This window comes from Acinetobacter sp. UBA6571 (genome assembly GCF_002434085.1).
GTDB classification, from domain to species: domain Bacteria; phylum Pseudomonadota; class Gammaproteobacteria; order Pseudomonadales; family Moraxellaceae; genus Acinetobacter; species Acinetobacter radioresistens.
In genome coordinates this window covers 115,344-173,014 of sequence record NZ_DJJJ01000035.1, presented here as the reverse complement: position 1 = coordinate 173,014, position 57,671 = coordinate 115,344, and the positions used below count along the sequence as shown (strand labels likewise).

Sequence of the window (57,671 nt, the reverse complement as noted above, 5' to 3'; positions counted from 1 at the left end):
CATATACCCGGCTGCATTATTCTGAAGTCGGGTATATGTTGCCTGGATTAAACTTCCTTTATTTAATTTCGTAATAACTTTAAATTTAACTTCTGACTTTCTCGATCCATTGAATCGAGTTTACCCGAAATAATTCACAAGCCCCTTCTCCCAAATCAGTTGGAGTAAGTGATGAGGTCCAGACCAAATCTTTATCCTTCACTTCAACCAACTCGCCATGTAAACGGACCAGATCACCCCGTTTCACTTTCTTAATTTCCTGGGCAATTTTAGGATTGGCTGGAATAATATGCATATTTGATACCATTTGCATGGCCTGTTTCGGTGGTACTGGAAGCTTGTCTATTTTCCAGTTCAGGAAACGGTCATACTGATTCACACTGATACGCCGGGCAATTTCCGGCTCGGCAAACATTCCCCAACTGACTGCATAATCAATTGGGGAAAATTTGGCTTGTTCATCATGAGTATAAATTTTTGAACCTAATATACGGAAATCACCAGCGAAAGGTTTAAGTACTGCAATAGACTGATCTTTTACAGCAGGTGCCAATCCTTTAGCAATATTATATTCAGCAGAGGTCGATGCACTGGCCTGTCCTACCCATAAGCCCAGTAATACACTACATATTAAGCGTTTTGACATCAATTTCCCCCTGTAATCAGCGTGTTTCTTAACTCTATATTAGAAGAAGAAAATATGAAAAGAGTATCAAATTTTAGTAACAATCAGCATGGTTTAGGTTTGATTTTGTCTTGACTCTATTTATTTAAACGCGGGTCTAAGCGCTATACCTCATCAAAATCAATACGCACGGTCTCAAAACGTACCCGCCCGTCACGGATTGCCTGAGCAATTGCCTGCTGGCCTTTGGTTAAGCGTGCATTTCCACTTTTAATATCAATCAGCACTACTTGAATTTCATCTGCTCGGCCTTCGCCATCACGAAAGTCGGTATAGCCATCAAATACCACATAATCCACCGGGTCCCCTAAAAATTTGGCATCGCTCGGCAAATACTGGAACTCAGGCAGGATTGGAGCCAGCTGTTCGGCCATTTTGCCCTTAAGGACTGCACGGCTAGTGTTTACACTGCGCTTTTGTGCATGAGTCAGTGCCTTCTGGTGTTCACGTTCTAGCTCGGCAATATACTGTTCATATTCTGCCTTGATCCGTCCATTACGTGTATTTGACAAAATGAAAGTGGCAAGTACCACACCGATGCAGGCACCAATCAGCATGGCCATCCAGATTGACATATATATTCCTCATATTTCATGTGCATAGTAATGTATAGAGTCCTACAACTTTTGTCATGTGTCACATTTCTCACATAAAAAGCTGCTAAGCTAGGGTAGAGATAGATCATTGTACTAAAGTGAATGAAAACAATATTGATTGCTAACCAGAAAGGGGGCTGTGGAAAAACCATTGCAGCAATCACTTTAGCCACGGCACTCTCCCAAAAAGGTTATCGGGTCGGGCTGGCAGATGCAGATCACCAGAAGTCAGCCTTACAATGGTTAAAGCTACGACCTGAAACAGCCACGCCAATTATTGCTCTAGACTGGCGAAAAGAAAAACAGATCGGTGAAGCTCCCGCAGACCTGGACTATTTAATTATTGATGCACCCGGCGCATTACGTGGAGAACATGCTGAACAGCTGATCCGTGAAAGCCAGCATATTATTGTTCCGCTTCAACCTTCTTTTTTTGATATTGACAGTACCCGGCGTTTTTTAAAACATCTCCAAGAGATCAGGCGGATACAAAAAGGCAAGGTAAAAATTCTATTGCTGGCAAACCGGATCAAGTCACCAAAAAGTAATCAGCAGGATATGCAGAGCTTTTTTCAAAAAGTTGGACAGGAACCCGTAGCCTGGATTGTAGAACGTTCAGCTTATGCCCAACAGGCCATGCAGGGGTTGGCTATATTTGATAAATATCAGAAAAATCTGCTGGTTTTACAAGCTCAGTGGCAACCGGTTCTGGATAGTATTATTGAAGATCCAACCGAGTGGTTCTGATTTTTGAGCTGCTATCCGCTCTTTTTATATCGTGTAATTTATTCACGGACCTAAACCCGGCATTCATTTCCCCGGTGAGTATTTTCGGTTAATATGATTAATCGGCTATCAAAGATCAGAGAAATCAGTGCAACAATATGCTCCAACCCTACAGCGGGTTTTGTTATTTGGACTGTTTTTTATATTGGTATTTTTGGGCTTCCATGTGCTCAAATACTTTATTGTACCGGTCCTTTGGGCAGCAATTATCGCCTATATGACCTGGCCACTTTATCTGTCTATCCAGCGGATGTGCGGGCAGCGTTCAAGTATCAGTGCGTCTGTCATGATTGTTCTGATTATTCTGGTCATTGGTATTCCCCTGACCTTTGCTATTTTCATTTTGCAGCATGAAGGCCGTAACCTGTATTACGAGCTGCAACGCCAGATTTTTTCCGGACATGTTTCTGTACCTGATTTTATCCGCGAGTTACCTATCATTGGTAAAGAAGTTACCCGGACCTTAAAAGAGCTAAATACTGATCCGCAGTCCATTACCCAGAATGTAGCTGCCTGGATCCAAGGTCATTTAGGTTATGGCCGTTTCGTCCTGAATGAAATTAGCAAAAATATTATTAAACTCTGTTTTGCGATCATGTCTTTATTCTTTTTTTACCGTGACGGACAGACTATTCTAAGACAGGTCAGTACAGCCATGGAAAAAGTGATTGGGCCACGTATCCATCATTATATGGACACTATTTCAGAAACTACCCGTGCCGTAGTTTATGGTGTAGGTCTAACTGCAATTGCTCAGGCAATCTTGGCTGGCTTAAGTTATGTAGTGGCCGGGGTGCCTAATCCAATGGTCCTGACTATTGCAACTTTCTTGCTGGCATTAATTCCATTTGGTACACCGGTCGCCTATGGCTCGGTTGCTCTCTGGCTATTTTCACAGGGGCAGACGGTAGAAGCCATTGGTGTATTTGCATGGGGTGTCTGTATTGTCAGTACATCAGATAATGTTATTCGGCCACTGGTAATCTCTGGTGCGACTCAAATCCCTTTCCTGCTTATCATGTTTGGGGTTCTAGGTGGAGTCGCCAGTTTTGGCTTGGTTGGTCTATTCATTGGTCCGGTAATCTTAGCCGTAATACTGGCAATCTGGCGTGAATGGCTGCATGAAACCACTGAACCCGAACCTGTGCCGGATGCTTCTTTGGCCTATGAAATTTTAAATGATGAAGAGCCGCGGAAATCACCGTAAATGATTAAAGTTAATAAACTTATACAAGACCATACTTAATGCTGATTGTGTATTGAACAGTGCTTTGCTTGAATTGGACTGCACAATAATCACAATCAGGATGCACTGTATGTTTTCCTCCCTATTTAAAGTTAGCGCGCTTTGTGCACTGACTGCGGCGGTATCGGTAGGTTGTACTACCATGGATCATCACAATTCAGCCAAACAGCAGACCGTTACTGTGCATGCTGTTTCACCTGAAGGTGTGGGTAGTAAAATCGGTACAGTTACCTTCCATGACAGTCCTCAGGGGCTTATAGTCATGACCAACCTGTCTAGTCTGCCTTCAGGTCAGCATGGCTTCCATATCCATGAACGTGGCTCATGCGAACCAGCAATGAAAGACGGAAAAATGACTGCCGCCCAAGCTGCTGGCGGACATTTTAACCCCACAGGTACAGGTCATGGTACTCCAACCACTGGTCATCTGGGGGACCTGCCCGCTCTTACGGTAGATTCCAACGGGAAAGCTAACCAGACCTTGCTAGCACCGCGTCTGACCCTGAGCCAGATCCAGGGACTTTCGGTGATGGTACATGCAGGTGGTGATAACTATTCAGATCATCCTAAACCGCTTGGTGGTGGTGGTGAGCGTATTGCCTGTGGTGTAATTAAATAGAATATAGCTCCTATAAAAAATATGGACATCTCAACAGATGTCCATATTTTTTATTGCCTACTTAATGGGTATTTAATTCAGATCCTGCTGCTGACGCTGCTGCATTACTTTATTTAAAAGCATCCGTGGAAATGTAAACCAGAGCGCAATCAGTACAAGACATGCCAGACTGTATCCCAATAAATGAAACTGCTCGTAAAGCATACGAACCAGCTCAATAATAATGAAAAAACTGAACATCAATAGCATTGATACTGCGGCTGCAACTGTTCCCTTAGAAACCTGCGATGACATCAGGGCAAACCGGTAAAGGACAGAAAAGCTGAGTCCCTCTCCAAAGCTGATCAAGGTCATTCCAATGATCAGACTCCACAAAAAATATGCTGGCCAGATCACGCCCAGAAGCAGGATAAAAGTACCGAATAGCATAATAGGCAGGCCTATAATTACTGTTTTTCCTAATGCCAGCTTGTCGATCACTTTAATCAGTACAATATTGCCCAGGATCAGACCGCCAAGTACCGGAAACTGTGCCATGCCATATTGCAGACTGCTGAGTCCAAGTTCTTCGACCAGCATGACTGGAGAGAGTGCAATCCATAACATCAGCGGCATGCTGACCATCGGTAAAGCGAGTGTTAAGCCTAAAAAATGCTTATCCTGATAAACCTTTTTGAAATCATAAAGAATATAGCTGATCGGCTGTTTAGGAATACTCTGCTTATACTCCGGCATTTTAGCTTTCAGACCAAACCAGCTTAAAAATGCCAGCAGGGCAATACCGATAAAACCCCAGTGCCAAGAAACATGGTCAATTAAAAAAGCACCTAAAATAGGGCCAAGCAAAGGTGCCAGCAAGGAGATATTGGCCATGAGTGCCATGACCTTAATCGCGTCACGCTCTTCAAAAGTTTCCTGAATAGCAGCATAGCCTACTGCGGTAATTACCGTCAGGCCAATGCCCTGTAAAAAACGCAGGGCCAGGAAAGTTTCAATACGTTGCGTCAATAAAATCAGCAGGCAGCACACTACAAAGAATAATACTCCAGAGAGTAGAACTTTTTTGCGGCCAAGACGGTCTGAAAGTGGCCCTAAAAGCCATGCAACACAGGCGCCACCCAATAGATAAAATGACATTGAAGAAGGTGCCCAGCTACTGCTGACTCCGAAGTCTCTAGTAATAGCAAGCATTGCCGGCTGGACCAGATCATTGCCGATATAAACTGAAAATTCGAACAGGACCAAAGCCAATGGGAACATGAGCGTAGCGCGGCTCAATGTGGTGGTTTGAATATTTTGCATTGTTATCTACATATCTTTATCGGCTTGTAAGGCTGAGTATCATTTTTAGGGAGATAAACGTCAGCCCAATGACAAGCACTGAGTATTTAAAAATTAAGTTTTAGAAAATGCGCTTGAGAGCAGCGACTTAGAACACTGTATTCACAAAGTGTCTAGCAAGATAAAAATAATGATGTGAGATTTTATGACTTCACCAAGTACACCCACTTGGTCAAGTCAGTATAGTCTAACAGAGAATAATCTTAAATACTGTGAATTTTACAGTCGTAGAATTTATGTGTAGCAGTCTTCTTTTAAGAAAAAGAAATAATTATATTTTTTACAGTGATCCACCCATTACAGAAAATAAGGCTATATTGAGCAGATCCACTTTTAGCCGAATTATCCCTATACATCAGTTATATATTTTCAGGGACACTGAGCAGCCTGAAAAGACTTGGTATTTTTACCACGCATGCACTGGTATGAGCGTTGGGTATTTACCAGTTTCCAGTTATTTTCAATATGTTTGAAACTATAAATAGTGCGAACTGAACGGACCGAATCATCTTTTAAGCCGGTTTCAGTAACCTTTACCTGAGCTGCTGTCGGACGCTCAATATTATTAAAAAACTGGCGTATTTCTACTGTAGCAAGATCTTTGAGCAGCTCGGGACGCTCCTGTAAAACTTGCTGTATAGGTGTATCAGACTTAAAGTTCATGAGCTTGCTGGTTGTAGCGCAGCCACTCATCACGCCCAGTAACAGCGAAGATAAAATAAAAACTCTTAACATTGCATGTTCCCCTTCAGCAAAAAAAGCGTAGCCATTGTGCTACGCTTTTTTTGTTTACACTATTAAAGCTATGTAGTCTTAAAGATCAAACAGTTTGCCCGGATTCATAATACCATTCGGATCAAATACTTTTTTAAGGGCCTTCATATATTCAATCTCTTCAGCAGAACGGCTATAGTCGAGATAAGGCTTTTTGGTCATTCCAACCCCATGCTCGGCAGAAATTGAACCATCATATTTTTTTACGGTCTCAAATACATACTTGTTAACGACTTGGCATTTAGCAAAGAACTCGTCTTTACTCAGATTTTCAGGTTTTAAAATATTCAGGTGCAGATTGCCATCGCCAATATGCCCAAACCAGCAGATTTCAAAATCTGGATAATTGGCCTGAACAATTGCATCAATTTCCTTAATAAACGCCGGTACATGCGTGATCAATACTGAAATATCATTTTTATAGGGAGTAAATGGGGCAATTGACTCGGAAATATCTTCACGCAGACGCCATAGATTTTGTGCCTGGTCCAGAGTCTGACTCATCACACCATCAAGTACCCAGCCGTGCTCCATGCAATGTTCAAAGATTTCCATTGCCTTATCCATGATTGGCTCATAAGGTGCTTCAAACTCAAGCAGAACATAAAATGGGCACTGGCTTTCAAATGGACGCTGTACACGACCATGGGCTAGCACTTTCTGCATTGCCAGTTCACCAAAGAACTCAAATGCTGTCAGATCGATCTTGCTCTGGAACGCATGCAGAATAGGCATGATCGCATCAAAATCTGGCACACCCAGTACCATGACCTGTAAGTCTTGTGGCTGACGTTCCAGCTTGATTTCAGCTTCAGTTACCAGCCCCAGTGTACCTTCTCCACCAATAAACAGATGTTGCAAGGCATACCCGGTTGCATTTTTAATCATACCTTTGTTCAGGCGTAAAATATCACCTTTACCAGTTACTACAGTCAGGCCCAACACCCAGTTACGAGTCATGCCATATTTAATAACCTTAATACCGCCTGCATTGGTACCGATATTGCCGCCAATTTGAGATGAACCTGAAGAAGCAAAATCAACCGGATAGTACATCCCCTGTTCTTCTGCATAAGACTGCAACTGCTCGGTTACAATACCCGCCTGTACCCGTACCATCCGGTCTGCCGGAAAAAATTCCAGTACCTGGTTCATTTTATCCAAGCTCACCACGATTTCACCATTGGCTGCTACTGCTCCAGCAGAGAGCCCGGTACGCCCCCCTGAAGGGGTAATCGCAATATTAAACTGATTGGCCAGCTTGACGACTTGCTGAACCTGCTCTGTACTGGATGGAAAAACGATGACTGACGGGTTAGGTTCAAAATGCTTGGTATAGTCCCTGCCCCAGGCATCCAGACTGGCAGCATCGGTTTTAATACGGTTTTCCCCAACAATTGCAGAAAGTTGGGTCAATAATTCAGGTGCTAAAGTAACTGGAGCATTCATCGTTTTGCGGACCTAGCAAGAAATAGATTAGAAGTGCGGCACTATAGAAGCTTCATTTTCAATAAAATTTAAAGAACAACAATCTGATCATGAAATAGAAGCACTGCTTTGGACAAGATGAAAAAACCGTGAAATTTTTTCATTCCGGTATTAAAAGCGCTTACATTTTACCCCTAAGTCAGGCCGGGATAAAGCATGCTAAAAATATACTGTCACAACACCATTTATATAAGTACAGCAGGTTTTCAGGTTATGTTTGGCATGCTGGCGTTTTATAAAACCAGCCTAGCGACCATAAAGCAGGAAAATATCCACTGAGGCAGTCATAAAGCAAATGTCTATAGGGCGACCAATATGTTATCATACTGCCACTAAATTTGGCCTTTGTAGCGGAGCGGTAATGAGCCAACACCTTTCACTTCCTAAAGATAAAATTCGTTTCTTGTTGCTAGAAGGCGTTCACCAAAACGCGATCGACACTTTAAATGCTGCAGGTTATACCAACATTGACTATCGCAAGACTGCGCTTGAAGGCGAAGCGCTCAAGGAAGCGATCAGAGATGCCCACTTCATCGGTATACGTTCTCGCACGCAGTTGACCGAAGAGATTTTCCAAGCAGCCAACAAGCTTATCGCGGTTGGCTGTTTTTGTATCGGTACCAACCAGGTTGACCTAAAAGCAGCAATGGAACGTGGTATTCCGGTATTTAATGCACCTTATTCAAATACCCGTTCTGTAGCAGAGCTGGTACTGGCAGAAACCATTCTGCTGCTTCGTGGTGTGCCTGAGAAATCTGCTTCCTGTCATCGTGGTGGCTGGAATAAATCTGCCAACGGTTCATTTGAAACACGTGGCAAAACTTTAGGTATTGTGGGTTACGGCTCAATTGGTTCACAGCTGTCTGTCTTGGCTGAAAGCCTGGGCATGCAAGTTATTTATTATGATGTAGTAACTAAACTGCCTATGGGTAATGCCCGTCAGATAGGCTCTTTAGATGAGTTGCTTGCAACTGCTGATGTAGTGTCTCTACATGTGCCAGACGTTCCATCTACCCGTAATTTCTTTACAAAAGAACAGTTTGCAAAAATGAAGCCGGGTTCAATCTTCTTAAATGCAGCACGCGGTACCTGTGTAGTGATTGAAGATCTGGCCGATGCTATTAAATCTGGCCATATTGCTGGCGCTGCTGTGGATGTATTCCCGAAAGAGCCAAAAGCAAATGGGGAAGAGTTCGTCTCTCCACTGCGTGGTCTTGATAATGTAATCCTAACACCACATGTTGGTGGCTCTACCATGGAAGCACAAGCAAATATCGGTTTGGAAGTAGCTGAAAAATTTGTGGCCTATTCTGATAAAGGTATGACACTTTCTGCAGTTAATTTCCCAGAAATTGCCTTACCGCTGACCGAAGGCAAACACCGTCTGCTACACATTCACAAAAACGTGCCTGGTGTACTGTCAAAAATCAATACTTTGTTTGCCGAGCATAATATTAATATCTCAGGCCAGTCATTAATGACTAAAGGTGACGTAGGTTATCTGGTGATGGATGTAGATGCTTCTGCATCTCAAGAAGCACTCGATACTCTGCATCAAGTAGAAGGCACAATCCGCGTTCGTGTACTGTTCTGATCCGTACAAATACTGACAAAGCCACAACCGTGAGGTTGTGGCTTTTTCTTTGTGCCACTCCTATAGTGAACTTAGTATTATCCTTTTGATTATTCCAGTCTTTTCTTCATGCTTAATATAAAACAAGCACCGCATTTACAAGCTCTGTTGATTCTTATACTGGCGATGCTTTCAGTACAGGGTAGCGGATCATTTGCCAAAGTACTGATCAGTGAGTTTCCGGTCATTACTGTGGCAGCACTGCGTTTAATGTTTAGTGCACTCATTCTCGCTGCAGTGTTTCAAATCTGGAAAATTAATCTCAGGAATATCCGCTGGAAAGCCATCTTGAGTTATGGACTGGCACTAGCTGGCATGAACTTGCTGTTTTATTTATCTATAGCCCGGTTACCATTAGGAATTGCAGTCGCTTTTGAGTTTATTGGCCCTTTGAGTGTAGCTCTGTTTTTTGCCCGTCAGCGCTATGATTTTATCTGGATCGGCCTTGCGGTATTAGGCCTTTTGTTACTTCTACCCTTAGATGAAACGCAGCAGTCACTTGATCTGTTAGGTGTAGCTTATGCATTAGGAGCCGGCGCCTGTTGGGCTGTCTATATTATTGCAGGGCAAAAACCTTCGGGTATTTCAGGGAATCATACGGTCTGCCTAGGCATGATGGTCGGTACATGCTGTTTGCTTCCAGCCGCTTTATTGTTTACACCCGCCACTCTTAGCGCATTTGAATTACCTCATATAGGTTCTTTTATTGTCCTTGCCATACTGGCCAGTGCCTTGCCTTTTTCTCTAGAAATGATTGCACTACGTAATCTGACTGCACTTAGCTTTGGTACTTTAATGAGTCTGGAACCTGCGATTGCTGCATTTTCAGGTTTTTTATTTCTGGATGAACAGCTGCTCTGGAGCCAGTGGCTCGCATTAGCAACTATTATTGCTGCTTCAATTGGCTGTACAGTAACAACTCAACGCGCGCGCCTGCGCGCCCAAGCTAAAGATTCCTCGGCCTCTTCAAACTAGGTATTTTTTCCCAGCTCTATTTATCCGGGCTTTGGTTATAATAGACGCTATCTCTTTCTTTACGATCTGGGTAAATGCTCTGATCACGCGCGCCTATGTCAAACTCATCTTTGCTTGCTGTGCTATTCATGGTTTTATCCATGATTTCCTATCAGATCAGTGCATCCTTTGCCAAACAGCTTTTTTCAGTTCTGGATCCGCTGACTGTAACTATTTTAAGGCTGTGTTTTGCCGCTGTACTCGTAACTCTCATGTTTCGTTCCTGGCGTATCATTTCAAGATTGCCTTATTTACGGTGGCGTGATCTGCTCTGCTATAGCGCATCACTTGGCCTGATGAATATTCTGTTTTATCTGTCACTAGATAAACTTCCTCAAGGTATTGCAGTTGGGCTGGAGTTTGCAGGCCCGCTAGGCTTGGCTTTATTGTCGGTCAAATACCGTAGCGACTACATCTGGGTATTACTGGCTATTATTGGAATTGTACTGATGGTGCCTTGGGGCAGTGCCAATACCGAGAATTTTTCAGTATTTGGAGCTGCCTGTGCACTGGGGGCCGGCTTCTGCTGGGCAATTTATATTTATTTTGGTCAAAAAGTAGTACAGCAAAATATTGGAATGCATGCATTGACGATTGCCATTATTATCTCAGCACTGGCACTCTTGCCTATCGGATTATATCAGGATGCTCCTGCACTAGTGCAAACCCAGCATTGGGGTAAAGTACTTATGGTTGCCTTATTGGCTACCGCTATACCTTATGCACTGGATCTGCTGGCACTGAAAAGCCTGAGTAAACTTAGCTATGGTACCCTCTCCAGTCTCTCGCCTGCACTGGCTGCGCTGGCTGGCATGGTCCTGTTAAAAGAACAGATTAATACCTGGCAGTGGGTCGCGCTTGGCTGCATTATGCTTGCCTCAGTTGGTGTAACGGTAGGAACCAGCAAACGCTCACGCCAACCGGTCACCGATTTCTAAAAGCCCAATAAACCAAAAAAGATGGCTCTTGCCATCTTTTTCTGATACTACAGCATGGTTTTACTGATTTCCTTATAGTGTTCATATTCGTTCAGATATTGTTTGGCCAATACAGTTTTTTGCTGCTCATCCAGAATTTTGCCAGCCTGCTGAAAAAAACGGTGTTCTTCTTCAGTCAGATGGTGATGAACCGTCTCAGTCAGTTTTTTTGCCAGTGCCAGCCAGCCTGTATTACTCATATCCAGCTCGGTGAGCTCTTCAACCATTTCATCCATTTCATGATGTTCAGCCAAAGCATGGCGAGTAATACCCAGACCGGAATCAGTCATCATTAAGGGAATATAAAAAAAGCGGTCTTCAGCCACTTCATGAGCGAACAGCTCGTTTTTAAGTGCTTGAAATACACTACGGCGCTCTGGAGAGTCTCCATGGGTTTTTAAAAGCTGGTCAGCAAGATCGCGCTGGCGTTCATGACTCTCGCGCAATGCTTCAAATATATTCATACTGCTCCCCTTTCTCTAAAATATTCATTGGCTAAGGTGATGATGCAACCCGTACAAAATATTTCCAGTTGGATATAATTTTATTAAAGTCTTATCTTTAATGTTTGTTTATATTAGCTTTTTTGCAGGCTTCACTTTGTCTTTAAAAAACCGTGTTTTTGTATCAGCTTGTATTCGCTGTGCTTTTTTATTTTACATGAAGCCTGCTGTTACCATCTGATAGGTCAGGCGTATAATCAGGATACTCACCAGAATTAAAAATAAAATCCGGATAAGGCCACTTCCATACTTTAAAGCCAGCCGGACCCCCATTAAAGACCCGAAAATATTGGCCAGTGCCATACCTAAACCAATACCAAACAGAACATGACCGGTTGGAATAAAAAAACTTAAAGCTGCCAGATTGGTCATTAAATTACCAATTTTAGACAGTGCAGAAGCATGTAAAAAATCAACGCTTAAAAACCGGATGAAGAAGAAGATAAAGAAGCTACCCGTACCAGGGCCAAAAATACCATCATAGAATCCGATTAAAATACTGCCGAGTGCCGCCATTAACAAGAAACTGGAGTTAACCGAACGTTCAGTATGCACCTGGCCGAACTGCTTTTTCATGAAAGTATATACCGCCATGATGATCAGCATAAGTAGTACCAGTGGACGTAATACAGAAACCGGAATCATCGATACACAGGCGGCCCCGATAAAACTGCTGACAAATGCACAGCTGGCAATGACCACCAGTAACTTCCAGACAAAACGCACCCGTCTGGCGTAGGAAAATGCAGCTGAAGCAGTACCTGCGATTGACGCCAGCTTGTTAGTCCCGAAAATTGTTGCTGGGGGCAAATGCGGGAAAGTTCCCATCAGTGCTGGAATCTGGATCAGGCCACCGCCTCCAACAGCAGCATCAATCAGGCCAGCACAAAAGGCAAAAAAAACCAGACTGATAATAATTTCGATATCCATATCCAGATCTATCCTTAATGTTTAATATTGCAGTAAATCAGAGATTCAGCACCCTTTTTGGTACCAGCCGTTTCTTATCAGTAATTTCTGCCAGACCCAGACATTTTTCACCGTCAAATACCAGCACTTGGGTCTCTGCTATATGCTCGATATTACTTTCCATACCCCGGCTAAAGTATCCGCTTCGTCCTTCTGGTACCTGTATTTTAGGAAAATGGTCAACCGGTGCATAAACTGGTAATAATAGTGCCTCACGTTCAGCTTCATTCAGACTTTCCAAGTATTCGATGGTATAGCTGGGAATCAGGTCGAAAGGCCCTGTTTTTATACGGTGCAGATAAGTCAGATGGCCATAACTCCCGAGCGCCTGAGCAATATCTTCCCCCAGGACACGAATATAAGTTCCTTTAGAGCAGGTTATATCCAGCGTAATACTCTGCGCCGTAAATAACAGTAATTCAATCGCATAAATACTCACTGGCCGTGCTTCACGTTCAATTTCAATACCTTTACGTGCCAGCTCATATAAGGGACGACCCTCTTTTTTTAAAGCCGAATACATCGGCGGCACCTGTTCGATATTACCCTTAAACTGGGCCAGTACCTGCCGGATTCTCTCTTCGTCCAGTTCGGGTATCTCGGCCTGTAAAAGTATTTCACCTTCGACATCACCAGTAGTCGTACTGTGCCCAAGCTGTATAGTGGTCTGATAACGTTTGGTTGAATCAAGCAGGTAATGCGAAAATTTGGTGGCTTCACCCAGACAAATAGGTAACAGGCCTGAAGCCAAAGGGTCGAGTGCCCCAGTGTGCCCGGCTTTTTCAGCACAATACAGCCAACGTACCTTTTGCAATGCTGCATTTGAACTGATCCCCAGCGGTTTATTCAATAAAAAAACCCCGTTAACCGGGCGGCGCTGAATCTTGGATGAGGATCGTTTCATGAGAAAAATCAGATTAGAGTAAGTGCCGTCATGTTATCAATCTGTTCCCACCTTTTACAACTTTTCTATAGGTTCCAGAAAATTTTATGGCATATTGAACCCGATTCTAAAAATTAAAATAAATAGAACGGCATTACAGGTGCATAGGAATGCAGAAATATAAAATATGGATGGTTTTATCTATTGTTATCATTTGTGTAGCAGGCCTGATTTTCTGGCTTATGCCTCAGGATAAAACTATAAAACAGCCGGTTGGACCAGCAGCGGCTTCCGGGCTGTTACCCCAACAAACCGTACTAACTCAGGCGCAGGTTAAAGCAGGTATTCCCTACCTGAGTCCAAGCCAGAAGGATACTGAAATAAACTGCCAGCTCCGGCTAGATTCTTCTAATCGCCTCATCATTAATGAACAGACCCGTAACTGTTTTGAATATTTTATTACACAATATGGTGAGAAAAATATTGAGCAGATCAAGCACGATTTTAAGTCCTATATTCAGACAGTTCATAAAGAGCCCGCACAATCACAGATTCTGGACCTGTGGAACCGTTATATTGACTACCGTATTGCTCTAGGTGACTTGCAGGCTTCAAGTACCGACAGAGACAGCACACAATACTATCGCGCTATTTTTAACAAGATGAAAAATCTGCGTCAGCAGTTTTTCTCGGCTTATGAAATAGAAGGTCTGTTTGGGACCGAAAATATTTATCATCAATATACACTGGACCGCATGGACATTCTGGATGATAAAAATCTGTCTGAAAGTGAGAAAGCACAGAAACTTAAAGAACTGTTCAAACAGCTTCCACAAGACTGGCAGGATAATCTTGAGCAGCTTAATAAACTCGAAGATTTAAGAAAACTTACCGCAGACATTCAGGCACGCGGTGGTTCAAGTGATGAGATACGCCAGATGCGGTTAAATCTGGTGGGACCAGAGGCAACTCAGCGTCTGGAAAGACTGGACACTGAACGTGACGACTGGAAAAGCCGGGTGAACCAGTATCTGAGCGCACGCGATCATATTAAGACAGGCGGGATGGGCGAGGCAGCGAAAGACCAGGCAATACAGCAGCTGCGCCAGCAATATTTTAATAATGCACAAGAGCAGTTACGGGTTGAAACCTTTGAAACTGTACATGACCAAGGTGGCAAGCTGCCTTTTGCTAACTAAACTAATCTAATGTATGGATTACTCATCTATCAGTATAGCTCAACAACAGTTCTGCTTGATGAACAAGGTAAACAGTGAGTTGAGCAATTTAGTCCAGCATTTTATAAACAGGAAAATTTTTATACGCAACAGGCCAAATACAATGTTCAGGCATAAATATCAGAGTACAAAAATTAACCAAAACCTTTATCCTAAAATTCCAAAAAATGTATATTAATTCAACAGCCATTTAAAGAAGATCAGTAATTACTCGGCACTTTAAATAGTCTGCTTAGTCGCATGAGATAACTGAAAAATAAAAAAACCAGTTCATCAGGGAGGTATATAGCTATATCTAAATTGGACTTTATTATTACATCACATCAGGGAGGAAAAACTAAAACAGGTGTTGTTAAGTCATAAATAAAAAAAGAAACAAAATTAAGGATAGATTATGGATTATATGAGTAAAAAAATAAAAATACTCAGTGCTGCTACGCTATTAGCCAGCATCACGTCCCTGGCCACAATAGCGCATACCAAACCTGCGGTATTACAGGTTCAGGAAAAAGCATTATCAGATTATGCCAAGACCAGATATCCAATTGTGATGACTCATGGCTGGTTAGGCTGGTCTAGAATTGGCAACTCAAGCTTTAATATTGATTACTGGTATCAGATTCTGCCAGATATGGCGCGTAATGGCTCAACTGTATTTGCCGCTCAACTCTCGCCGGCCAACACTACTGAAATACGTGGCGAACAGCTGCTGAGTCAGGTCGAAGATGTATTGGCCATTACTGGCCAGCATAAAGTCAATCTGATTGGTCACTCGCATGGCGGACCTGCGGCACGTTATGTAGCCGCCATCAAACCACAATATGTTGCCTCGGTTACTGGCGTAGGTGGAACATTTCGTGGTTCAAAGGTAGCAGATGATATCCAGAATAATACAGCAACCCGGACCGTATTTAATATTGTCGGTGACTATCTAATCGCGCCTCTGATTTCATTGGCACAGTTGCAGTCTGACTTGCCTATTGATTTTGATGGCTCAATGAAATCCCTTACTGAAACAGGATCGGCCGATTTCAACCGGCGCTTCCCAACCTCTGCCTTGGCCTCTGACTGTAACCGGCAAGGTACTAAAGTAGATCGAGGAATTCATTACTATTCCTGGACCGGTACAGCACAAACAACTAATTTACTGGATATTGACAGCATCCTGATGCAATTAGGACCACTGTCCTATGGCAACAAAGACAATGACGGAATGGTTGCACGCTGTAGCACCCATATTGGCCTTGTGGTTCGGGATAACTACAACCTGAATCATACAGACCTTGCCAATATGATGTTTGGCTTAACAGGCCGCTTTGCTCCTGACCCGGTAGCGCTGTTTCGTCAACATGCCAATCGCTTAAAACTTGAGGGCTTATAAAAGCTGACTGAACAGCACTTTCTCTCTGGTCAGTTACATCATCAGATGGATGACCTATTAAGAATCAAATCAGTATCAAAATAAAAAAATTGAGGATTATTATGAAATACGGACAATTCATTCTTGCTATATTTTTTGCCTCAGTAGCTTTAATAGCAAAAGCGGCAACCAGCGCTGAACAGGCTACGACCAGACTGATCGTTTCAAATTATGCTAAAACTAAATATCCAATCGTATTCAATCATGGTATGGCAGGTTTTATCAGTATTGGTACAGACCAGTTCGGTCTCGACTATTTTTATCAGATTTTGCCAGATCTGGCACGTAATGGAGCAAATACATGGGCAACCCGAGTATCACCTTTAAACTCTACTGAAGTACGGGGAGAGCAGCTTGCGCAGCAGGTCGAAGAAATTCTGGCTCTGACAGGCGCACAAAAGGTGAATTTGGTCGGACACTCTCATGGTGGTCCTACCATCCGTTATGTTGCCGGAGTATTACCTGAACGTGTGGCTTCATTGACAGCAGTCGGGGCACCTAATAAAGGTTCACCGGTAGCTGACCTGATTTTAAAGGCTGAAGGTACAGTCGTAGAGGCACCCCTAGTGGGCGTAGTCAATCTGGTTTCAAAAATGATTACCTGGGCTCAAGGACTTGATCCAAATAGTTATCCACATGATGCCTTGGCAGGTGGCAACAGCTTAAGCCTGACAGGCTCAGCCCAATTTAACAGCAAATTTCCACTTGGTATGCCTACCACGAGCTGTGGTGAAGGTCCGTATCAGCAACAAGGAATCTATTTTTATTCATTTACCGGCGTAGGAGCTATTACCAATGCCCTTGATCCAGACTCGGCATTAAAGGCCACCAGTCTACTGATTGACCAGGGTAAAGATAATGATGGGCTGGTTTCACGCTGTAGCGCCCGTTTTGGTAAAACAATCCGTGATAACTATCACTGGAATCATTTAGATGAAGTGAATCAGGTTTTAGGTTTAAGAGATGTATTTGCACCTGACCCGGTAGATGTTTACCGGCAGCATGCCAATCGCCTAAAACTTCAGGGATTATAATATATTATTAATTATAAAAAATGCGCCAGAAGGCGCATTTTTTAGCTATATAAAACTGATTAAGCTTCAGTTTTACGAGCTGGAAGTTTTTCACGGATACGTGCAGCTTTACCAGACAGATCGCGCAGGTAGTAAAGTTTAGCACGACGTACAGCACCGCGACGTTTCACATCAATACGAGCAACGATTGGAGAGTGAGTTTGGAATACACGCTCAACACCAACACCGCTAGAAATTTTACGTACTGTGAACGCAGAGTTCAGACCACGGTTTTTCTTAGCAATTACTACGCCTTCGAATGCCTGTAGACGTTCACGGTCGCCCTCTTTTACTTTTACCTGGACAACTACTGTGTCACCTGGTGCAAAAGCCGGGATGTCTTGTTTAAGCTGAGCATTTTCTACAGCTTGTACTAAAGGATGCTTACCGCTCATGGGGTATCTCCAATATGCGCGAGTCAGAAGAGGTCTGATCATCGCTGGGTATAGAGGCTAAAACGCATAAACCCGATTGACTTTCCCTTTATGCTTGACCGCTTCAATGCATAAAGAGCCTATTGAAATACTTCAGGCAAACTGCCTGTAGTATATATGCTTGGACAATACCTGTTATTTGGCCTGTCTTTGCGAATCTTGTAGCCATTTCTTTTGCTGCTTGGTCAATTCAACTTTTTCTACCAGCTCGGGCCGGCGTTCTAAAGTACGTTGATAGCGCTGCAAAAACCGCCATTTTTCAATATTGGCATGATGTCCCGATTTTAAAATCTTTGGAACATCCATTCCCTCAAAATGGTCTGGCTTGGTATATTGCGGGCAGTCTAACAGACCATCCACAAAAGAGTCTTGCACATGAGATTGCTCATCAGACATCGCACCCGGAAGCCTCCGGATAATACTGTCTAATAAAACCATCGCCGGCAGTTCACCACCCGATAACACGTAATCACCAATTGACCATTCCTGATCAACATATTTCTGGATCAGACGTTCATCAACCCCTTCATAACGGCCACACAGTACAATCAGTCCGTCATATTGAACGAAGTCCTGTACCGCAGTCTCATTTAGGGTTTTTCCCTGTGGCGACATATATACCACAGGAACATGAACTGCACCTGACTGCACAGCAAGCTCTTTGGCATGATGAATTGCTTTTGCCAGAGGCTCAGCCATCATCACCATACCGGGACCTCCACCAAATGGACGTTCATCCACCCGTTTGTAATTCCCTTCAGCAAATTCGCGTGGATTAATACAATGAATTTGCATTAAATCACGTTTTGCTGCACGCCCGCTAATCCCAAAACTTGTAATCGCTTCAAATATTTCAGGAAAAAGCGTAATGACTGCAAAAAACATCACAGACTCCTCTATTTTCCTGCTGCGTTAATCCTAAACAGAATTAAAAATCTACGCCCCAATTCACGTAAATACGACCAGTTTCGAGATCAACCCGCTGTACCACATCTTTATGCCATGGAATCATTCGCTCTTCGCCGTCAACACTGTCAGTGGTCGCGCGTACCACCATCACGTCATTGGCACCTGTTTCAAACAGCTCATGAATTTGTCCGAGATTAACTTCCTGCTCTTCTTCATTCAGACCCAGCACAGTGAGTCCTTTTAAATCTGACCAGTAATACTCATCCACACCTGGTTGTGGCAGTTGCGATTTTGAAATCCAGATATTTGCGCCAACCAGATTGTCTGCTGCAGTACGATCACTCACACCTTTTAAGCTTACAACCAGGCCTTTACCATGTGGTTTCCAACGTTTTACATCAACTATTTGCCAACCTGCTTTGGTTTCAATGTACCAAGGCAGATAGTCAAATATATTACTCATGGGTTCTGTATTGGAATAGACCCAGAGCCACCCATTTAATCCATATGCTGAACGTAACTGTCCAATCTGAATACGATCTTCGGGAACATTCTGTGTTGGTGTCATGGGCTAACTACTACCTGAAATTAAGCAGCAGTTGCAGCTTTTTTAGCTTGAGCAGCCAAAGAAGCAACACGTTCAGAAGGTTGAGCACCTTGAGAAACCCAGTGAGCAAAACGGTCAGCATCTAAACGAAGTTTTTCTGCTTTACCTTGAGCTGTAGGGTTGAAGAAACCGATACGTTCGATGAAACGACCGTCACGTGCATTACGGCTATCAGTCACAATGATTTGATAGAACGGACGTTTTTTAGCACCACCGCGTGCAAGACGAATAACAACCATGATAGAACCTTATAGTTTTTACGGATTATCCCTGTACCGACCATCGATACGTTTCAAACCCCTTTCATAGAGGGCAATATTTTACGCGAAGTTTACCCTGAATGAAAGATTAAAAATTATTTATCCGCAATTTTGAATTTAAGTTAGCGGCCGTCCCAGTTGGAAGTGATAGAAGGAACACAAGCACTTCCTCCTTTATCACTTCCTTTAGTCCAGCATTTTTCTCCGCGATGATTTAGAACCAAGTGACCATCACCAAACTGGGTGGTATCGCTTATAGGTATAGCTGTTAAGGTCCATGTCCCCGCTGTTACATTTGATAAAGCCAGATTATAAAGAGCTTGCCCTTCTTCAGGACTTACTGAGCTTCGACCTAAGTCTGCTAGAGAAATAGGCGTACCATCTGATTTTAAAAAAGTAAAGTTAGCAATTTTATAGCGCTGTAATAAATTCCCTATTGCCAACATTTCGCTTTGAGTTTCAACCCTTTTAGTTTTTCTTATATACTCTTGGTATGAGGGATAAGCTATAGCGGCCAAGATCGCTATTATAGCTACCACGATCATAAGCTCAATAAGAGAAAAGCCTTTTATTTTATTTACCATGCTTCACTTCCTGTTACTTCTGTTCCACATGTAGTAAAAGTGACTAAATTTGCTGCTTTATTTTTACATTTCAACCCGGTGCTTGTTTGCAAAAAATTATAGTTTTTACTGTCATTTGATACTGCACGTATAGCCCAGCTCTGGCCAGCTGCTCCAATATTAGTAAGAGCCAAAGAAGGGTCTGCTCCATCACGGACTGTAATAGTATACTTTATAGCAGCATCTGTGGCACCGACTGGTATAACCACAGGATCTGGCGTAGTAGAAAAACCTTTATAATTAAAGTTTCTGGCTCTATTTCTTTCCAGCTGGGTGGCAAGACGTTGTATTTCCTGTTGGGCCTCAGATGCGACAGCGCGACGTGTATACTCTTGATAACTTGGTAGAGCAACTGCTGCGAAGATTGCCACAATTGCAACTACAACCATAAGCTCAACAAGTGTAAAACCTTTTACAAACCTCAAGGATTTCTTCTGCATCACTTATTCTCTATCTAAATTTTTCATACCAGCGCTGCGGTACCAGACAGATTTGAGTTTCTTCTTCAGGCCCATTTCCACTTGGTAATATAAGTATACGGCCACCTGTAGCAATACAGGAGTTTTTAGCAGGATTATTATTTCCGCCTCCACTGCCTCCACCGCTTCCACCGCCGCCTCCGCCAGGACCACCTCCGCCCGTGCTACCACAGCTGGCTCCTACACATTGATCACCAATCGTAACTGTCTGGATTCCCGCACCTAAATTCCATCTATTCACAGTTCCCATAGCACACTGGCCATAAGGTAAACAAAAGCCACTAATAAAGCTCTCTCCTTTTACGCCTGCGCCACAGTCACCAGATAAACCATCTTTACTACTATCAAAGGTAGAGACATAAAGCTTATAGTTCATTGCTACAGGCGTCCCCATAACTTTTTCACTTTGCAATTTCTGTGATTTAAAGCGATAGAACCAGCCGTTTGTGCTATAAGGCGCCACCAATGTTGTATTATTGTTGCGCGTTGCATCAGTAATTTCTTTTAAATTATTTGTTACTGTGGGTACAGTCGTAATATTTTCTGTATTAAAAGTATTCGTGGTATACAAATCTTTTCGGCCTATATCTTTATCATAAATATTATAAATTGCATCATAATCATAACCTAGACTGCCTACTGTATAGTCTTTCAGAGGCTGACTACGGTTTCCACTACCAATTGAAATCACAGCAAATTTTGTACCATTATAATTATATACAGAGAAGGCTGGAGGGTCATAAAAACGGGGACTTTTCTCTGCTGCATTAAGGTTTAATAATCGTCTAGGAGTTTTTGCAAAAGAACCGATTGTACTAGCTTGATTATTGATATCAATACGGAATACCTGGCCTCCCAAATCACCAAAATACAAATGATCGGCTAAACCATCAGCATCACGGTCTATCGTTCTAATTTCGCTAACAACACTATATTTGAGGTTATCATCTCTTAATCCAATAACTCCACTTGTGGTGGTAGCACTACTTTGAGTAGCATTTTTGCTGGCCCACCACAATAAATTTCCATTAATCGCATCAAACATATAAACACCAGCACCACGGCTATTCGACTGGTTATAAGTATCGCTTTCAAAACCACTATAAATACCTTTTACACCATTCGAATCACGTGCATCTCCATCTACACCACCAGCATCATATCCCCCACCTACAAACATGACCATCTTGCGTGTACCGCCCCAGTTCACCCAAGTCACTGTTGGTTTTGACCAGCTTTGCCCCATAAAACCCAGTTGGCTAAATGTAGTACTACTGCCGTTGTAATAGACCTTCTGAGTGGCAGGATCAATATGAAATTGAAGCTTAGGATTATTAATATCTCGAAGATCTAAAGCATAGTAGCTTCTACCTCCCATACGTAAGCCACCATATACATACTGTTTACCCTGTTGAGAAGCCTTTCCGGTATTTACTGTCAAGTTACCAGATGAGTCAGGAACATATTCAGTATAAGCAGTCCATGGTCCATCAATTCCGTAAAATAGTTTATTGGTAGTACCATTAGTTGTAGTGTTTTTAAGAAAAGCTTCTTTTTGATTTTCCACCATTTCGTTAGGCACAAAAGCAAATTTTTCTTTTCCTGTAGTAGCATCTACTACATGAAGTAAGCCTTGGGTAGTACCGAATAATACATAGTCCTCTCGATTGGTTGAACCTAGAGTATTATTGGTATATGTCAGTTTACCTTTATTAGTAATCAATAATGGAGAAGAATGCATTACTGCGCCTACCTGACGAAGTTCATCTGCATTTGCTAAAGTTGTACTGGTAATAGTATTCGGCTGGGTTGCATCTACTGCGTATCCTAACAGAGAGATTAAATAGCCTCGGTTTGGGTCATTTCTATACGTAGTATCAGTCAAATAATTTAAGTCTACCGCTCTTAAACTGGTATTGCTACCTGTAAATGTAGCAGAAGTTCCTGTACCCGTAGCAATACGATTAGTAAGTAATTTACGGTTAGCCGTATTTGCTGTAGTGGTTTTTAATAAAAGCTGAGACTTAACACCACCCATCAGTGCAAATTTTCTACTTCCATAAGTAGTTTCGTCTGCATCTTTTAGACCTTCATTTACGCCAGGTGCCCATAAATCATAATTGTCTATAATACGGCCTAGCTCATTAACAATCGGATTACCATTTTTATCCACCAGTTTACCGGTTGAATCAACTTTATATTTTTTTAAATTACCTGCCCAGAGCTGATAACTTTTATCAGGTGTTGGCTGAAACTGAGGATAGTAAGCATAATTTTGTAACTGAGAAGGGTTAAGAGCGTCTCTTGGAATAGTTGGTGAGCCAGTAGTAACAGCTGGAATATCTGTTGATAAACTATTAATAAATGCATTCACACTATTTACGACGTCTTGCGAACTTGAACCAGAGTACCAGCCGCCTTCACCAATAATCCCCCAATATGCAGCTCTTTTTACATTAGTATTAATAGTTCCCAAATTCGCAATATTTTCTTCCTGAGTTAGGTTTTTACTATAAGAAGGTACATCGTTAAAACTCTTACCAAAACCGACTACAGCTGTTTTAAATTTCAGATTTGCAGGGTTACTGTCAGGGTTTAATAAGGTTAATGCGAGCTTATTTAAACAGTCCCAACTGCCACTGTCATCACAACTAAAACTTTGTCCCTTTGAACCTAATGCTGCCTGCATTAAAGGTAATGAACCCGTATCTTGGGTTGGTTCACCATCTGTTAATACATATACACCCTGTCCGCTACATTGCTTGATTTCTTCTGTCTGAGTTAATGATGAGGGAGAAACATATAAAGTTTTTTCATTATTTTTAGTTGGATCAAGTGAATAGCTAAAGCCGCTATTACTGTTTGATGCACTAACTATACCTGTATAATTATAACAAATACCAGTCCTGAAATTCCCATTTGCGCTAAAAGTACAATTTAAAGCAGTAACTGCACTCCCTACAGGAATAGTCTCATTTGTATCTACCCATCCATTACTTGCACAACTGGTATATGTAGAATTCCATAGATTACATTTTTGGTTTTGCACTCTTTGTACATATCCGCCCCAAGTGAGTTCTAAATAAGTATAAGTTCTAAAGTAAGGCATATTAGAAACACGAAGCTGTCTGGAAGCAGTAGTAGTTCCCATTAAATAAGATACTGTTTCTGCATATGAACGAGCAGTGGGGGTATTAGTTGAGGCACTGAGCCCACGGACGTAGCTTAGCAAAGTATCTCGTTGTGTCTGGCTTCCGACCAGTGTACCTAAAGCACGAGCAGGTACTAGTATGCGTCCAGTATTATAATAAGTATTGGTATAGACTCCTAAAGTTGACAGGCCAATAATTTTTTCATCACCGAGCCGGACAATTCCTTTTGATGCATTACCCTGTAATAAATCAAAAACACCATCTTTTAATCTTGAAATTCGATCATAACAACGGTAAGTAGAGCCAATTAAAGTACAGCCAGCATCCGGATCTTTTACTAATGCTGAGGCACTATTGGCACTAATCGAGCAATAGCTACGAGAATAACCGCCTGGGGCAGTATCCGTACCGCATGAATTGCTAATGCCATAGTCTTCACTTATTGAACGCGTATCCATACTTCCTGAAATATCTAACATCAGCATAAGAGTGATATCACCCGACCTTGCTTGCTGATAGATGTCAATATCACTGGCACGAGTTACACTGCTGGCTACTAAAGTGGTAGACAATATTGCTATAACTATTGCAATAACTTGTTCATGATATTCTTTTATTTGCTTAATCTTTTTAGTCAATTTCATATCAATCCCCAATTATTTAAAGCTCTGCTCAATCGTGTAATCAGTGACAAGTGTGGTAAATGGTACATTTATACTGGATAAACAAGAAGTTACGCTCTGCCTTACTGCAGCATTTGCGGGAATGCTTGCTGCTATATCATTTGGTATTGTGACCTGATTCATTCTAGAGTTTAAACAGGTATTTATTTCAGCATCAGTCCGTGTAGAGAGAGTGGGCATAAGTGAAACTGCATAAATACTTACTCTTTTTATCTTTTGCGTTTTATTAAGCTCAGGGTCTCCCCCTTCCGGCAGGTCACTTAAAATTTCTGAATTACTGGAGGATGGAAACTTCACCGCAACTTGGGTTATGACCGCCCGCCGTCCACTGGTAAAAAAGTTTGTATCGGTAGCAGATACATCACAATAACCGTCCAGACCTAATTTATTATTTGTAGGCGCAGTTTTGCCACGTTCCCATTCGATTAGGCTAGCCCGATTAAGATCAAAGAAACTGGCTTGGTCTCCACGGTAACAAAAAACCAGTTCTACATCTTTATTAATATCATTACTGATATACCCAAACATTCCATTTGTACCAAGACTTTGAATGAGGTTATTTGCATCCTCAGTATTGAAAAATACAGAATCCGAGTTTTGCATTAAAAGCTGCTGGGCCTGTCCATTAGTTGCAATATTGAGTGCAACCATACTTTGGCGTATGGCCAATGTACCTATAATCGTGATAGCAACAAGTAAAACAAGTACAACGATTAAAGTTGCACCTCTCTGCCGAGCTCTCATAGGCCACGCTCTCCAAAACCGTTTCTTAACGCAACTGTTTGAGATACAACCTGCCGTATATAATTATTAGTGGTTGTAGATGATTTCACGACTATATTCTTATCTAATACGGTAAATGTTGTGTTATTTCCAGCATTACCATTTGTTCCGGTGGATTGACTTGAACGGGTCAAAATTCCAAGCTGGAGAGATAAAATACGAGGTCGGGGTGAAGCCATTGCCATATAGTCTGCAATAGAGATATAGCGGTAGTTATCCCCATTTTGTATACCAAGTAGAACTCTGAAATAATCTACACGTTTCATAATAATTTCCCCTGCATCACCATAATTGGTAATAGCAGTAGGACTACCTGTAACCGGGTAAAAACCAGCATCACAAGCTAATGCTAGAGCTTGGTTAGGCTCATTTGCTGATACATTAGTGTCGGCCCTCAAGAAGTAGCGCTGGACAATATATATATCTGTAGAGGTGATTTCCTGTCCTTCACAATCAAAGCCACCTATTTCCACTGGTCTATACTGAATGACCAACTGATCACTTAATAATGCTGTACCTGCCTCATTAACATTAGATATACCTGTCCATGCTGGTGCTGTTCCCGCCGACATTCCAGTCCCGCTACTTCTAGAAAGTAGAGAGACTGCGGCAGTATTGCCTGTAATAGTGCTGGAGAGATTACTTAAAGGTAACGGAGGTACAGAGGCATCTTTTTGCGCATTAATAGCAGATGTTAAAACAATTCCTCCAAAAGAGACCTGGTCATTTATATCAGCCCGTGTGCTATTTAAATTCGCCAACCGAATATCTCTGACAATATAATTTAAACCAAAATTTGCATTATCTTGTAGATCCGCTACGCCTTGCTGCATCGAATAACTTCTTTGGCCTGTAATAAACAGCATAATCGCAGCAGCTGTAATGACAAGCCCTAATGCTAAAGCAATCATCAGTTCAATTAAGGTGAAACCTGCCCTATATTTCAACATTTCTAATATGCCTCCATAATAATGCAGGTCGATGCCGGGTTATAGGCCGTACCATTTGTACAATCACCTGTTCCGGTCCCATCAGTTGCACTAGAATCACCCCATGCAACATAAATGCAATTACGATTATTATTATTTCCCTGACAGTTCATAATATTAATGGTCATACCAAATGAAGCTGCCCGATTAGCCACCTGAGCAACATCAAAATCTGCCAAATCTACAGCTGAACAGTTGTTAGAAAAACAGTTTGTTTTAAAGGCTTTTTGATTTAATGGAAGCTGAACCTGCTGTTGATAGGTTGAAAAAGCATCACGGTTTATTCGTATTCTTTCAGCCAGATCTCGAGCCAAATTGATAGCCTGAATTCTATATGAACCTTCTGAAGTAGCTTCTAGTGCTCTGTATTGCAGAGCAATAAAACCCAAAATTCCAATAGCCAAAATCAGTAATGCCACCATAATTTCAACTAGACCAATCCCTTTTTGATAATTATTCATGAACAGTTCCCTTCTACCGGCTGTTGGATAACCCCCATTTTGGAAATGCTTACTGTTCTTGACAGTTTGGCATTATTTATCTGATCACAGATTACAAAACTTGTATTTCCTGCCGAGTCTTTAACTAAACCATTTAATTGGAAAGTAATAGTTGTTGGAGAGCCTGCTTTCAAAACAGCCTGTCCAGAGGGCATCCAGTGAAATAAGACTGATGTATCTGGTGCCACACCGGCATTATTAATTTCAGTTTCCAGAACTACTTTTACATCTCTACGCTGTAAGGCAGCCTGAGCACGTGCATTATTTAATACTGACACCAGCTCTCGTGTGCTCTTATTTAAATTTTGTCTTAAAATCATATTTTGAAAGGAAGGGATAGCTATAGTTGTAATAATAGCAACTACCGCAATAGTGACCATCAATTCAACCAACGTAAAACCGCGCTTGAGTTGCATGATCGCCTCCTGTCAAAATTTTGACGTGTCTTAAATAATACAGTTTACATTAACAGAACATATACAGAACAGATAAAGGGTATAAAAAAACAGATAACCGTTATTTAACAACTATCTGTTTTAAAAATCTAAAAGCTAATAAAAATTTATATTTAAGCCTGCGTTACAGGAATTCTCAATTCTTTAGGCAGGCTAAAAGTAATATTTTCTTCGCAGCCTGAAAGTTCCTGCGGTGCTTGGGCTCCCCAGTCTTGTAAGCGCTGAATTACCTGTTTAATTAAAATTTCTGGCGCAGATGCTCCAGCGGTTACACCAATTTTGGTAGTTTGTCTAAACCAGCCATGTTCTAGCTGATCAGCATTATCTACCAAATAGGCTGTCTTACCCATACGTTCTGCCAGTTCACGTAATCGGTTAGAATTAGAAGAATTGGGGGAACCTACTACTAGTACAACATCACATTGCTTCGAGAGATCACGCACTGCATCTTGGCGGTTCTGTGTGGCATAACAAATATCATCTTTGCGTGGTCCCTGAATATGAGGAAATTTCTTACGCAATGCATCAATCACTTTAGCCGTATCATCAATAGATAAGGTCGTCTGGGTAACAAAAGCAACTTTTTCAGGATTACGCACAATTAAGGCCTCAACATCCTGTTCATCTTCAACCAGATAAATATCACCACCTTGGCTTTTATCGTACTGCCCCATGGTTCCTTCAACTTCCGGATGACCTTGATGCCCGATCAGAATTGCTTCTATACCTTCACGTGCATACTTGGTTACCTCAATATGAACTTTAGTCACCAAGGGACAAGTTGCATCAAATACTTTCAGACCACGACGTTCAGCTTCCAGCTGGACTGCCTTGGAAACTCCATGAGCACTAAAAATAACAATATTATCGTCTGGTACTTCATCCAGTTCATCAACAAAAATGGCACCACGCTGCCGCAGATCATCTACTACAAATTTGTTATGTACCACCTCATGACGAACATAAATGGGCGGGTTAAAGCATTCAAGTGCACGGTTGACGATCGCAATGGCTCGATCTACACCTGCACAGAACCCGCGTGGATTGGCCAATACAATTTCCATAAGATCCTCAATGTTCACTTAAACGGCTGAATATTTTTGTCAGAACTCGCCAACTATTTCAGCTCAACTATTTAGTTTAGGCGCGCTCTGCTCTAAAATAGAGAAGATATTTTATCATATCAGGAAAAATATCATGTCGGGTCTATTGTTTGTCGTTTCTGCTGCGTCAGGAACAGGCAAAACATCTCTTGTTAAAGCCCTTCTTGAACGTGTCAGCAATTTGCATGTATCTGTTTCCCATACGACTCGTGGTCAGCGTCCCGGCGAGCTGAACGGTGTACACTATCATTTTACCAGTAAAGAAGAATTTCTGGCCCAAGTTGAAGAGGGCGGTTTTGTAGAATATGCAGAAGTTTTTGGTAATTATTATGGGACATCACAGACCACTGTAAAAGAACAGCTGGCTAAAGGACATGATGTTTTACTTGAGATTGACTGGCAAGGTGCCGAGCAGGTTCGCAAGATTTTTCCTGATTCCAGACAGATTTTTATTCTACCGCCAAGTCAGTTTGACTTGCGTCAGCGTTTATCTAACCGCGGTACTGACAGCGTTGAGGTAATTGAACACCGCCTGAGCTGTGCGGTTGAAGACATGCAGCAGTATGTCAATTTTGATTATTTAATTATTAATGATGATTTCAATAAAGCCTTGCACGATCTTGAGTCTGTAATCAATGCTAACCGCCTTACCATGGTCCAGCAAGCTAATCGTCATCAAGGCCTGATCGAAAAACTCATCAGCCCGGTAAGTGAATAAACTTGAGTCAAGCCTAAAAGCATTTTATACTGTACAGTCTAGCCCAGATTTTATATCGAAATAAAAGAGAACTCTTATGGCACGCGTAACCGTTGAAGATTGTTTAGACCATGTAGACAACCGCTTTGAGCTTGTACTAGTGGCAAGCAAGCGCGCGCGTCAACTTGCACGACAAGGCATTGAGCCTACTGTTGAATGGGACAATGACAAACCGACTGTAGTTGCTTTACGTGAAATTGCAGCTGGTCACGTTTCTAAAGACATCCTGAAACAGCGTGATCAGGATTACCAGACTTCTAGCCTTGACTTAGCCCTGTCTGCGAATAATTTGAATCTTGAAGGTTTCTCTTTTCAATAAGACCAAGCTTCTCTAAAAAGGCCTAGTTCAATACTAGGCCTTTTTATTCCAAGGGAATTGAATGTTTTAAAAATCGGCAAAAACAATAGGTCTGATTGAAAAAAATTGCTATTTTTTGCCTGTAAAAAATTGACAAGTGAAGCAATATGATTTTCATTAGAAGATTGTTAAATTTAACTGAAAACTATCAGTAAAGGGTGATTTATGCCAGGCGAAGAGGTCAGCCAAGCCAGATTACAGCTCAAAATGATTATCGATGCGTATTTAAGTCCAGACGACGTCGAGCGTGTACTTGCGGCCTGTGATTTTGCTGATCTTGCACACACCGGCATTACCCGTAAAAGTGGCGAGCCCTATATACTGCATCCGATTGCTGTGACCTGTATTCTGGCGCATATGCGTCTTGACAGTGAAACACTGATGGCTGCCTTGATGCACGACGTGGTAGAAGATACCGATTTTTCGAAAGAAGATATTAAAGAAAAATTTGGTCCTGTAGTTGCCGAGCTAGTAGATGGTGTTACCAAGCTAACGCATTCCAGTGACAAACAATATAATAAGGCTGCGTCTTTCCGCAAAATTTTGCAGGCCACTTTACAAGATCCGCGTGTCATTATTATTAAACTGGCTGACCGCTACCATAATATGACTACACTGGATGCCTTACGCCCTGACAAGCGTGCGCGTATTGCCCAAGAAACCTTTGATATTTTTGTACCTATGGCGCGTATTGTGGGTATGAACGAGATGGCTGATAACCTCGAGCATTTGTGTTATCAGAATCTTGACCTTGATATGTTTGATAATGTTCAGGAAGCACTCAAACAGACCAAGCCAAAACGTTGCCAGTTTCAGGCAATATGGGAACAGAAGCTTGGAGAGCTGTTAAAAGCTTATCATCTTGAAGGGCGAATTAAGAAGAAAGATAACAATATTGAACTATTACGACATTTTGTTAAAAATGAGATGAATCTGCAAGAGCTAACCCATAGCCATGCATTCGAGATTATTTTGCAAAGTATTGCTGACTGTGATCGCCTGGTTGAGGCTTTAGAGCAGAATTTTCAGGTTTTACAGTTTGAAGACCATATCCGTCGTCCCCTGCCCGGTGGTAATCAATCGCTTCTGATGAAACTTAAGGGCGAACAGACTACCTTGTCTTTAACCATTCAGACTGAACTGATGCGTAAGGCCGCGCGCTTTGGCGTAGTATTAGGTGAAAGTGCACCACAAGCTTGCCGCTCGGCTATTCAGGCTTCTATGCAAAATCTGAATACGCTGATTGATGGCGAATGTGCCAAAACCACTTTTAATGATTTGCTGGATTATCTGCATCAGGAAAAAATCTGGGTTTATACCCCACACGGTCATCTGCATGAACTTCCTCAAGGTGCTACCGTAGTTGATTTTGCCTATGCAGCCAGCCTGTTTTTAGGTAACCATGCCGTTGGTGCCAAAATCAATGGAGAAATACGGCCGCTTTCTACGCCTCTGGTCAGTGGACAGGTGGTTGAGATTATTACAGATGTATTGGCAACTCCAAATCCAGACTGGCTCAGCTTTATCAACACACAAAAAGCACGTCGTGCCTTACAGAATATTTTAAAAGATCAGGATATTGATGAGCAGCGTTTAGTAGGTCAGCAAGCTTTGAATCGGGCATTGAAGATGTTCAATCGCTCAATAAAAGATTTGTCTGATGCTGATTGGGTTGATCTTTTGCAATGGCGCCACATTGAGCATAAAGAAAGTCTGTTTGAACAAATCGCTGTAGGCGATCTGCTACCACAACTGGTTGCTAATCATCTTTATGCTCAGGAACAGGCTGATGAAGAATATAATTCACAACGCCTGATTCAGGGCACAGATGGCGTAGATGTGAAATATGCGCACTGTTGCAACCCGGTCTTGGGTGATCCGATTCAGGGCCATCTGTCACGCCGTGGCTTAATTGTACATCGGGCCCGCTGTAATAATTTAATGCATGAACAGCATCTGCATCCAGAAACGATTATGCCGCTACACTGGAATTCAGAAAGTGAGGAAGAAGTCAGTTTCACTGCTTATCTGTGTATCGACATGGCAATGGATGACGAGCAGATTTCTGACTTGATCTATCAATGTCGTAAAGCCAAGACCGGAGTGGAAATGGTTCACTCGCAGGATGACCGGACTTATGTCAACATCGTAGTCAATAACCGTCGTCAGATTGCCCAAATCATTCGCGATTTACGCATGCATTTTGGTTTTCCACGTATTAGCCGTTTATCTATGCCAGTTGCTTTGGTCCAGAATGCCAGTTAAATCAAGTTGATCAGTTATATCGATTAGTACTTTTGTCACTGCCTGGCATGGTTTATGATCAGACAGGTTAAAAATCAAGGAGAAATCGATGTCCCGCCAAGTGATTCATACTGAAAATGCTCCAGCTGCTATTGGTACCTACTCTCAGGCTATTTTAGTTGGTGAAACACTTTACCTGTCTGGTCAGATTGGTTTAGACCCTTACAGTATGGAGCTGGTCGATGGCATCGAAGCACAGGTTCGCCGCGTCTTTGATAATTTAAAAGCTGTGTGTGAAGCTGCTGGCGGCACATTGGCTGATATTGCCAAACTCAATATTTATTTGACTGATCTTTCCCATTTCCAGCTGGTTAACCAGATTATGGGTGAATATTTTGCTCAGCCCTATCCGGCGCGTGCTGCTTTAGGTGTAGCAAGCCTACCTAAAGGAGCTCTGGTTGAGATGGACGGTATCGTTATTATTAATCAATAATTTATAAAATTTATCAGATCTTTAATCTTAAATAATCAAATCTAAATCATGAATCACTTTGTGCGGTAATCTATGTAATACCCAGATTTCCGCTCAGGTGATATTTTTTATTCAAAAAGCCAATTAAAAAAATAGCCTTTTTAAATGAATTCCATTGACAAACGATAATAATTATCAATAATATCACTTATCCCGTTTATATTACTGTGGTTAGCGCCGATATGTACGTTTGCCTGTGCCGTGGAATTACTGATCAAGATATCAAAGATGCTGTCGCCAATGGTGCAGAAAGCTATCGTGAAATTCGTGATTTACTTGACCTAGGAACTTGCTGTGGTCGCTGTGCTCCAGAAGCACGTAGTATTATTAGTGATGAACTGTCCGAAATTGCAGCACGTATTTCTGTAGCAGCTTAAGCCCCGAAATATAATGACAATAAAGATTCTTCTTGCATAAATTAAGGTTCAGCTTCAAGTTTCTTGTGAAGAGAATTAAAAGATGTATGCAAGAACTCTCTCATGATCAATCGATCATCTTCTCCTCCCCGCTTGTGATTCCAAGCGGGTTTTTATTCTCTACCATAAAAGCTGCTGTGTTTCTGATTGCGATTTTCATTTGCTGTTCTATAAATTACTCGCCATTTATGGATGGGTTCGCTAAGATAACTCTATAGATTGCCTTATATCTTTCATAAGGCAGAAATTGTTTATGGAGAACTTACAATGAAAGGCAATCGTGATGTAATCAATCAGCTCAACCAAGTGCTTTATCATCAACTGACCGCTATTAACCAGTACTTTTTACATTCCCGTATGTTCAATGATTGGGGGATTGAAAAGCTGGGTTCAACCGAGTACAAAGAGTCTATTCACCAGATGAAGCATGCCGATAAAGTCATTGAACGGATTTTATTTTTAGAAGGACTGCCGAATTTGCAGCACCTTGGCAAGCTGTATATTGGCCAGCATACTGAAGAGGTTCTCTCTTGTGATGTGCGTAAGGTAAAAGAGAATATTGAAGCCTTACAAAAAGCTGTGTTGTTATCTGAACAGCTTATGGATTATGTAACCCGTGATATGGTACAAGAAATTCTAGAATCTGAAGAAGAGTATTGGGACTGGTTAGAAACCCAGCAGGATTTAATTCAAAGTGTGGGAATTGAGAACTATATTCAGAGTCAGATATAAATTTTTATTTTTTCATATTATAAAAAAATAGCCTTATTGCAAGGCTATTTTTTTTAATTCAATTCATTATGGGGTGGCAGTAGTACAACCAGCTGGTTGATATTTAGCATCTGCTGTAGTTGTACATGTCCATGTACCTAAATCACTACGTGTCCATGTAACAGTTTTAGCTGTAGTATCTTTCAGAGCTGCTGCAGCACTACCAGCAAATGTACCAGAAATTGTACCAGTAGAGCTTAAAGCAGCAGTATTTGTCACAGCCGCTGTTACAGCTGTACCTGCTGTAGAAGTAGCAGGAGCAGTAAGACTAAGAATATTAGAACCTGTCCAACCTAGGTTACAAGCACCCACAGCTGTTTTTCCATCATTTAAACAAGTTTCATACGCTGTTTTAATTGCTCCTAACTCGGCAACTGCACGACTTACTTGAGATTTAGCAATATAATTCTGGTATTGCGGAATCGCAATTGCTGCCAAAATACCAATGATCGCAACCACGATCATGAGTTCGATTAAGGTAAAACCTTTTTGTGTATTCATAACATTCTCCACCACATGTGTTTTTTATATAGCTGTACAGCTAATTTATATATAGCACTAACTGTGCCAAGGCATATTATAATTATTTTTGCTACAAGAACAGTCACTTATATAAATAAAATTTTTTACTTTAATCTATCTCTAATTTAATTGTCATAAATTGACAAAAAATGTCACTATCAGTCTAAAAATACGTCTCATTAATTTAATATAATAGGACGGTTTTCTATTTCATTATCATCATCAATGACCTGGTTCACATAAAAACTGTTTAAAACCTGTCCAATACTTGATACACCTTCTACCACTGCCTCACGGTACTGCTGCTGTTTTAAACCGGCAGTAATCTGCTGACAGATTTCATTCCAGGTATGTTGCTCAGTAGCCTGTTTTATGCCACGATCAATTACAATCTCAACAGTACGCTCACACAGGTTCAGATATAAAAGAACGCCACTATTATATTCGGTATCCCATACGCCTAACTCTGCAAAAAGCTGCCGGGCGCGCAAATAGGTATCTTGACTATAAGCCTGCTGACAGGGAATATGACCTTCAATCACTACCTGAATTTCACCAACATGTCCCTGTTCAGCTTGTTGTACTGCTTGGGCAATCGCATTCTGGTCTTCACGACTGAAATACCGCTTGCTGGCTGGCATATAAAAGAAGTGTTTAAACCAGCGCTTTAAACTATGGGAAGTTTTCTCTTCTAATTTTGGCTGTGTGACAATCTCTGTCGTATCTGTTTTAGTTACCATGAGCCTGATGCTCCTCCTCCGCCAAAGCCACCGCCTCCACCACTAAAGCCACCGCCACCAAATCCGCCTCTGCCACTACCGCCTCCACCACGTGAAGCAATAAAAAGATGTAGTATGGTCTGGGCAATTGAAGTAATCAGTAAAAAGAAAATCCCAAAACCCAGTAATAAACTGGTAACTACACCTGCACCATTTACCAGACCTGCAGCAACTGCAGCTACACCAGCAGTGGAAGCACTTAAACGATTACCGACAATAAATGAGCCGAAAATACCGGCAATTAAAATAAACAGCCCCATGTTAAAGGTGCGCTCTTTGGCTTGCTGCTCATGCAGTGCCTGTTCTTGTTGTAATTTCAGCTGCTCGGCCGCCCGCTGTGCAATTTCGGGATCAAGGTTTAAAATACGCTCAATCTCATTTAAACCGGCATTAATTCCCTGTACATACTGCCCCTGTTTAAAAAAGGGTGTAATCTGATTACGGATAATCCGACTCAGCACAATATCAGGTAATACGCCCTCAAGACCATATCCTGAAAGAATTTGAATGCGATGGTCATTTACTGCGATAGCCATTAACAGTCCATTATCCTGTTCGGCTGAACCCAGTTTCCACTGGTTTGCGGCACGCATAGCAAAGTCAAAAATATCTTCTTGTCCTGTAGTGGGTACAATAATTATTCCAACCTGTGCCTTACCCTGCTGATAAAGATTTAAAATTTTCTGGTCAATTGCCTGCTTTTCAGCAGCAGTAAGAAGTCCCGCCTGATCTACTACTGGTTGATTTAAAGTCGGTAACCCACGAATAGACTCACCTTCCGCCATATCATTATTAACTTCAGGTGTTTTAGTTCGTGCAGTCGTAGATACGGGGTCTGTCGCGGTATGGCTGGCCTGTTGCTGGTTTTGTAAAACCTTACCTAACACCACAGCTTCAGTTGTGTCATTTTCTACAGGTTCACTCCAAACTGCTTGACCGCCTAGCAGGACTACACTAAGCAAACACAGCCGTATAATACAAAAAGGGATGGTCGCTTGAGCTGCAAATTTATTCTGCATTATCATCCCCCTTTTTAAGCTTATTCAAAAGATACGGTTGGAGCTTTTTGTGCACCAGCTTCAGCAGTAAAGTTTGGTTTAGGTTCCATACCAATGACTTTTGCTGTCATAACCTGCGGGAACTGACGGGCATAAGAGTTAAAGTCCTGCACGCTGCTAATGTAGCGGTTACGTGCTACAGCAATACGGTTCTCGGTACCTTCAAGCTGGACCTGTAAATCACGAAACTGTTCATTTGCTTTCAGGTCAGGGTAATTTTCTGAAACTGCAATCAGGCGTGATAACGCACCGGTCAACTGGCTTTGCGCCTGCTGATAGCGTTGAAATAATTCAGGATCTTCCAGTACTTCACGATCTACTTTTAGCCCGGCCACATTGGCACGCGCTTGAGTTACTTCAGTGAGTACCTGTTCTTCGTGTTTGGCATAGCCTTTAACAACATTGACCAGATTCGGTACAAGATCAGCGCGGCGCTGGTACTGGTTTTGTACTTCAGACCAAGCAGCAGTTACTGCCTCATCTTTCACCTGTAAAGTGTTATAACCACAGCCTGAAAGGCTTAATGTACTGGCCAGAATGAGAGCGATTAGGCTTTTACTCAGCATTTTCATGCAGCTATCCTCTAATATTTATTTGTATTTGTTCATTTAAAGTCATTGTAAATATAATTTAAGCTATTTGTGTTGCTTTATTTTAAAGATGAGCAAGGAAACTCAAGGAAGGAACAGGCTGGGAAAGCCTGAAAAAGCTTTAATTTATTAAAATTATTAGTAAAAATTTATAAGAGACGATAGATAAAACCCTACTATTCTTTCAATATTAAACTGAGAGTTAATACTGAAAGTCGGTCATCTGATAATCTTGTGCCAGATGCTTTTTCCAGTATTCGAGTTCAATAGAATAATCATTCTGTTCAGGATGAAAGTCTTTTTTATAATATGACAAATATTCTGGAAACAGCTGAACCAGCATTTTAACCAGCAGATAAGCACCAAATAGATTACCCTTAATTTGAGGGAGGCTTTTCCATTTATCCTGCATGAATAAACGTCCGGTTGAGTAGACTGCGAGACTAAAAAACCCGCCAGTTACCCGTTTCATCACGCGACGACGCAAGCGCTGGTCAGCATATAACTGCTGATAAACATCAAATGCAACAGAGCGGTGTTCAATCTCTTCAATGGCATGCCATACCCAAAGCTTCATGGCATCCTCATCCAGTGTACTTAATACCTCAGGATGTTTGAGGATATATCCACCAAGTAAAGCTGTAAAATGCTCAAAAGCACTGGTAATCGCGAGCTGTACCTTGGGCGGTAAATTGCGCACATGTTTATTCTGGCGTTCCAGCCATGCCTGAAAATTATCCAGCTGATAGTCATCTTTACGCCAAGCCTGATTAAATTCAGTATGGGCCTTGGAGTGCATAGCCTCCTGTCCAATAAAAGCAGCAATCTGTGTTTGTAAAACCGGATCTGTAATCTGATCCCGTACATTCCGGACACTATGTACAAAAAACTGTTCACCTACCGGAAAGGTAGAAGACAACGCTGTGAGAAAATGTGACATCAAAGGTGAGCGAGCAAAATAATAACGCGAAATTTTTTCTGGATTGAAGTCTAACTTACGTACAGTAATTCCTGTTGCCTTTGGCCGATTCCGGTACAGTGGATTTGCTGTCATTAAATCATTCATCACAATGGCTGCCTAACGGAGATACCATTAGTATGAGTTTAGAAAACTATAACGCACATGGCTAAACTGCTTGCTTTAGTTAGCCAAAACTATCAAATTGATAAATTAAATAGATGGCATACAAGACCTTTTATGCATTGAAAAGAATATTTATAATGAAAATATGTAGTACCTATGACTCATAACATAGCGGGCTTGAAAAATTATTAAGACAGTTACCTTAAGACCAAATATTTATTTTAATTATTTAAATACAAATACTTATAATATGATTTATTATAAATATTTCTTCTAGTTTTCCGATTAATCAAAAAACCAGACATATAAAAATCACCCCAAGACTGGCCCGAGGTGATACATTAAAATAATAACTTAAACGTCCAGGTAGTCCAGAATACCCTCAGCAGCTTGGCGGCCTTCCCAGATTGCAGTGACTACCAGATCAGAGCCACGAACCATATCACCACCTGCAAAGATTTTCGGGTTCGATGTCTGGAATTTGTATGTTTGAAGTTCTGGAGCAACTACACGACCTGAACCATCCAGTCCAATATTGACATCCTTAAACCAGTCAGCAGGGCTAGCACGGAAACCAAAAGCAAGCAACACGGCATCTGCGGGTAATATCTCTTCCGAACCCGGTATTGGCTCTGGGCTACGACGACCGCGACTATCAGGTTCACCCAGTTGAGTCGTCACCACTTTAACACCTGTCACCTTACCATTTTCACCTACAATCTCGACAGGCTGGCGGTTAAACAGGAAGTTCACCCCTTCTTCACGGGCATTTTGTACTTCACGACGTGAACCTGGCATGTTGGCTTCATCACGGCGATAAGCACAGGTTACTTCTGCTGCGCCCTGCCGGATTGATGTACGGTTACAGTCCATGGCAGTATCACCACCACCTAGGACAATCACCTTTTTTCCTTCCATACTAATGTATTCAGATGGATCTTTTTCCCAGCCCTGACAACGGTTAACATTGGCAATCAGGAAATCAAGAGCATCATATACACCTTCATATTCCTCACCTGCAAAGCCACCTTTCATGTAGGTATAAGTCCCCATTCCCATGAACACTGCATCAAAGTCATTCAGTAGCTGATCGATCGTGATATCTGTACCAATTTCAGTGTTCAGACGGAATTCAATCCCCATACCGGTGAAGATTTCACGGCGGCGTTTCATGACATCTTTTTCCATCTTAAATTCAGGAATACCAAATGTCAGCAGGCCACCGATTTCCGGGCGTTTATCAAAAACTACCGGTTTTACCCCATTACGGACCAGAATATCTGCACAGCCAAGACCCGCCGGTCCAGCACCGATAATAGCAACTTTTTTGCTGGTCCACTGGACATTAGACATATCTGGACGCCAGCCCAGTGCAAAGGCGGTATCATTAATATATTTTTCAGCATTACCAATAGTTACAGCACCAAATCCGTCATTTAGGGTACATGCACCTTCACATAAACGGTCTTGCGGACAAACACGTCCACAGACTTCTGGCAGGGTATTGGTCTGATGGCACAGTTCCGCCGCCTGGAATACGCGACCTTCAGCGATCAGTTTTAACCAGTTTGGAATATAGTTATGTACCGGACACTTCCATTCACAGTATGGATTACCACAGCCTAAACAGCGATGAGTCTGGTTAGATGCAACATCCTGACTAAACGGTTTATAAATCTCCACAAACTCTGCTTTGCGGACAGCAATATCTTTTTTTTCTGGATCCTGACGTGCTACATCCAGAAATTGAAAGTCATTATTGAGGCGTTCTGCCATGTCTCTCTCCGTAGGTGGGCACAGCTCCGTGTTCAGGAGTCTGTACCTGCCTGTTTATTTGCAGTCGTGGAATTATTGAGGATCAGCCTGAGTCGTTTTTAACAACGTCAACAGATTCGCCGCTTTTGGTTTCACCAGCCAGAATTTACGGCTGTAGTAATCAAACTCATTGCGGATCTTGTAGGCCCAGGCACTACCTGTCTCGGCAATGTGCTCATCAATAATTCGCAGCAGAAACTCTTTATGATCTTCCATCGCTTCAGTCGAAATACGGTTTAGATCAATTAACTCATGGTTATAGTGGTCAACAAAATCATTGTCGAGGTCAAGCACATAAGCAAAACCACCGGTCATGCCCGCGCCAAAGTTATGTCCAACTTTACCCAGGACAGTGACCACGCCACCAGTCATATATTCACAGCAGTGATCACCTGCGCCTTCAATTACTGCAAAGGCACCAGAGTTACGTACCGCAAAACGCTCGCCAGCTGTACCAGCCGCGAACAGTTTACCACCAGTTGCACCATATAGGCAGGTGTTACCAATAATTGCGGTATTCTGAGTCTGGAACGGAGAACCTTTTGGCGGGAAGATCGAAATCCGGCCACCCGCCATGCCTTTACCAACGTAGTCATTGGCATCACCTTCAAGGCGAATATGCAGACCACCCGCATTCCACACCCCTAGTGACTGACCTGCTGTACCATTCAGGTTCATGACTACTGGATGGGCTTCCATACTGAGGTTTCCATAGCGACGGGCAATCTCACCAGAGATACGTGCTCCAATCGAACGGTCACAGTTCACTACTTTATAGTTAAAGGTCCCTATAGTTCCTGCTTCAATTGCTGGTAGCATCTCTTCAACCATACGTTCAGCCAGCAGACCTTTATCAAATGGCTCATTGCCCTGCACCTCACAGTACTGCGCCTTGCCTTCTGCTGCCGGATGTGAAGTCAGTAATGCACTTAAATCCAGATGGGCATGTTTGTCAGTTTCACCAGGCAATACTTCAAGCAGGTCTACACGGCCAATCAGATCTTTGAGTGAAGCGACCCCAAGCGCAGCCAGCCATTCACGAGTTTCTTCCGCAATAAAATGGAAGAAATTAATTAGCATTTCTGGCTCACCAATGTAGTGCTCATGACGCAGATGGTCCTGCTGAGTTGCAACACCGGTTGCACAGTTATTCAAGTGGCAGATCCGCAGATATTTACAGCCTAATGCAATCATTGGTGTAGAACCAAAACCGAAACTTTCCGCACCCAGAATTGCAGCTTTAATAACATCCAGACCGGTCTTCAGGCCGCCATCAGTCTGTACCCGCACCTTGCCACGCAAATCATTTACACGCAGGGCCTGATGCGCTTCTGCCAGTCCCAGCTCCCATGGAGAGCCAGCATGATGAATTGATGATAATGGTGAGGCTGCTGTACCACCATCATAACCAGAGATGGTAATAAAGTCCGCATATGCTTTGGCTACACCCGCTGCAATAGTTCCCACCCCTGGCTCAGACACCAGTTTGACTGAAACCATAGCCTGTGGGTTAACCTGTTTCAAATCAAAAATCAGCTGAGACAAATCTTCAATTGAATAAATATCATGATGCGGTGGAGGAGAAATCAGGGTAACGCCTGGTACCGAGTAACGTAAGCGTGCAATCAGACTATTGACCTTACCACCTGGTAGCTGTCCGCCTTCACCCGGTTTCGCCCCTTGAGCTACCTTAATCTGCAAAACTTCTGCCGAGGTCAGATAAGCAGGTGTTACACCAAAACGTCCAGAAGCAATCTGCTTGATTTTTGAGTTACGAATGGTACCGTAACGTGCCGGATCTTCACCACCTTCACCAGAATTTGAACGACCACCAATGGTATTCATTGCTACAGCAATTGCCTCATGCGCTTCTGGAGATAACGCACCCAATGACATCCCCGCAGAATCAAAACGTGGAAGAATCGACTCTACAGACTCAACCTGATCCAATGCGATCGGATTATCTGTTTTCAGCTTAAATAGATCACGAATAGTGGCAATTGGACGCTGATTAACCAGCTGTGCATATTCTTTAAAGTCCTGATACTGGCCAGAGCGCACAGCTTTATGCAACGCATTAATCACATCCGGATTAAAGGCATGATATTCCTTACCGAATACGAATTTTAGCATACCACCCTGATCAATCGGCTTACGCGCTTTCCAGGCTAAGTCAGCCAGTTTCTTCTGATCATTTTCAAGGTCAACAAAAGTAGCGCCCTGAATACGGCTTGGTACACCAACGAAGCAAGTATCTACCACTTCACTTGATAAACCCACAGCTTCAAACAGCTGACCGCCACGATAAGATGCAACGGTAGAAATGCCCATTTTTGACAGGACTTTCAGCAGGCCTTTTTCAATACCTTTACGGAAGTTTGCTTGCGCATGAATCGGATCACCCAGCAGTTCGCCTTTGGCAATCAGATCATTGATGACATCATAAGCAAGATAAGGGTAAATAGCTGTTGCACCAAAACCTAACAGTACTGCAAATTGATGTGGATCACGTGCAAAGCCGCTTTCGACCACAATATTGGCATCGGTACGCAAGCCAGCCTGAATCAGGTAATGATGGACAGCACCTGTTACCATGACCGCATTTGCCGGCAGATAGCCTTCACGAATCTTTTTGTCCGATAAGACCAGAATAGTTTTACCATCACGAATGGCCTGAGCAGACTCGGCACAGATCCGCGCGATTGCAGCCTGTAAACCTTCTTCTGCAACATAGTTCAGGTCAATCTCGGCAATCTCATAACCTGTGCGACCCAATGTACGGATCTGATGCATTTTTGAGTTAGACAATACTGGACTTGAAATAATCAGACGGTCTGCATGTTCTGGTCCCTGCTCAAATACATTCTGTTCACGACCCAGACAGGTTTCCAATGACATCACGATTGATTCACGCAAAGGATCAATTGGTGGATTGGTCACCTGCGCAAACTGCTGACGGAAATAATCAGATACATGACGAACCTGGCGTGACAAGACGGCCATAGGAGTATCATCACCCATTGAGCCGACAGCTTCCTGTCCACTTTCAGCAATCGGACGCAATAGCTGGTCCCGCTCTTCAAAGCTGACCATGAACATTTTTTGTGCAGCTTTTAACTGCTCATTTTTCAGGCCTTTTTCACACAGGTGCTCTTCAAGCTCCGGACTGCCTTGCAACCGGATAGCATGGTCACGCAACCAGGCACGATAAGGACGCATATTTTTCAAGTGCTTGTTGACATCCTGAGTGTCCAGCAACTTACCGGTCAGGGTATCGATCACGAGGATCTGTCCAGGACCAACACGACCTTTAGAAATTACATCTTCTGGCTCATAACCCCACACCCCAATTTCTGATGCCAAGGTAATATAGCCATTTTTGGTAATTACCCAACGAGCCGGACGCAGTCCGTTACGGTCTAGCATACAGATCGCATGGCGGCCATCCTGAATAACCAGACCTGCAGGACCATCCCAAGCTTCCATATGCTTAGAATTAAATTCATAAAATGCGCGCAAGTCTGCATCGAGTGTTTCCACATTTTGCCATGCTGGTGGAACCAACATACGCAAAGCACGGAACAGATCCATACCACCACCCACCAGAATTTCTAGCATATTATCTAAACTTGATGAATCTGAACCGGTACGGTTCACAATTGGCGTCATCTCAGTCAAGCCGGGTAATAGCGGATTTTCAAATTTTGGTGTGCGCGCCATTGCCCAGTTACGGTTAGCTGTAATGGTATTAATTTCACCATTATGTGCCAGATAGCGGAATGGTTGAGCCAGTGGCCAACGCGGCAGCGTATTAGTCGAGAAACGCTGATGGAACACCACGATATGTGAATGTAGGCGCTCATCGGCCAGATCCGTATAAAAATCTGCAATCGCTTCTGGCATCATCAGACCTTTATAGCTAATGACAGTAGTAGCCAGCGTGGTAACATAGAACAGTGGATCATTGACCTGCTGTTCGGCACGACGACGTGCCAAGAAAAGCTTGCGGTTAAACTCGACTTCAGTAACTCCCATCGGGCAGTTCACTAAAATCTGTTCAAAAGCAGGTAGAGAACGCAAAGCAATTTCACCCAACACTTCAGTTTTTGTTGGGACTACGCGCCAAGTTGCAACTTTTAAGCCTTCTGCTTCTATTTCTTTATTTAAAATCTGTTTAGCATGGTGAGCTAAGGCTGGATCAGTATTTAGAAATACGGTTCCGGCAGCAAATATTTCAGTCAGGTTGACGCCAAGTTTTTGTGCTTCTTCACGGAAAAACTGTTTAGGCATCGCCAGTAACAAGCCACAACCATCACCGGTTTTACCATCTGCAGCAATACCGCCACGGTGAGTCATGCAACTTAAACTATGAATTGCAGTCTCGACCAAATGATGGCTGGCTTCACCCTGCATGTGGGCGATCAGGCCAAAACCACAGTTATCTTTAAACTCATCGGGTTGATATAAACCTTGAGCGGGAGCTACAGTATTAGGCGATGGCATGTGCATAGCGTACCCTTCTTAACATGGCCCCTAATGGGCATCAAACAATTTTTCTCTCTATAATTTGCAATTTGCTCTCTTAACCAGCAGCAGATGTAAAAAGCTCAGTCACCGGCCTAAATATACGCTTACTCTGTAAGGAAGGTATATGGTTAGGGCTCCTGTTTTTCTTTTTACGAACTCTTTTAAAGCATGCAAGAGAAGTATCTAGCAGTTTAACTGAGCAGTTTTGGTGTCAACCGGATAAATCAGATTCAAATAGCCTTTTAATAAAGCAAAAAAGATGCCAACTTTTAAAAATATTACTAATCACTTAAAAAACATAAATCTAAGCTACTTAAAAGCATAGTAAGTTTATTTTTAAGACCAATTTACGACCCAATATGGTGCAAAATTATTTTAAATATAAAAAATATGCTCTATTTTGCATCATTGCGAAGAGTTTTATACAGGTCCTGAATTTTAATATTAATTAAAAGGATCACTAATTTCATTTTCAACAGGTCTAGAGGCATCAGCTGAGGTACCAGCACGTGATGGCTGCGAAACAGGAATATTAGATTGTGAACGCTGTACATCAACTACATTACCCTCTTGATCTCTTCGGGTAATTGTCGTTTTTACAGTAGAAGGCGCATTATTGGTTTGCGCTGTAGTAGCTGCCGGGTTTGGTCGGCTAAGTAAGCTCTCATCAATTTTAGGTAAGGCAGCCGGTTTCAAGACAATTTCACGTACTTTTGCACTTCCGCTCATCTCTTCTGAACCTAAATCATTTACAAAAGCTGCATAATCTTCAAACTTTTGTGTATGTGGCTTAAGCGAAGGTGGAAGTACAAGATTTAATTGATCCAATGCCTGCTCAGCTTCCTGAGCTGTCTTATACTTGCCATAAGCCAGCACATACTGTTCTGTCTGTTCTTCGCCACTGAGTCGGAAATAAATAAAATTATTACGTTGAGGCTGTTTCTTCAGAAAGCTTTTAATAATATCTTCTTCAGAAGAGCGAAATAGTTCGTTGGTCCAGAGTTTCTTATTCTCCAGCATAAATTTAGTACCACGAAACTCAGGCTCATGAATGCCTGAAGCCACTATTCGAGTAGTCAGTTCAAGTGGCCGAACTTCTTCCAGTAATGCACCAAGATGGGTCATTGAACCAACCTTCTCAGGCTGGATCTGAGTTTGGGCTTCACTCTCAGGCGTTTTTTTCACTTCGACCAATTGCTCTTTATCTGTCATCAGCCAAAAGATAAAAGCAAGTAACAGGCACAGCAATCCGCTCATCAGCCAGATATACCGCTGAATATTGTCCCGTTGCATACGAACTGCTGCCATATTTTGCCTATGCTCCTTGTTGATTTGCAAGAATTGCCTGCTTCATCAGCTTTAAGTCAAATTCTCTGGTAATTATAGCTTGTCCCAACTGTTTCAGGAGGACCAGACGCAGTTGTCCATTCAGAACTTTTTTATCATGTGCCATATATTCCAGAAACTGCTCAAGCGGAATGTGCGGACATACTATCGGTAAATTTGCACGTTGAATAATATTTTTTGTACGTTGCAAGTCGTCTGCTGAAATCCAGCCCATACGTTGAGACAAATCTGCTGCCATGACCATACCGGTGGCAACTGCCTCTCCATGCAACCACACTCCATAGCCCAGATAAGATTCAATCGCATGACCAAAAGTATGGCCAAGATTTAATAACGCACGATCGCCTTGCTCTTTTTCATCACGCGCCACAATACGGGCTTTATGCGCACAGGAGCGATACACTGCTTCGGCCAGAAGCTCAGGATCACGAGCAACCAGCTGATCCATATGCTGCTCTAGCCATTCCAGAAAATCACGGTCTCCCAGTAAGGCATATTTGATTACTTCAGCAAGACCAGCCGATAACTCACGGTCAGGTAAAGTCTTTAACTGTGACATGTCTGCCATAACTACCTGTGGCTGCTGGAAAGCACCAATCATATTTTTACCCAGCGGGTGATTAATTCCTGTTTTCCCCCCGACACTGGAATCCACTTGCGAAAGCAAGGTCGTTGGCACCTGAATAAAATAAACTCCACGCTGAAAGCTGGCAGATGCAAATCCGGCCATATCTCCAATTACACCACCTCCAAGCGCCAGAACGGTACAGTCCCGGTTAAAGCCAGCTTGCAGAAGTGCATCGAAAATCAAATTAAGATGCTGGATATTTTTATACTGTTCACCGTCGGGCAATACACACGTAGCGACTACTTTATCCAGAGATTTAACCGCACTTACATAATGGTTCAAGTAAAGTTTTTCGAGGGTAGTATTGGTTACAATCATAACCTGCTTGCCCAGAATATAAGGTTCAAGCAAAGTCTGAGGACTCAGATCACTACCAATAAAAATAGGATAACGGCGATCGCCTAATTCAACATATAAGGTTTGCATACAGTCTGGAACCCGTAATCATGGTGCGGAGTGTAACTCTTCAGAGCTAATAATCTTCAAGATTTTTTGGGCTAGATCTCGTGCTGCCCCTTGATTGGTCTCGATAATATAATGTGCCACTTCCCGGTAGAGCGGGTCACGGGCAGCCAACAGGTCTCGAAGCTTCTGTTCCGGGTTTTCTACTTGTAATAATGGCCGGTTTTTATCACGATAGGTACGTTGAAGCTGAATTTCTACTGGTGTATAGAGATATACTACGATGCCGCGCTGCTTGAGGAATTCACGATTAGGCGCCTGCGTTACAGCCCCACCACCTGTAGCTAGCACCAGCTTTTGCCGAAGTGTTAGCTGGTCAATAACGGCGGTCTCCCGACTCCGAAAACCAGCTTCTCCCTCTTTTTCAAAAATCCAGGGGATATTTGCTCCTGTTTTACGCTCCAGTTCATGATCACTGTCCAGAAATTCCCGGCCCAGTAACTCTGCCAGATGTCGCCCCACAGTGGTTTTTCCAGCTCCCATCGGCCCTACCAAATAGATATTTGGCAGGGTGTCAAACTCTTTGCTTGGCAAGGAGTCACCTATTGAATTACTTGAATTAAAAATATATTAATGATTTCCAGTCGCACTGTCATTAACAATTCGTGGTGTAACAAAAATCAGTAACTCACGCTTGTTATCACTTTTAGCATCACGGCGGAATAAACGGCCTACACCCGGCAGGTCTCCGAGAACAGGTACTTTCGTTTGCGTATTCCTAGTTTCCTGTTCAAAAATACCGCCAAGGACTACAGTTTCACCATTGTTAACCAGCACATTAGTATTAATTTCATTCTTGTTAATCGCAATCTGTCCGGTTGGTGTCGGGTTCCCCGGAGTATCGCTGGTAATGTTCAGCAACATCTGGATTTTACCATCAGGGGTAATACTTGGTGTTACATTCAGACTTAAAGTGGCATCCACAAATTCAGTGGTAGAGACTGCATTGGCGCCACCGCCCTCTGAAGACTGGTAGGGAATTTGGGTACCAGAAGCAACTCGGGCCTGCTGTTTGTCAGCTGTTAGTACTTTCGGCGTAGAAATGACTTCACCATAACCATCAGCCTGCAAGGCTGACAATTCGAGATCCAGCATAAAATCAGAAAGACTAATTAAACCGAAGGCAATACGGCTTGCACCCGATGCTGTAACGCCTAAATCCACATTCAAGTTTTGTGGACGCTCTATGGTGTATTTACCATCGTCATCAGGATCACGCAGATTCCATAAGGTAGTTTCACTGCCGCCGACTAGCAGGCTGTTATTACGGGTAATACCCTGTGAAAGAATTCCCCACTTCACGCCCATTTCTTTGGTGAAGTCAGTACTAGCCCTGACAATACGGGCTTCAACCATCACCTGTTTTACCGCTACATCCAGAAGATCAATCATACGGCGGATCTGGTCAAGTTTCTGAGCAGTATCATTAATGATTAAGGTATTAGTACGTGGGTCTATTGAAATGGTTCCTCTTGGACTCAGCAGGCTCCCTACGCTATCACCCAGTGCTTCCGTATTGTTTGAAGCACCGTTAGCACTACCATTACCACTATTTCTGCCTTGGGTAATCAGTTTTTCGATATCGACAGCTTTTGCATAATTCAGCTGGATATATTCAGTTTGTAAAGGCATAAGTCTGGTACTTTGCGCAATCGCCTTAGCCTCTTCCTCTTCTGCTTTAATCAGCTCTGCAACCGGAGCAATCCAGATTATATCACCATTACGACGTTTATCTAGGTTTTTGGTTTTTAAAATAATGTCTAAAGCCTGGTCCCATGGTACATCTTTCAGGCGCAACGTAATATTTCCCTGAACAGAGTCGGCTGCAACCAGGTTGATACCAGTGAAATCTGCTAACAACTGTAATACCCGACGAACTTCAATATCCTGAAAGTCGAGTGAAACCTTTTTACCACTATAATTAGGTGCAGAACGGGTTTTGACCGTACTCTTTTCTTCCGGGCGCTTTAAACTGACTGTTAAGCGGTTCTCAGTCTGGTACGCCATATATTCATAACTGCCAGTTGATTGAATAGTAATAATACCATTACCGCCTTCATTATAGGCATCAACAGTCGAGACCGGCGTGGCAAAATCATTCATATTCAAGCGGCGGATTAGATGGGAAGGGATTTTATTTCCCAGCATCCTAACTATGACTTTACTTCCCTGCTGCTGTACATCAGCAGGAGTATTCGGGTTCAGAAAATCAATTAAAACCTGTCCCTCGCCCTGACTTCCACGCTGGAAACCAATGTTCGAGATACCCTGAGCAGGCTGCTGTGCTACAGCAACTGGCTGTGGCAATACTGTAGGCGCGCCTGTTACCGGATTAATCTTTAAAATAAAAGTATTACCTTCTACACGGGTAGTAAAGGCACCTGCATCTTTTAAACTTACAATAATTCGGGAACGTTGTTCATCAGAGGCCACATGAATTGCGCTTGCTTCATTGGTAGCAACCGGAATACTAGGCTGTTTAAGATTTTGCTTGGCCTGATCAAAGTCTAAGATCAGTCGCGAAGGCTGTTCAAGCTGATAAGCCTGGGGCTGGGGTGGCAATCCATTAAACATGACTCGAATTTCTGTCCCTTGTCCCGGAATCTGCATAGGTACAATATTGGTAATATTGACCGCTGCACTTGCTACCTGCATCATTGCTGCAGCAACTGCTCCCATCGCAAATTGACGATATAAATGAATCATGCTGTTGCCATCCCCCATCAAAAATTCTTGAAAACTCTTTTTCATTTTTATTCCTTTCATCCTTAAGGCTGTGGCCCAATCAGTACTAGACTGCGGGGACGTTCCACATAGCCTTCTCGCCCATCCGGGATGATCTCAACCAGGTCAATCTGGGTAGGTGTAATCTGAACAATACGCCCATGATGCATACCCATATAGTTCCCGCGCTGCACTTGTTCAATCTGGCCATCGGGCGTCTGGATTAGTGCAATAATCTGCCCTCTTGAATTACGCATACTGCCTTTCATATTTAAAGATTCAAGGGCATAGCTCTCAAGAGGTTGGGGTTGGCGTGAAAAATTCGGATAAACCCGCTTTCCGGCCATAACTTTTAACTCAGCTGCAAGCGAGCTAGGTAAAAATGGACTTCTGAACTGATGTGCTGCATAAGCAAATGTAGGTACAGGACTGAACACTGGTGCCGGTTCAATCGGTAGAGGTGGCTGGTTACGAATGACTGCCATCTCTTCATTTACTGCATCTATACGTGAATCACAGCCTACCAGAATCATGCCGCAGCACAGGCCTAAAATGATCTTATTCCAAGTCATTGTGGCTGCCCTCCTGCTGGGGTATTCGTAGTATTTGGCTGCTCATTATTACCGACATATCGGTATGTTTTAGCTTTCACCGCATAATTTACTTCTGGAATGTCTGAGTTCTGCGCCTGTGTACTGGTAATTTCAAAGTCATGCAGGGTTACAATTCGTGGAAGCGCCGCAATAGTGCTCACAAAAGAACCAAAGGCATGATAATCACCTGTTGCCTGAATATCAATTGGCTGTTCAATAAAGAACTCCTGCCGAATTTCACTTTCCAGACGAATATTTTTAAATTTCAGGCCAGAACTTACTCCTGCAACGTTAATATCTTCAACCAGTCCAGGAATCTCGGTTTCTTTAGGCAACTGTTCCAGTTGCTCATTAAAATTCGCTTCCATTTCCTGTAGTTGTGCCTGGTATTGCTGCAAGTTACGCAGTTTGGAGTCCTTTTCACGAAACTCGTTTAACAAATTCTGTTCTTGTGCCTGCGCATTAGAAATAGCTTCAAGTTTGGGGCGAATTGCTAAGAAATAGCCAATTGCACAAACCAGCAGGAACAGAAATATCCAGCAGGTCAGTTTGACTGAAAAAGGCCAGCTGCCGTAATTATGTGTATCCAGCGTATTAAACTGTTGCAGGAAGGCTTCTAGCGTCATTTTTCTTTTAGCAGGTTTAACATCTTCCTGGTTTAAATCATCAAATTCTTCACGACTCATTGTGCTGCTCCCGCTGCAGGACCCGTTGCTGCTGTATTGGTTGGTGCATTGGGATCAGCCGATGGCGGACTATCAGCAGCAATCTCACCTGCGTCCACAGTTACAACAAAACTGCCATAGTTTTCTTCTGGTCGGGGTATCAGCGAAGTTGGGGTCTGCTCTTTCTTTTCTTCCGCGGCAAGGAATGAGTTCATAAAGGCATTACGATACCAAGGTGAAGCTTCTAGTCCACGCAAAAGCTCAGCTACAGTGTTCGGGCTTTCTGCCTTCCCTTCGAGAGTAAATTTATCACCAGTCCGTGCAAATTTGGTCAGATACATATTGGCTGGGATTACACGTGCCAGCTCATCCACCAAACGAACAGTAACCGGACGTTTACCCTGTAAGCCCTGAATCAGGTTCATGCGCTCAATAATGGCATCACGCTGTTCTTGCAGGCCATCTAGAGATTTAAGCTGTATATCCAGGTTCTGGTTAGTACTGATAATCAGTTGATTAGCTTGTTCCTGATCATCCAGCTTGCGGTCATAGTACATCCAGGTCAGTACCACTCCGGCTAAACCTAGTAATGCCACCCCAATACAAATAATAATAAATTGCTTTTTCCGTTGTTCCCTTAGCTCATCACGCCAAGGGAGCAGGTTAATTGTTGTCATTAATCAAAACTCCTCAGCGCCAAACCACAAGCCACCATGAGTGAAGATGCATCTTTTTCAACTTTTTGTACATCAACCTGCGGCGCAAAGCCCATCTGTAAAAATGGATTGGCAATTGTTACCCGGTAGCCCAGCTTTTGTTGGAGTAGTTTGGCCAGTCCCGGTATGTTGGCATTTCCACCCGCCAATAAAATATGATCAATCTCATTAAACTGTGAAGACGAGAAAAAAAACTGTAAAGAACGAGCAGCCTGTTGCACTAAGGCCTCTAAGAAAGGCTCGAGTATTTCAATATCATAATCATCTGGCAAATTACGCTCTTTTTTGGCCCGGCCAGCTTCTTCATAGGAAAGGCCATAACGATTCTGGATGTCTTGAGTCAGCTGCTTGCCACCAAAAACCTGCTCGCGAGTATAGATAATCTTGCCATGCTGCATGACAGACAAAGTTGTCATGGTGTGGCCGATATCTAGAATACCTACGGTATTCACCCCTATAGGCAATGTATCAGCGAATACTTTAAACGCACGTTCTAGCGCATAACTTTCTACATCAGCAATTTTCGCGGACAGACCTGCCATTTCTAGCACTTCGACACGTGCATCTACATTTTCAGTACGGGTTGCCACCAGCAGTACATTTACTCGATCAGGATTTGCCAATATATCTGGCAACACTTCGAAATCAAGACTGACTTCATCTAAAGGAAAAGGAATATATTGCTCTGCATCCATACGGATCTGAACTTCGCGTTCATCATCGTTCATGTCTGCATCCATTTCGATGACTTTATTGATCACCGCCGAAGTAGGTACTGCAAAAGCCGCATTAGCCGCCTGAGGGTTAGCGATGTCAATTACGCGCTCTAAAGCATCGGCAACCGCTTCAGGATTCAGAATATTTTTTTCAACGACACTTCCATCGGAAAGCGGATAAAGCCCGTAACTTTCAACCCAGTATCTGCCACCTTTTACAGAGAGCTCTAACAATTTAACCGAAGTAGAACTTACATCTATTCCGACTAATCCTTTATTTGGTTTACGATATAACCTGAGCACAATGCTTTCCTATTATTTTTTTATCCCCAAAAAAAATAACGAACTAATAGTCAGCGTATAATTTTGCACGGATACAATATCTAATCTAACAATCCGTTTATCTAACGGCTATACTGACCATCAATTAGTTTGCCATTAGCTCTTATTAAAACTTACTTGTTATGAAAAAGCTATCCAGTTCAGGCCGTGTTCACCCCTTTTTTTCTATTTTAATTATCATTCTAGTCTCAATACCAATGGGGTTTTATGGTATTTATCTTTATATTGCCCCTTCACTGCCTGAGATGAGTTCGCTCAAAAAAGCACCTTTACTTAAGCCGTTACAGGTCTATACTGCCGATAACGAGCTGGTGGCTGAGTACGGTGGAAAATTGTCTGTACCGGTTGAATATAAACAGATTCCGCCAGCCTTTATTCATGCTTTTCTTGCCGCAGAAGACTCCTCATTTTTTGAGCATAGTGGCATCAGCTTTAAAGGCTTGGGGCGTGCTGTTACAGAGAGTGTTACCGGATCTGACGTGCAGACTGGCGGTTCAACTATTACTATGCAGGTGGCCAAGAACTATTATTTAAGCCCAGAGCGCACCTTAAAACGTAAATTGACAGAGATTTTTCTGGCACGAAAAATCGAGCAAAACCTGAGTAAAGAAGAAATTCTGACCTTATATGTCAATAAGATTTTCTTGGGTAAAAATGCCTATGGTATCGCCGCAGCTGCCAAAATTTATTATAATAAAAGTCTGGATGAGCTAAGTCTAGCACAAATGGCAATGCTGGCCGGCCTGCCTAAAGCTCCATCAAAATATAATCCGGTTGCTAACCCTGAACGGGCATTGGAACGTCGCAACTGGATTCTGGGCCGTATGTTTCAGCTTGGATATATCAGCCAGTCACAATATCAGGCTGCCGTGGCTGAGCCGATCAACTTGGACATGCCTGATCGTGGAATCAGTAACCGCTTTCCCTATGTAGGTGAGATGGTTCGCTCTGAACTGGTAGAACGCTTTGGTGATCTGGCCATTGATTCAGGCTATAAAGTGTACACCACCATTGACAGTAAACGTCAGGCCTATGCTGAACAGGCAGTCCAGAATGGTCTGGAAGATTATGACCGTCGCCATGGCTGGCGCGGGGCCGAGGCACATGATGAGCCTTTAAACAAATTTCGGGCATTTGCAAATACTTACCCTGCACAGGTAGTCAAGGTCAATTCCAACTCATTTGAAGCACTGATGCAGGATGGTTCTACAGTGACAGTACCATGGTCTGGCATGTCTTGGGCAAGGCCTTACCGCAATGCTAACAGTGTAGGGGGAGCGCCAAGTCGTGCCTCTCAGATTGTGAAAGTTAAAGATATTATCCGGTTGCGCCCGAATGAAAGTAAAACTTCATGGGCACTGGTCCAGTTACCAAAAGTACAGGGCCAGCTGATCGCAATTAATCCAAATAATGGAGCGATTGAAGCAGTTGTAGGGGGCTACAGTTTTTATCAGTCCAAGTTTAACCGGGCCTTACAAGGCTGGCGTCAACCTGGCTCCACAATTAAACCTTTTATTTATGCTCTGGCTTTAGAGCGTGGAATGACCCCCTATACGATGGTAAATGACAGTCCGATTACGATCGGCAAATGGACACCCAGAAACTCGGATGGTCGATATCTGGGAATGATTCCTTTACGCCGTGCACTCTATTTATCACGTAATACGGTCTCTGTACGTTTACTACAAAATGTAGGAATTGAGCGTGCGCGACAGTTACTTATGGACTTTGGTTTACGTGATGACCAGATTCCACGTAACTATACGATTGCTTTAGGAACACCACAGGTTCTACCTGTACAGATGGCAACCGGTTATGCCACCTTTGCTAATGGGGGCTACCGAATCCAGCCTCATTTTATTAGTCGAATTGAAGATGCCTATGGCAAAGTGATTTTTGAGGCTGACCCGGAATATGCTTGTATTCCTTGCATTAATGCCAAAGATGATACTGAAGAAGACACTCCACAGACGCCTGATGATGAAGTCATTGAAGTGACTAATCAGTCTTTAGAGCAATCAAAGAATAATATTAGCGAGCAGAAAGAACCGGAATCAGATTATCGTCAGGCGCAGCGCATTTTAAAATCGAGCTCAGCTTATGATATGGCCAATATTCTTCGGGATGTGATCCAGCATGGTACAGGACGCGCTGCTTTAAAAATTGGCCGTGGTGATATTGGAGGCAAAACCGGTACTACAAATGATGCTAAAGATGCGTGGTTTGCGGGTTTTAACGGCAAACTAGTGACTGTGGCCTGGGTTGGCTTTGACCAGCCAACAACTTTGGGCCGTCGTGAATATGGCGGGGTAGCAGCTTTACCGATTTGGATTAACTTCATGGGTAATGCGCTCAAGGGTACTCCAGCATCCTGGGTACAGCTAGACAAAAATGCCAAAGCTCCCCGACTACAAGAAACAGCCGGCCAAGTAGAACCTAAGGTTGATCGTGCTTCCCCTCCTCTGGCACGTCCTTTATATCGTCCGGCCCCTCCTCCGGCTGCTGTCACTAATGACTTTGCCGATTTGCCCGGTGAAGAAATCCTGATTCCTTCACGCTCAGCTCCACCTCAAGTTAATACACCGGATCAACCTGCCCGAACACAGCAACCACGTACTGAACCTCAGCAACGTGATGCACTGGAGAATCTGATTCAAGAGGTTCAATGATTTAAATAAAGAAGCCACCATAAAGGTGGCTTCTTTATTCTTAAAGTCAGTCTTTTTTCTTGAACAGATAAACCTGAAAACTGCCTTGAGTCTCAAAATTTTCCAGTGCTTCTAATCTTTGGCGGCGCTCTGGTTTTGCCTTATAAGCATAAGGGGTCATGGCAACCAGATTTTTGAGTTGCGCTTGGTTGAGCAGTAGCCGGGTTTCAATCAGTGGCTGTTCAACCAGCTCAAAATGTTCTGCCAGCTGCTCAACAAACTTGGCCGGTTCATGAGCATTTACTTCTTCAAATAATACTTCACGCATACTGTAGAGATGCTCAGGCCCTGGCGTAACTACCATAAGATAAGCCCCTGGCTTTAAGACCCTCAAGATCTCCTGCTGGGGAATGGGACTAAATAAACTGGTACATAAATCTATTGAATGGTCAATTACAGGTAAAACTGCACCTGTACCAACCACCCAAGTTACCTGCCGATTGGTCTTTGCAGCAACCTGTACCGCATTTTTAGCGATATCAACTCCTACACATTGCAAGACTTCAGACTGCATGGCCTGTGTGTAGTATCCTTCACCACAACCAATGTCCAGCAGGTTTTCAATACGAAGACTGGAAATTATCTTGACCACTGCCTGCTGTAACGGTGCATAAAAACCATCAGCCAAGAATGCTCGTCTTGCCTGAACCGACTCAGGCGTATCACCCGGATTTTTACTGTGTTTATGTTGTACCACATGCAGATTGACATACCCGTGTTTGGCTACATCATAACTGTGGTGATTTACGCAGCGCCATGTCCTGTCTATCAATTTGAGTTGTTCCCGACATACAGGACACATGAGCAGGTTCATTATTTTCTCCAGAATAAAAAAAGCCGGCAGTTATTAGCAAATGCCGACTTTTATAAAAAGATTTGCTTAACGTAATTTTAAGGTCATTAGTCCCAAAACCACTAGCATAATTGTAATAATCCAGAAGCGGATTACTACTTGGGTTTCTTTCCAGCCCTGCTTTTCATAATGATGATGCAATGGTGCCATCAGAAAAACTCGTTTGTTACGCATACGTAGCGAGCCAATTTGCAGGAAGACGGAAATTGCTTCCATGACAAATACACCGCCCATAATTGCAAAAACAATCTCCTGACGAACCATGACCGCAATTGTACCGAGCATTGCTCCCAGTGCCAGAGCACCCACATCTCCCATAAACACCTGAGCAGGATGAGCGTTGTACCAGAGGAAAGCCAGACCGGCACCAATCATGGCCGAACAGATAACTACCAGTTCAGAAGAATATTTTACATAAGGAATATGCAGATAATCAGCAAAGCGTACATCACCTGCCAGATAGGCAAATACACCTAGTCCTGCAGCAACCAGTACAATAGGCATAATTGCCAAACCATCCAGACCATCAGTCAGATTAACCGCATTTGAAGCACCATTAATAACCAGATAGGTAAAGACAATAAAGGCGATACCGAATGGGATAACGGATAATGGAATCGTCAGATTTTTAAAAAATGGAATAAGCAGATCCAGCATGTTAGCTGTCTGTACGGCACTAGGTTGCTGGGTTGCAATATAATACAGTGCAATACCGGCACCTAAAGAGGCAATAGATGTCCAGAAGAATTTCTTGCGCGCAGGTAGTCCGGCATTATCTTTATAACGGATTTTGATCCAGTCATCTGCCCAGCCTACTGCACCAAAAATTACCATCACGCCCAGTACAATCCAGACATAAGGATTAGATAAATCTGCCCAGAGTAGTGTTGAAATACCAATCGATAATAGAATCAACACCCCACCCATAGTAGGTGTACCCATTTTTTTCGCATGATTTTCAGGAGCAAAAGAGCTGACTGCTTGACCATATTTAAGTGCCTGTAACTTGCGAATCATGACTGGTCCCAGAATGAGACCAATACTGAGGGCCGTCAGGACACTCAATAGAGAGCGAAATGTTAAATAACGAACCACCTGAAACGAACTATGATAGCCCGCAAGCTGTTCAAACAACCATAACAGCATTAAATTTTCTCCATCAAATCAGCCATCAACGTCTCCATATGGGTATAACGAGAACCTTTAAACAGGAAACTCATAGACTGTGGTTGATGTGTTTCGACCAGACTCATTAGAAAAGGAAGTGCTTGGGCCTGAGTCAGAAAGGCCTGCATTTTTTTCCCGTACTGGGTGCTACGGGCACCTTCAAGTGCAGCGGGTGCAAACTCGCCAACTGCTATTAAAAAATTGATATCCTGGCTCACCAGATCACGCCCCAGACGGTAATGCTCAACAGCTGCAGCGTCACCCAGCTCGCCAATATCGCCAGTGACCATTACTTTGATACCGGATTGCTGTGCCAGAACTTCTCCGGCCGCCCGCATCGATGTAGGATTGGCATTATAAGTATCATCAATAAACAAATGCTGTTTATGGCTAATAAAATTTAATCGCCCTTTCGCCCCTTGCGCCAGCTCGAGACCGATAACTATATCGTCCAGAGAAATACCAATCGCAAGCGCGAAAGCTGTAGCTGCAGTTGCATTCTGTACATTATGTAAACCCGCAAAAGGTAAATTAACTTCACGCACACCCTGTGGTGTATGTAGCATGAATTGGGCAGACTGAGCCAACAGCGTCATTTCTGTTGCATATATATCGCCGCCTTCACCAAAACTCAGGACTTGCGTTGTCTGAACAGCATGACGGATAGCGTCAGTAAAATCATCAGCCGCCGGAATAACTGAGGTTCCATCTTTTGCTATATGAGCATAGATTTCCGTTTTAGCCCGACAAATGCCTTCACGGCCTCCAAATTCACCTAAATGTGCAGTACCAACATTAATGATACCTGCCACCTGTGGCTGGACCAGCTGTGAAGTATAATCAATTTCACCCTGATGACTGGCGCCCAGTTCCATTACTGCATATTGATGTTCAGCTGTAAGCTCGAGCAACATCATAGGCACGCCCAAGTCGTTGTTCAGATTGCCTCGTGTGACCAAGGTAGGTGCAAGACGGGACAGAATACTGCCCAGCATTTCTTTAGTAGTCGTTTTACCACTACTCCCCGTCAGCGCAATTACTTTAAGCTGTGGATTCTGCTGACGACGATAGGCTC

At 42.8% G+C, this 57,671-nt stretch carries 54 protein-coding genes (1 of these 54 only partly in view); 16 read left to right on the top strand and 38 right to left on the bottom strand.

What is annotated here, in order from left to right:
* Positions 1-85: 85 nt before the first annotated feature.
* Together B3X18_RS07115 and B3X18_RS07110 are read right to left on the bottom strand one after the other, a co-directional pair.
* Entirely contained in the window at positions 86-646 is a 561-nt protein-coding gene (locus B3X18_RS07115) for a hypothetical protein (protein ID WP_005018223.1), read from the bottom strand.
* A 143-nt stretch (positions 647-789) separates the two neighbouring features.
* A complete protein-coding gene (locus B3X18_RS07110) occupies positions 790-1,260 on the bottom strand; it encodes a Holliday junction resolvase-like protein (RefSeq protein ID WP_005018222.1) in 471 nt (156 codons plus the stop codon).
* Positions 1,261-1,383: 123 nt separating this feature from the next.
* Here B3X18_RS07110 and B3X18_RS07105 point away from each other — a divergent pair, with 123 nt between their 5' ends.
* The 3 genes from B3X18_RS07105 to sodC all read left to right on the top strand — a co-directional run bounded on the left by B3X18_RS07105 (position 1,384) and on the right by sodC (position 3,932).
* On the top strand, positions 1,384-2,028 hold the full coding sequence (locus B3X18_RS07105; RefSeq protein WP_005018219.1) for a ParA family protein: 645 nt from the start codon (positions 1,384-1,386) through the stop codon (positions 2,026-2,028).
* Positions 2,029-2,155: 127 nt separating this feature from the next.
* Positions 2,156-3,274, top strand: a complete 1,119-nt coding sequence (locus B3X18_RS07100) for an AI-2E family transporter (protein WP_034680007.1) — start codon at positions 2,156-2,158, stop codon at positions 3,272-3,274.
* 109 nt (positions 3,275-3,383) lie between these two features.
* Positions 3,384-3,932 (top strand): superoxide dismutase family protein, encoded by a 549-nt coding sequence (sodC, locus tag B3X18_RS07095; RefSeq protein WP_034669868.1) that lies wholly within the window; start codon positions 3,384-3,386, stop codon positions 3,930-3,932.
* Between the two features lie 72 nt (positions 3,933-4,004).
* Here sodC and B3X18_RS07090 read toward each other — a convergent pair whose 3' ends face one another.
* From B3X18_RS07090 to B3X18_RS07080, 3 genes are all read right to left on the bottom strand, one after another.
* Complete coding sequence (locus B3X18_RS07090; RefSeq protein ID WP_034669866.1) at positions 4,005-5,234, bottom strand: MFS transporter; 1,230 nt, start codon at positions 5,232-5,234, stop codon at positions 4,005-4,007.
* A gap of 408 nt (positions 5,235-5,642) precedes the next feature.
* Positions 5,643-6,008, bottom strand: coding sequence for a hypothetical protein (locus tag B3X18_RS07085; RefSeq protein ID WP_005018209.1), 366 nt, complete (start codon positions 6,006-6,008; stop codon positions 5,643-5,645).
* A gap of 78 nt (positions 6,009-6,086) precedes the next feature.
* The gene (locus tag B3X18_RS07080) at positions 6,087-7,496 is read right to left on the bottom strand and encodes an FAD-binding oxidoreductase (protein ID WP_017400873.1); all 1,410 of its coding nucleotides are present in this window, start codon (positions 7,494-7,496) and stop codon (positions 6,087-6,089) included.
* A 400-nt stretch (positions 7,497-7,896) separates the two neighbouring features.
* Here B3X18_RS07080 and serA point away from each other — a divergent pair, with 400 nt between their 5' ends.
* From serA to B3X18_RS07065, 3 genes are all read left to right on the top strand, one after another.
* Complete coding sequence (gene serA / locus B3X18_RS07075) at positions 7,897-9,129, top strand: phosphoglycerate dehydrogenase (RefSeq protein WP_034682898.1); 1,233 nt, start codon at positions 7,897-7,899, stop codon at positions 9,127-9,129.
* 108 nt (positions 9,130-9,237) lie between these two features.
* Positions 9,238-10,143 (top strand): EamA family transporter, encoded by a 906-nt coding sequence (locus B3X18_RS07070; RefSeq protein WP_034688088.1) that lies wholly within the window; start codon positions 9,238-9,240, stop codon positions 10,141-10,143.
* Positions 10,144-10,238: 95 nt separating this feature from the next.
* The gene (locus B3X18_RS07065; RefSeq protein WP_034688091.1) at positions 10,239-11,120 is read left to right on the top strand and encodes an EamA family transporter; all 882 of its coding nucleotides are present in this window, start codon (positions 10,239-10,241) and stop codon (positions 11,118-11,120) included.
* 47 nt (positions 11,121-11,167) lie between these two features.
* On the opposite strand, the gene B3X18_RS07060 is transcribed toward B3X18_RS07065, so the two are convergent.
* From B3X18_RS07060 to truB, 3 genes are all read right to left on the bottom strand, one after another.
* Positions 11,168-11,623, bottom strand: coding sequence for a hemerythrin domain-containing protein (locus B3X18_RS07060; protein ID WP_005018199.1), 456 nt, complete (start codon positions 11,621-11,623; stop codon positions 11,168-11,170).
* Positions 11,624-11,815: 192 nt separating this feature from the next.
* The gene (locus tag B3X18_RS07055) at positions 11,816-12,592 is read right to left on the bottom strand and encodes a sulfite exporter TauE/SafE family protein (RefSeq protein WP_034688093.1); all 777 of its coding nucleotides are present in this window, start codon (positions 12,590-12,592) and stop codon (positions 11,816-11,818) included.
* Positions 12,593-12,629: 37 nt separating this feature from the next.
* Entirely contained in the window at positions 12,630-13,535 is a 906-nt protein-coding gene (truB, locus tag B3X18_RS07050) for a tRNA pseudouridine(55) synthase TruB (protein ID WP_034688095.1), read from the bottom strand.
* A gap of 149 nt (positions 13,536-13,684) precedes the next feature.
* Between truB and B3X18_RS07045 the strand changes: the two genes are divergently transcribed.
* From B3X18_RS07045 to B3X18_RS07035, 3 genes are all read left to right on the top strand, one after another.
* Positions 13,685-14,713: a lipase secretion chaperone gene (locus B3X18_RS07045; RefSeq protein ID WP_286935221.1), complete on the top strand. Its 1,029-nt coding sequence runs from the start codon at positions 13,685-13,687 to the stop codon at positions 14,711-14,713.
* A gap of 433 nt (positions 14,714-15,146) precedes the next feature.
* Positions 15,147-16,133 carry an esterase/lipase family protein gene (locus B3X18_RS07040; protein WP_286935219.1) on the top strand — a complete coding sequence of 329 codons (987 nt, stop codon included), beginning with the start codon at positions 15,147-15,149 and terminating at the stop codon, positions 16,131-16,133.
* Positions 16,134-16,234: 101 nt separating this feature from the next.
* A complete protein-coding gene (locus tag B3X18_RS07035) occupies positions 16,235-17,206 on the top strand; it encodes an esterase/lipase family protein (protein ID WP_286935217.1) in 972 nt (323 codons plus the stop codon).
* Positions 17,207-17,265: 59 nt separating this feature from the next.
* Here B3X18_RS07035 and rplS read toward each other — a convergent pair whose 3' ends face one another.
* The 12 genes from rplS to ispH form a co-directional block, all read right to left on the bottom strand.
* Positions 17,266-17,640 (bottom strand): 50S ribosomal protein L19, encoded by a 375-nt coding sequence (gene rplS / locus B3X18_RS07030; protein ID WP_005024307.1) that lies wholly within the window; start codon positions 17,638-17,640, stop codon positions 17,266-17,268.
* 174 nt (positions 17,641-17,814) lie between these two features.
* Positions 17,815-18,564, bottom strand: a complete 750-nt coding sequence (trmD, locus tag B3X18_RS07025) for a tRNA (guanosine(37)-N1)-methyltransferase TrmD (RefSeq protein WP_262446916.1) — start codon at positions 18,562-18,564, stop codon at positions 17,815-17,817.
* Between the two features lie 43 nt (positions 18,565-18,607).
* On the bottom strand, positions 18,608-19,156 hold the full coding sequence (rimM, locus tag B3X18_RS07020) for a ribosome maturation factor RimM (protein WP_034680012.1): 549 nt from the start codon (positions 19,154-19,156) through the stop codon (positions 18,608-18,610).
* Positions 19,157-19,176: 20 nt separating this feature from the next.
* Positions 19,177-19,434, bottom strand: a complete 258-nt coding sequence (gene rpsP / locus B3X18_RS07015) for a 30S ribosomal protein S16 (RefSeq protein WP_005018185.1) — start codon at positions 19,432-19,434, stop codon at positions 19,177-19,179.
* A gap of 143 nt (positions 19,435-19,577) precedes the next feature.
* Complete coding sequence (locus B3X18_RS07010) at positions 19,578-20,039, bottom strand: type IV pilin protein (RefSeq protein ID WP_262446917.1); 462 nt, start codon at positions 20,037-20,039, stop codon at positions 19,578-19,580.
* Entirely contained in the window at positions 20,033-20,518 is a 486-nt protein-coding gene (locus B3X18_RS07005; protein WP_286935214.1) for a type IV pilin protein, read from the bottom strand. Before B3X18_RS07005 ends, B3X18_RS07010 begins: the two co-directional genes overlap by 7 nt.
* Positions 20,519-20,528: 10 nt before the next feature.
* Complete coding sequence (locus tag B3X18_RS07000) at positions 20,529-24,353, bottom strand: PilC/PilY family type IV pilus protein (RefSeq protein WP_262446919.1); 3,825 nt, start codon at positions 24,351-24,353, stop codon at positions 20,529-20,531.
* Positions 24,354-24,365: 12 nt separating this feature from the next.
* A complete protein-coding gene (locus tag B3X18_RS06995; protein ID WP_034674964.1) occupies positions 24,366-25,136 on the bottom strand; it encodes a PilX N-terminal domain-containing pilus assembly protein in 771 nt (256 codons plus the stop codon).
* A complete protein-coding gene (locus B3X18_RS06990) occupies positions 25,133-26,125 on the bottom strand; it encodes a PilW family protein (protein WP_262446920.1) in 993 nt (330 codons plus the stop codon). The genes B3X18_RS06995 and B3X18_RS06990 overlap by 4 nt, the downstream gene beginning before the upstream one ends.
* A gap of 2 nt (positions 26,126-26,127) precedes the next feature.
* Positions 26,128-26,625, bottom strand: coding sequence for a type IV pilus modification protein PilV (gene pilV / locus B3X18_RS06985; protein ID WP_034593473.1), 498 nt, complete (start codon positions 26,623-26,625; stop codon positions 26,128-26,130).
* A complete protein-coding gene (locus tag B3X18_RS06980) occupies positions 26,622-27,080 on the bottom strand; it encodes a GspH/FimT family pseudopilin (protein WP_286935211.1) in 459 nt (152 codons plus the stop codon). Before B3X18_RS06980 ends, pilV begins: the two co-directional genes overlap by 4 nt.
* A gap of 152 nt (positions 27,081-27,232) precedes the next feature.
* On the bottom strand, positions 27,233-28,183 hold the full coding sequence (gene ispH / locus B3X18_RS06975; RefSeq protein ID WP_005018168.1) for a 4-hydroxy-3-methylbut-2-enyl diphosphate reductase: 951 nt from the start codon (positions 28,181-28,183) through the stop codon (positions 27,233-27,235).
* Between the two features lie 133 nt (positions 28,184-28,316).
* On the opposite strand from ispH, the gene gmk reads away from it, so the two are divergent.
* The 6 genes from gmk to bfr all read left to right on the top strand — a co-directional run bounded on the left by gmk (position 28,317) and on the right by bfr (position 33,261).
* A complete protein-coding gene (gene gmk / locus B3X18_RS06970; protein ID WP_075040506.1) occupies positions 28,317-28,940 on the top strand; it encodes a guanylate kinase in 624 nt (207 codons plus the stop codon).
* 76 nt (positions 28,941-29,016) lie between these two features.
* Positions 29,017-29,298 carry a DNA-directed RNA polymerase subunit omega gene (gene rpoZ, locus B3X18_RS06965; RefSeq protein ID WP_005024277.1) on the top strand — a complete coding sequence of 94 codons (282 nt, stop codon included), beginning with the start codon at positions 29,017-29,019 and terminating at the stop codon, positions 29,296-29,298.
* 204 nt (positions 29,299-29,502) lie between these two features.
* Entirely contained in the window at positions 29,503-31,602 is a 2,100-nt protein-coding gene (locus B3X18_RS06960; protein WP_119879649.1) for a RelA/SpoT family protein, read from the top strand.
* An 88-nt stretch (positions 31,603-31,690) separates the two neighbouring features.
* Positions 31,691-32,074: a RidA family protein gene (locus B3X18_RS06955; RefSeq protein WP_005024272.1), complete on the top strand. Its 384-nt coding sequence runs from the start codon at positions 31,691-31,693 to the stop codon at positions 32,072-32,074.
* Between the two features lie 221 nt (positions 32,075-32,295).
* Complete coding sequence (locus B3X18_RS06950) at positions 32,296-32,490, top strand: bacterioferritin-associated ferredoxin (protein ID WP_005018142.1); 195 nt, start codon at positions 32,296-32,298, stop codon at positions 32,488-32,490.
* 306 nt (positions 32,491-32,796) lie between these two features.
* The gene (gene bfr, locus B3X18_RS06945; protein WP_034674938.1) at positions 32,797-33,261 is read left to right on the top strand and encodes a heteropolymeric bacterioferritin subunit Bfr; all 465 of its coding nucleotides are present in this window, start codon (positions 32,797-32,799) and stop codon (positions 33,259-33,261) included.
* A gap of 66 nt (positions 33,262-33,327) precedes the next feature.
* Here bfr and B3X18_RS06940 read toward each other — a convergent pair whose 3' ends face one another.
* The 15 genes from B3X18_RS06940 to B3X18_RS06870 all read right to left on the bottom strand — a co-directional run bounded on the left by B3X18_RS06940 (position 33,328) and on the right by B3X18_RS06870 (position 51,829).
* Positions 33,328-33,801: a pilin gene (locus B3X18_RS06940; RefSeq protein WP_034674934.1), complete on the bottom strand. Its 474-nt coding sequence runs from the start codon at positions 33,799-33,801 to the stop codon at positions 33,328-33,330.
* Positions 33,802-34,001: 200 nt separating this feature from the next.
* A complete protein-coding gene (locus B3X18_RS06935) occupies positions 34,002-34,562 on the bottom strand; it encodes a TPM domain-containing protein (RefSeq protein WP_248114877.1) in 561 nt (186 codons plus the stop codon).
* Entirely contained in the window at positions 34,556-35,620 is a 1,065-nt protein-coding gene (locus tag B3X18_RS06930) for a TPM domain-containing protein (protein ID WP_034674928.1), read from the bottom strand. The genes B3X18_RS06935 and B3X18_RS06930 overlap by 7 nt, the downstream gene beginning before the upstream one ends.
* A gap of 20 nt (positions 35,621-35,640) precedes the next feature.
* The gene (locus B3X18_RS06925) at positions 35,641-36,231 is read right to left on the bottom strand and encodes a LemA family protein (protein WP_005018078.1); all 591 of its coding nucleotides are present in this window, start codon (positions 36,229-36,231) and stop codon (positions 35,641-35,643) included.
* Positions 36,232-36,451: 220 nt separating this feature from the next.
* Entirely contained in the window at positions 36,452-37,315 is an 864-nt protein-coding gene (locus B3X18_RS06920) for a metal-dependent hydrolase (RefSeq protein ID WP_005405249.1), read from the bottom strand.
* A 372-nt stretch (positions 37,316-37,687) separates the two neighbouring features.
* Positions 37,688-39,109 (bottom strand): FAD-dependent oxidoreductase, encoded by a 1,422-nt coding sequence (locus B3X18_RS06915; protein WP_005018072.1) that lies wholly within the window; start codon positions 39,107-39,109, stop codon positions 37,688-37,690.
* A 72-nt stretch (positions 39,110-39,181) separates the two neighbouring features.
* Entirely contained in the window at positions 39,182-43,651 is a 4,470-nt protein-coding gene (gene gltB / locus B3X18_RS06910; protein WP_005407101.1) for a glutamate synthase large subunit, read from the bottom strand.
* A gap of 468 nt (positions 43,652-44,119) precedes the next feature.
* Positions 44,120-44,983: a hypothetical protein gene (locus B3X18_RS06905; RefSeq protein ID WP_005018070.1), complete on the bottom strand. Its 864-nt coding sequence runs from the start codon at positions 44,981-44,983 to the stop codon at positions 44,120-44,122.
* Positions 44,984-44,990: 7 nt separating this feature from the next.
* Entirely contained in the window at positions 44,991-46,076 is a 1,086-nt protein-coding gene (aroB, locus tag B3X18_RS06900; RefSeq protein WP_005018054.1) for a 3-dehydroquinate synthase, read from the bottom strand.
* Positions 46,077-46,094: 18 nt separating this feature from the next.
* Positions 46,095-46,646: a shikimate kinase AroK gene (gene aroK / locus B3X18_RS06895; protein ID WP_005018052.1), complete on the bottom strand. Its 552-nt coding sequence runs from the start codon at positions 46,644-46,646 to the stop codon at positions 46,095-46,097.
* 36 nt (positions 46,647-46,682) lie between these two features.
* Positions 46,683-48,863 carry a type IV pilus secretin PilQ gene (locus B3X18_RS06890; RefSeq protein ID WP_005018050.1) on the bottom strand — a complete coding sequence of 727 codons (2,181 nt, stop codon included), beginning with the start codon at positions 48,861-48,863 and terminating at the stop codon, positions 46,683-46,685.
* A 17-nt stretch (positions 48,864-48,880) separates the two neighbouring features.
* The gene (locus tag B3X18_RS06885; RefSeq protein WP_005018049.1) at positions 48,881-49,408 is read right to left on the bottom strand and encodes a pilus assembly protein PilP; all 528 of its coding nucleotides are present in this window, start codon (positions 49,406-49,408) and stop codon (positions 48,881-48,883) included.
* Positions 49,405-50,115, bottom strand: coding sequence for a type 4a pilus biogenesis protein PilO (locus tag B3X18_RS06880; RefSeq protein ID WP_005018046.1), 711 nt, complete (start codon positions 50,113-50,115; stop codon positions 49,405-49,407). Before B3X18_RS06880 ends, B3X18_RS06885 begins: the two co-directional genes overlap by 4 nt.
* The gene (locus B3X18_RS06875; protein ID WP_005018044.1) at positions 50,112-50,771 is read right to left on the bottom strand and encodes a PilN domain-containing protein; all 660 of its coding nucleotides are present in this window, start codon (positions 50,769-50,771) and stop codon (positions 50,112-50,114) included. The genes B3X18_RS06880 and B3X18_RS06875 overlap by 4 nt, the downstream gene beginning before the upstream one ends.
* Positions 50,771-51,829, bottom strand: coding sequence for a pilus assembly protein PilM (locus B3X18_RS06870; RefSeq protein ID WP_005018042.1), 1,059 nt, complete (start codon positions 51,827-51,829; stop codon positions 50,771-50,773). The genes B3X18_RS06875 and B3X18_RS06870 overlap by 1 nt, the downstream gene beginning before the upstream one ends.
* A 161-nt stretch (positions 51,830-51,990) precedes the next feature.
* Between B3X18_RS06870 and ponA the strand changes: the two genes are divergently transcribed.
* Positions 51,991-54,537: a penicillin-binding protein PBP1a gene (ponA, locus tag B3X18_RS06865; RefSeq protein WP_286935208.1), complete on the top strand. Its 2,547-nt coding sequence runs from the start codon at positions 51,991-51,993 to the stop codon at positions 54,535-54,537.
* 46 nt (positions 54,538-54,583) lie between these two features.
* Here the strand turns inward: ponA and B3X18_RS06860 are convergent, their stop codons facing one another.
* The 3 genes from B3X18_RS06860 to B3X18_RS06850 form a co-directional block, all read right to left on the bottom strand.
* Complete coding sequence (locus B3X18_RS06860) at positions 54,584-55,390, bottom strand: putative RNA methyltransferase (RefSeq protein ID WP_034688127.1); 807 nt, start codon at positions 55,388-55,390, stop codon at positions 54,584-54,586.
* A 66-nt stretch (positions 55,391-55,456) separates the two neighbouring features.
* On the bottom strand, positions 55,457-56,575 hold the full coding sequence (gene mraY, locus B3X18_RS06855; RefSeq protein ID WP_005018035.1) for a phospho-N-acetylmuramoyl-pentapeptide-transferase: 1,119 nt from the start codon (positions 56,573-56,575) through the stop codon (positions 55,457-55,459).
* Positions 56,575-57,671: the 3' portion of a UDP-N-acetylmuramoyl-tripeptide--D-alanyl-D-alanine ligase gene (locus B3X18_RS06850; protein ID WP_034688129.1), read on the bottom strand. Its footprint extends 310 nt past the window's final position; the window shows 1,097 of its 1,407 coding nt (coding positions 311-1,407); its start codon lies beyond the right edge, outside the window — the gene reads right to left on this strand; the stop codon is at positions 56,575-56,577. Before B3X18_RS06850 ends, mraY begins: the two co-directional genes overlap by 1 nt.

Excerpts from the sequence above, each read along its gene's own strand:
- B3X18_RS07115 (WP_005018223.1), bottom strand. The coding sequence starts at position 646 with ATGTCAAAACGCTTAATATGTAGTGTATTACTGGGCTTATGGGTAGGA.
- B3X18_RS07110 (WP_005018222.1), bottom strand. The coding sequence starts at position 1,260 with ATGTCAATCTGGATGGCCATGCTGATTGGTGCCTGCATCGGTGTGGTA.
- B3X18_RS07105 (WP_005018219.1), top strand. The coding sequence starts at position 1,384 with ATGAAAACAATATTGATTGCTAACCAGAAAGGGGGCTGTGGAAAAACC.
- sodC (WP_034669868.1), top strand. The coding sequence starts at position 3,384 with ATGTTTTCCTCCCTATTTAAAGTTAGCGCGCTTTGTGCACTGACTGCG.
- B3X18_RS07090 (WP_034669866.1), bottom strand. The coding sequence starts at position 5,234 with ATGCAAAATATTCAAACCACCACATTGAGCCGCGCTACGCTCATGTTC.
- B3X18_RS07085 (WP_005018209.1), bottom strand. The coding sequence starts at position 6,008 with ATGTTAAGAGTTTTTATTTTATCTTCGCTGTTACTGGGCGTGATGAGT.
- B3X18_RS07080 (WP_017400873.1), bottom strand. The coding sequence starts at position 7,496 with ATGAATGCTCCAGTTACTTTAGCACCTGAATTATTGACCCAACTTTCT.
- serA (WP_034682898.1), top strand. The coding sequence starts at position 7,897 with ATGAGCCAACACCTTTCACTTCCTAAAGATAAAATTCGTTTCTTGTTG.
- B3X18_RS07070 (WP_034688088.1), top strand. The coding sequence starts at position 9,238 with ATGCTTAATATAAAACAAGCACCGCATTTACAAGCTCTGTTGATTCTT.
- B3X18_RS07065 (WP_034688091.1), top strand. The coding sequence starts at position 10,239 with ATGTCAAACTCATCTTTGCTTGCTGTGCTATTCATGGTTTTATCCATG.
- B3X18_RS07060 (WP_005018199.1), bottom strand. The coding sequence starts at position 11,623 with ATGAATATATTTGAAGCATTGCGCGAGAGTCATGAACGCCAGCGCGAT.
- B3X18_RS07055 (WP_034688093.1), bottom strand. The coding sequence starts at position 12,592 with ATGGATATCGAAATTATTATCAGTCTGGTTTTTTTTGCCTTTTGTGCT.
- truB (WP_034688095.1), bottom strand. The coding sequence starts at position 13,535 with ATGAAACGATCCTCATCCAAGATTCAGCGCCGCCCGGTTAACGGGGTT.
- B3X18_RS07045 (WP_286935221.1), top strand. The coding sequence starts at position 13,685 with ATGCAGAAATATAAAATATGGATGGTTTTATCTATTGTTATCATTTGT.
- B3X18_RS07040 (WP_286935219.1), top strand. The coding sequence starts at position 15,147 with ATGGATTATATGAGTAAAAAAATAAAAATACTCAGTGCTGCTACGCTA.
- B3X18_RS07035 (WP_286935217.1), top strand. The coding sequence starts at position 16,235 with ATGAAATACGGACAATTCATTCTTGCTATATTTTTTGCCTCAGTAGCT.
- rplS (WP_005024307.1), bottom strand. The coding sequence starts at position 17,640 with ATGAGCGGTAAGCATCCTTTAGTACAAGCTGTAGAAAATGCTCAGCTT.
- trmD (WP_262446916.1), bottom strand. The coding sequence starts at position 18,564 with ATGTTTTTTGCAGTCATTACGCTTTTTCCTGAAATATTTGAAGCGATT.
- rimM (WP_034680012.1), bottom strand. The coding sequence starts at position 19,156 with ATGACACCAACACAGAATGTTCCCGAAGATCGTATTCAGATTGGACAG.
- rpsP (WP_005018185.1), bottom strand. The coding sequence starts at position 19,434 with ATGGTTGTTATTCGTCTTGCACGCGGTGGTGCTAAAAAACGTCCGTTC.
- B3X18_RS07010 (WP_262446917.1), bottom strand. The coding sequence starts at position 20,039 with ATGGTAAATAAAATAAAAGGCTTTTCTCTTATTGAGCTTATGATCGTG.
- B3X18_RS07005 (WP_286935214.1), bottom strand. The coding sequence starts at position 20,518 with ATGCAGAAGAAATCCTTGAGGTTTGTAAAAGGTTTTACACTTGTTGAG.
- B3X18_RS07000 (WP_262446919.1), bottom strand. The coding sequence starts at position 24,353 with ATGAAATTGACTAAAAAGATTAAGCAAATAAAAGAATATCATGAACAA.
- B3X18_RS06995 (WP_034674964.1), bottom strand. The coding sequence starts at position 25,136 with ATGAGAGCTCGGCAGAGAGGTGCAACTTTAATCGTTGTACTTGTTTTA.
- B3X18_RS06990 (WP_262446920.1), bottom strand. The coding sequence starts at position 26,125 with ATGTTGAAATATAGGGCAGGTTTCACCTTAATTGAACTGATGATTGCT.
- pilV (WP_034593473.1), bottom strand. The coding sequence starts at position 26,625 with ATGAATAATTATCAAAAAGGGATTGGTCTAGTTGAAATTATGGTGGCA.
- B3X18_RS06980 (WP_286935211.1), bottom strand. The coding sequence starts at position 27,080 with ATGCAACTCAAGCGCGGTTTTACGTTGGTTGAATTGATGGTCACTATT.
- ispH (WP_005018168.1), bottom strand. The coding sequence starts at position 28,183 with ATGGAAATTGTATTGGCCAATCCACGCGGGTTCTGTGCAGGTGTAGAT.
- gmk (WP_075040506.1), top strand. The coding sequence starts at position 28,317 with ATGTCGGGTCTATTGTTTGTCGTTTCTGCTGCGTCAGGAACAGGCAAA.
- rpoZ (WP_005024277.1), top strand. The coding sequence starts at position 29,017 with ATGGCACGCGTAACCGTTGAAGATTGTTTAGACCATGTAGACAACCGC.
- B3X18_RS06960 (WP_119879649.1), top strand. The coding sequence starts at position 29,503 with ATGCCAGGCGAAGAGGTCAGCCAAGCCAGATTACAGCTCAAAATGATT.
- B3X18_RS06955 (WP_005024272.1), top strand. The coding sequence starts at position 31,691 with ATGTCCCGCCAAGTGATTCATACTGAAAATGCTCCAGCTGCTATTGGT.
- B3X18_RS06950 (WP_005018142.1), top strand. The coding sequence starts at position 32,296 with ATGTACGTTTGCCTGTGCCGTGGAATTACTGATCAAGATATCAAAGAT.
- bfr (WP_034674938.1), top strand. The coding sequence starts at position 32,797 with ATGAAAGGCAATCGTGATGTAATCAATCAGCTCAACCAAGTGCTTTAT.
- B3X18_RS06940 (WP_034674934.1), bottom strand. The coding sequence starts at position 33,801 with ATGAATACACAAAAAGGTTTTACCTTAATCGAACTCATGATCGTGGTT.
- B3X18_RS06935 (WP_248114877.1), bottom strand. The coding sequence starts at position 34,562 with ATGGTAACTAAAACAGATACGACAGAGATTGTCACACAGCCAAAATTA.
- B3X18_RS06930 (WP_034674928.1), bottom strand. The coding sequence starts at position 35,620 with ATGCAGAATAAATTTGCAGCTCAAGCGACCATCCCTTTTTGTATTATA.
- B3X18_RS06925 (WP_005018078.1), bottom strand. The coding sequence starts at position 36,231 with ATGAAAATGCTGAGTAAAAGCCTAATCGCTCTCATTCTGGCCAGTACA.
- B3X18_RS06920 (WP_005405249.1), bottom strand. The coding sequence starts at position 37,315 with ATGAATGATTTAATGACAGCAAATCCACTGTACCGGAATCGGCCAAAG.
- B3X18_RS06915 (WP_005018072.1), bottom strand. The coding sequence starts at position 39,109 with ATGGCAGAACGCCTCAATAATGACTTTCAATTTCTGGATGTAGCACGT.
- gltB (WP_005407101.1), bottom strand. The coding sequence starts at position 43,651 with ATGCCATCGCCTAATACTGTAGCTCCCGCTCAAGGTTTATATCAACCC.
- B3X18_RS06905 (WP_005018070.1), bottom strand. The coding sequence starts at position 44,983 with ATGGCAGCAGTTCGTATGCAACGGGACAATATTCAGCGGTATATCTGG.
- aroB (WP_005018054.1), bottom strand. The coding sequence starts at position 46,076 with ATGCAAACCTTATATGTTGAATTAGGCGATCGCCGTTATCCTATTTTT.
- B3X18_RS06890 (WP_005018050.1), bottom strand. The coding sequence starts at position 48,863 with ATGAAAAAGAGTTTTCAAGAATTTTTGATGGGGGATGGCAACAGCATG.
- B3X18_RS06885 (WP_005018049.1), bottom strand. The coding sequence starts at position 49,408 with ATGACTTGGAATAAGATCATTTTAGGCCTGTGCTGCGGCATGATTCTG.
- B3X18_RS06880 (WP_005018046.1), bottom strand. The coding sequence starts at position 50,115 with ATGAGTCGTGAAGAATTTGATGATTTAAACCAGGAAGATGTTAAACCT.
- B3X18_RS06875 (WP_005018044.1), bottom strand. The coding sequence starts at position 50,771 with ATGACAACAATTAACCTGCTCCCTTGGCGTGATGAGCTAAGGGAACAA.
- ponA (WP_286935208.1), top strand. The coding sequence starts at position 51,991 with ATGAAAAAGCTATCCAGTTCAGGCCGTGTTCACCCCTTTTTTTCTATT.
- B3X18_RS06860 (WP_034688127.1), bottom strand. The coding sequence starts at position 55,390 with ATGAACCTGCTCATGTGTCCTGTATGTCGGGAACAACTCAAATTGATA.
- mraY (WP_005018035.1), bottom strand. The coding sequence starts at position 56,575 with ATGCTGTTATGGTTGTTTGAACAGCTTGCGGGCTATCATAGTTCGTTT.